The organism is Lacrimispora amygdalina, from assembly GCF_900205965.1.
In the GTDB taxonomy this organism is placed as follows: domain Bacteria; phylum Bacillota; class Clostridia; order Lachnospirales; family Lachnospiraceae; genus Lacrimispora; species Lacrimispora amygdalina_A.
In genome coordinates this window covers 115344-172877 of record NZ_OAOF01000006.1, presented here as the reverse complement: position 1 = coordinate 172877, position 57534 = coordinate 115344, and the positions used below count along the sequence as shown (strand labels likewise).

Sequence of the window (57534 nt, the reverse complement as noted above, 5' to 3'; positions counted from 1 at the left end):
ATGATTAAAGTATTGATTGCCGATGATCAGGAACTGATACGCCAGAGTCTGCAGATCGTTTTAAACAGCAGGAAAGACATGACCGTTACCGATGTGGCGGCTGATGGCCAGGAGGTGATGCGGTGCATCCGGAAAAGTAAGCCGGACGTGATCTTAATGGATGTGCGTATGCCTAAAATGGATGGGGTCCAATGCACAAAACTCATTAAGGAAAGCTGCCCTCAGATTAAGATTATTATACTGACCACCTTTGATGATGACGAATATGTGTACAATGCATTAAAATACGGTGCCAGCGGATATTTACTCAAAGGAGTCTCCATGGAAGAGCTGGCCAATGCAATTACTACTGTTTACAATGGCTGGGCGATGATTAATCCGGATATAACTGCAAAAGTACTGCGGCTGTTTTCTCAGATGGCTAAAGCAGACTATTCCATTACAGTAAAAGAAAAAAATATGGAGGAACTGACAAAAGCGGAATGGAAGATTATAGCACAGATTGAAAAGGGAGCAAGCAACAGGGAAATCGCAGGAGCCTTAAACTTATCAGAGGGAACCGTACGTAATTATTTAAGTACCATTTTAAACAAACTGAATTTAAGGGATCGGACCCAGCTAGCGATCTGGGCAGTTCAGAGCAATGTGAGGAATAAGGTGGAAGGACGGATCGAGGAAACAGAGGACGCATTATGAAGAAAAGAAAATTCATCCTGACCGGGATAATACTTTTGCTTTTGCTGACGGGGGGCTGTTTTCTCTACATTAGAAGCAAACGGCCGATTATACTGGAATTTGGGATGTTTACCGGCAGTAACTGGGATGTTGCAAGTGCCAACAGCTTTAAAATTATGGATCGTGCCATTGCAGAATTTGAAAAGACGCATCCGAATGTGAAGATACATTACTATAGTGGAATTGCAAAAGAGGATTACTCCGAATGGTGTGCAAGAAAACTGCTGGAAGGAAAAACGCCGGATGTGTTTGTAGTGCTGGATTCTGACTTTGACAAATTTACATCCCTTGGAGTTATGAAAAACCTGGATAATTTAATGTCCTCTGACAGCAGCTTTCACAAAGAGGATTTTTTTGCAACCGCTTTGAATACAGGCCGAAACGGAGATCATCAGTATGCACTCCCTTATGAAGTAGTGCCAACCCTGATGTTTGTAAATAAGTCTCTTCTTGCAAAAGAAGGGATTGAGATGCCAAAAGAGAACTGGACCTGGGAAGATATGGACCGGATCTGCCAGCAGGTCACAAAGGATACGGACCAGGATGGACTTTTAGACCAGTTTGGTACCTATAATTACAGCTGGAGGGATGCCTTATATACCTGCGGCGGCAAATTATATGAGAATAATCAGTCTCAGATTTCCTTTACGGACAGCCGGGTCTTAGATGCAGTCAAATACATCAAACACCTGAATGATATCAATCAGGGCCAGAGTGTGACACAGGAAGATTTCAATGCGGGAAAAGTGGCATTTATGCCTCTTACGTTCGCAGAGTACCGCACCTACAAAACCTATCCGTACCGGATTAAAAAATACACCAAATTTCAGTGGGACTGCATCACATTCCCGGCAGATAAAGAAGGCGGGAATATATCCAAGGTGGATGCCCTGCTAATTGGAATCGGCAGCAGAACCAGACATGAAACTATTGCCTGGGAGTTTTTAAAGCAGCTGACCTATACCCAAAAGATGCAGATGGACGTCTACCGTTATTCCCAGGGAGTTCCGGCTTTAAAAGCAGTCGCTTCTTCCCAGGAGGGGGTGGATTGCCTTCAGGAGGACATGGATGAAGGTGAGCAGGTCATAAGCAGCACGCTTTTATGCCATGTTATCGAAAATGGAATCATTGAACCCAAGCTTCTCCAGTATCAGCAGGTCATGAATCTGGCAGACGGGGAGGTGTCCAAAATACTGCAGGAAAATAAAAATGTGGACAGCAGCATGAAGATCTTTCAGCGGACAGTCAGTAAATATTTACAGCAGCAGAAATAACTAAGATCAGATTTTAAACGTGTTTTCAAGATTTACTTTGGTATTTCTGCCCTTTTACAGATACTGCCTCTTTTAATAAGGGGTGGTCACAGGGAACAACAAGCACCATATCCTCATGGGCAATATGATAATGATTGTGAGATGAGGATTCTGTTGAAGTATTGACCAGTATTACGTCCAGCATATGGTTGCTGAGCATAGGGGAAAGAGTAAGCTTGCTGTCGAAGATAATGGTTGTTTTATACTGTGGATACTTCCTGTTTAATAAAGGAAGTACCAAAAAAGCCAGGAATTCACCTCTGCAGCCAGACGCGCCGATCCTGATCATATTATGCGATTCTTCCCTGATATTAGAAAGTGATTCCTCCATTTCCGAATTCAGTTTTAAGATTCTCTCCGCATATTCCAGGAAACATACGCCTGCGGCAGTTGGTATATACCGTTTATCGGATTTATAGAACAGGGGAAGCTTAAGTTCAGTCTCCAGCCTTTTTAAGTATTTGCTCAGGGCTGGCTGGGAGATGTATAGGTGTTCAGCCGCTTTTGAAATGCTTCCCCAGCGGGTAATTTCAATGATATATTCAAAATCTTTCAAATTCATGAAAATAACTCTGTAATTTTTATTTGTTCTGTTTAGTGTATCATGACAGGCAAAACCACTGCAATCATTTTTGACAGCAGTGGTTTTAAATAATTATAACCAGACAAGAGGAATTATAATCAATGCAACGACACAACTGCAGGCACATTCCACCAATCCCCATTTAAAGATATCCTTTGGTGTATAATGACCGCCTTCCATAATAAATCCAAGAGCTGGTGTCGCCATAGGTGTGAGACAGCCTATGGCACTTCCGAATAGAGCGGCTGCAACAAATGCATAAGGCTCAATGCCCATAGATTTTGCAATTGCTATTCCAATCGGAGCCATAAGTGAGGCAGATGCGTTATTGGACATAAACTGAGTTATGAGTGCAGTAGTAAGATAGATGATAATGATGAGTGCCAGAGGGCTGGCATTGTTTCCTGCCAAAGACATTATTTTTTCTGCCAGGGCAGTGCCAAGACCACTTGCCTCAACTCCCTTTGCAACTGCAGTCATCCCACCGATTAAGAAAACAGTGCTCCAGCTGATACTGGAAAACATCTGCTTTTCATTCAGACAGCCGAAAATAACTGAGGCAATTCCGCCAATTGCAGCACACATATACATTGGACAAATCGGGGAATTAATAACCATTCCTATAATAGTGGCAACAAGAATTATACAGGAAACCATCATTTTCCCATTTAATTTTTGGGGGAGTTTTTCTGCTTTTGCCGCCTCAGCAGCATCTGGTGCTACATAGTTAGAAGGTAAAATTTTATGCATGAAAAAGAATAAAACAATTGTCATTAGGACTGCTTTTGGCAAGCCAAACCACGCAGGTTCAAGAAAATCCCAGCCTCTGTATCCGCTTTCAATAAGTATGGAGGCAGTCGCAGAACACATTCCGGATCCGGCAAGGGTCATAAAGGAACCAAAACCAATGCCTGTAAACATGGGAAGAAGAATTCTGTTTACGGAAAGATCGGCCGCAAGGCAGATAGAACAGAAAATCGGGTATAAAATCATCATGGACGCTGAACCACTGCATACAGAGGACATAATCCAACCGGATATAATTGCAACCAGCTGGAGATTTCGTTCTCCTTTTCCAGTAAAGCCAATGATTTTACGGCCAAGCAATCCGGCTAAACCGGTATGAAACATTCCCCTCCGACTATCATCATGCCTACCATAAGTATGATAGAGGACGATGTATAGTAGCTGAATGCTGTTTTGACTGGTAAAAATCCTGCAAGCCCCATGGCAATAGTTCCTATTACACAGACTGCGGAATTTGAAAATCTGGGACTGAAAAACATGATGACAACGCAAATTAAAATAATTGCTGAAATTATCATTGGTGACATTCTGATTACCCCCTGAGGATTTTATATTAGTTTCCGGCTGCAAGAAATTCATTAAATTTTTCAGTAAGTGTATCCACGAAATTGACCCACTCCGAAGAATCGATAAACGGATTGGTACCAGGCTCGTTTTGCATTCTCTTCCTTTTTTCTAAGGTATCATTCTGGAGAGGGTGATTTCCAAGGACAATATCAACTGGTTCATTACGAACCTTTTGAAGAGAATCTAAAAACTGCTGGCGGCAGCTTAATGGAAGATTATCGTTCTCCAATGCCTTTTTGTAAAGAGTGTTGTAACCTGCTCCACCGAAATATCCCACATGATAAGTTGTACCATTGTCAATCGTGTCAAAGAAGAATGACATTACCCCTGGAGAATGTCCCGGAGTGTTAATACATCGGATAGAAACATTACCCAGAGTAATAACCTGACCGTCCTCCAGCTCAATATCCGGTGTGAAAATGGAGGCATAAGGATACGGATTGCTATCCATGTAAACAAGTTCCGGTCTTTTTCTGAAAATTTCCGCACCGGTCTTGCTGATAGCCAGTTTACAGCCGTAAAGATCCTTAAAATCGTTAGCTGCACCAATATGATCAAAATGTTCATGAGAGTGAATCAGATACTTGATATCTTTTGGATTGAAACCAAGTTCCCATATTGCCTGAACCATCAGATGAACCGTGTGTTGAAAACCACTGTCAAAAACAATCAGGCCGTCTCCAGTATCAATTAAGTGGGAACAAACCTTCTTATCACCAATGTAGTAGACATTTCCGGCGATCTTAAACGGTTCTAAGTAATATCTGGAGAACTTCGGATCAACCATAGCCCTTAACCATGTAGATTTTCAAATCAGGAAAGGAGAAATACGAGGGTTAATAGGGGAAAATGGAAGCGGTAAATCAACCGTTTCATCGATTATAGCAGGAATGCAGCCAGCTACTGAAGGAGAGATGTTTTACCATGGAAAACCATGGAAACCAAAAACAATGTTAGAAGCGGCAAAAGCCGGAATCGGCATGATTGTTCAGGAAGCCGGAACAATCGACAATATTACAGTAGCTGAGAATATTTTTCTGGGGAATGCAGCTGATTTTATGAAGGGACCCTTTGTCAGCAAAAAGGCAATGACAAAGGCCGCAGCAAAAGCTTTGACAGATTGTGGAATTGATTATATCAATGCGTCCTATCCCACCAGACTGCTGGACATGCAAAAGCGCAAACTGGTTGAGATTGCAAAGGTAATGTCTTTGGACCCGGAGATATTAATCGTAGATGAAACCACCACAGCCCTGTCCCAGCGCGGCAGAGATATCCTGTATAAAATTATGCACCGGCTGGCAGATGCGGGTAAGTCGGTAATGATAATTTCTCACGATATGGAAGAAATGATGACTCATTGTGACGTTCTGACAATTTTACGTGACGGTGAGGTAATTGATAATCTGGAAAAAGCTGATTTTGAGGACAATAAAATCAAAAAGCTGATGGTAGGACGTGAGATTCAGGGTAATTATTACCGGATGGATAATGATCCCTATGGTGACGAAGTTGTCTTAAAAGCAAACTATATTACCACATTAAATGATCTGCTGTGTTTTAACCTGGAGTTACATAAAGGTGAGATTCTTGGTATCGGCGGTTTGTCAGACTGCGGCATGCATGCTTTAGGACGTGCCCTCTACGGTCTGGATGAGGTAATTGACGGTGAAGTAATTCATACCGAAACCAACACGGTTATCAAGGACAGTATTATTGCTTTTCAGCATGGTATGGGCTATGTTTCCAAAAACCGGGATTCAGAATCCTTAGAACTTATGGCGCCGGTCAAAGAAAACATTCAAAGCACCGGTTATTGGAAGAATATCTGGAAGAAGCCTTTGATTGATTTTAAAAAAGAGAAAAAGTATGTAACAGATCAGGTGGAAAACCTGTCAATAAAATGCCGTAATATAAATCAGCCGGTCCGTTTTTTGTCAGGAGGAAACAAGCAGAAGGTGGTATTTGGTAAGTGGATTGCCGCTGATTCCAGCATACTGATTCTTGATTGCCCTACCAGAGGCGTTGATGTGGGAGTGAAAGCAGCAATGTATCAGTTAATGTATGAGATGAAAAAACAGGGAAAAGCGATTATTATGATCAGTGAAGAATTACCGGAACTGATTGGCATGAGTGACCGCCTGCTGATTATGCGGGATGGTGCAGTCAGCGGCGAATTTTACCGCAAAGATGGTTTAAATGAGCGTGACCTGATTAATTACATGATTTAAGGGAGGAAATTCAAGTGAAACAATTAACAAAAATAAAGGAAAGCCGTTATTTCCTGGAAGTGTTTCCTTTTGCAATTTTATTTCTTCTTTTGCTTGTGTTTGGGTTAAGCACAGGAGGACGCTTCTTTGCAAAAGCAAATATAACCGGAATTTTTAATCAGGCACTCATAACCGCAACAGCCACCATTGGTATTGCATTTATCTATACCACCGGCAATCTGGATATTTCCATCGGAGCGGTTATTGCCCTGGCAGCAACGATAGGAGGAAAAATCTATCTGGCAACGGAAAATGTAGTAATCATGATTCTGGTAACACTCCTGGTCTCTCTGGCACTGATGGCATGGAATTCCACTTTGTCAGTCAGCTTACATATTAAAACAACAACTGCCGCAATTGTTATGATGCAGATTTATAAGGCAATACAGGAATCTCTGGTAGGAGCTGTGGATTTAGCTGTACCTTTTGCCATATGCTCGGCATTGGAAAAAAGTTCATTTCGGATGATGACTCTGCTGCTGTATCTGGTTCTGGCAATTGTGATTTACAATTTCACACCATTCGGCAGAGCAATCCGCTTTATAGGCGGAAATGAAAACTGTGCCACTCAGAGCGGCCTTAGAAAGTCAACTTATATCCGAATAAGCTTCCTGATTGCAGGAGTCGGGGTGGGCTTGTCAGCCGTTTACACGATTATCCGTGTGGGAACGATTACTACATCCACTGCCGGCAGTATGGGTATGGATGTGATGCTGGCAACCGTACTGGGAGGAATGTCAATCTTTGGGGGTGACCGTTCCAAATGCTATGCAGGTGTGTTAGGCGCAATTACGGTAGTCGTGTTAAACAAGGGGCTTTTGATGATGGGAGTGGATAACTCACTCGTCCAGGGCATCCGGGGAATTTTATTCCTTTTGTTAGTGTATTTAAACAGTCAAAAACCAGATGTTTTACCAACCAGAAAACAATTTTAGGAGGAATGAAGAATGAAAAAAAGAATACTGGCAATTGCAATGGCGTTTACTATGATTGCTGCAGGTCTGGCAGGATGCAAAAGCGCAACAGAAGAGGCTGTGGCTGATCCAACCACTACGGCGGCAGCCAGCACAGCAGCGGGCGAAAGTAAAACCGCCAACACTACCCAGTCTGCATCCTACAATCATGCTACAGACCATGAAACGATTAAAATCGGTCTGGCTTTCGGAGATATGTCCAATGAAAACCTGGAACGGATTGATTACCTTAAAAATTATATAGCTCCAAATTATAATGTGGAATTTATTGTTTCGGAGGCGTTAGGGTCCGCCGAGGCAGAGCTTAACTTTATTGAAAATGCACAAATTTCCGGAGCAAAGGGAATTCTCAGTTTTTCTCCGACATACTGGGAACAGTCAGGAAATAAATGCCAGGAACTGGGAATGTATTATGCAGTACAAAGAACAGCTAATACCTCCAGCATTGACGAACTGGAATATTTCTGCGGCGGTTTTGGTGCCCAGCAATCTTCGACTGCGGCCCAGATGAAAATTGCGGCTGAAAATTTCCTTGGCGACGGCCAAAAACACGGCATTTTGATTCCGACCCTGCTGGCCTGTAAAAACAATGTGGCTCATCGTCTTAATGCAACCGCAATTATGGAAGCAGTTGAAGAAGCATATGATTTAAAATTTACCAGGCCGATTGATGAACTGGTAGTTGTTGGTGAACCTACATTGGCAGAAAACGATAAAGGGATTGATGTTTATCTGTATCCGGGTGAGATGAAAAACGAAGATGTAATCACGGGTATATCGGCAGCGTTATTAACTGGAAAATACGACATAGTAATGGGTGCCGGTAATACTTACACACAGTTATCACAGATTATCGATGAAGCAGAGCGCGCATTTAACAAAAACATAATGGTGGCATCTGTTGGTGAATTATCCGAGTCTTTACATACTGCAATGAATACGGAAGACTGTACTGGTAATAAGGCTTTGGATTTTGCTGTAGTAAAGTCAACAACAATACTTGCAGGCGAAGGATTTGCAATTTTGATGAATGGTCTGTTAGGGGATTCTGATGTAATCAAGCCAGAAGGCAAGGCAATGAAATTCCAGGCATTAAACTGGGGGTGTGACGGACCGCAGCAATTGGCAGAAATTGAGCAGTTAGATCAGGATGAATCCACTTATGTATTTAATACCAGTATGATTGATAAGATGATCAAAAAGACGAACCCCAATCTTACTAATGAGGAAATGCACAATACGTTAGGTGATTTAACTCTTTATAATTGCTTAAAGATGTTAGGGCTTACCCAATAAAGGAGACTTCCATGAATAAGAGCGCACTTAGATTGAATATTAAGAATGCCGTCTGCTCCTTTGGTGTTCCTGTGGGAATATATCTGCTAATGGAAATAATCTCCCGGGCAGTTACCGGAGCAGGAGTTGTTAATAATATGGCAGATATGAAGAATCTGGCTCGAACCTTTGCTTCTTTGTTTTGTATTGCACTGGCGCTCAGCTGTAATCTGCCAGCCGGAAGAATGGATTTTTCACTTGGCTCCCAGATGATTCTGGCGGTGATATTTGGTGGTAATATCGCGCTGGGGCTGGGAATGGGCGGAGTCGGAGCATTGGTTTTAAGCATCGCAGTTGGTGTGATTGCCGGCTTCATTGTTGGTGTGGCATTTGTAAAAACCAGAATTATTCCCATGATTCTTGGTATGGGAATGGCCCTGATCTATGAATGTATTTCATTCTCAGCATTTGATTCCAGAGGACTGCAGACATTTGGAAATAGTAAACTGGCAATTTTATCGGACGTATCATTTATATGCATCGTAGTGCTGCTGGTAACTATGGTAATGGGATATTTATTCCTGATGTCACCATTTGGTTATGACCGCAAAGCAATTCAGGGAAATCAGAGGATTGCAATGAACTCAGGAATTAATATTTTCACTAACTGTGTAATCTGTTATACCATAGCAGGCGGTCTGGTGGCAATCGCCGGAGTCTTCGACACTGTTTTCAAAGGTAACCTGGCACCGGTTTTAGGTATGACTTCCCGCGCTACAGTTATGGGTAATATGTTTGCGGTTATGCTTGGAATGACTCTGGCACGCTTCAGCAATTCTGTAGTTGGTATTTTAATGGCTGTATTGTCAATTAAAATTTTTACGCTAGGTCTCTCTAAACTGGCTTTAGACAACAGTACACAGACCATAATCATCTATTTTCTCTTCCTGATCCTGATGATCTATCGTATGAACGAAAATGAGATCAAGGCATGGAAAAAGAAGAAGTTAAGAATAGCACAAGCAAAACGAATCCGATCAAGTATAGCAGAGCATTAGGAGAAAATTCATGAAAAAACCCGATATATTAATATATTTGAGCGATCAGCACAGCCCCATCTTTTCCGGATGGGGTGCTGTGCCGGTTGATACGCCGAATTTAGATAAATTAAGGGAGGATGGGACTAATTTTACAGAGAGTTACACCTCTTGTCCTCTGTGTGTACCGGCCAGAATGTCTATGCTTTCATCAAAGCTGCCATCTAAAACAAGTATCTACACTAATTTTGACACCCTTGCGGATACGACACCCACATTCCTTCATCCCTTTGCAGCTGCAGGGTATGAGACGGTGTTAATCGGACGGATGCATTTCATTGGTCAGGATCAAAGGCATGGTTTTACGAAACGTCTGGTGGGAGACATCACTCCAGTCACCTGGAACCGGCCAGGTGAATCATTAGCCAGAGAGCGCGGGGTATTTAAGGACTGTTTTATGGATACCTGCTGTACGGATGTAATTGGCGGCGGAGAATCACCGGTGCTTCATTATGATGAGGCAGTGGTGGAGGCAGCTCTTGAGTATCTGTCGAAAGAACATGATAAGCCTCAGTTAATTGTGGTTGGAACCTATGGTCCTCATTACCCGTATGTGGCACCAAAAGAATTATATCTGAAATATTTAAACCGCGTTACCGTACCTGACAGCTTTGAAAACGATATGCCAATGAACCAGCTGCTTGAAAAAAAGAAAAAGGATCGTTCCTTTGATACAGACAGTGCCAGGCATGCGATTGCAGCTTATTGCGGAATGATTGAACAGATGGATGGTCAGATTGGCAGAGTAAGGGAAGCATTTAATGATTATTCCAGACGTTTCAGTCAGCCATCCATATTCTGCTACCTTTCAGATCATGGCGATCAGGTTGGAGAAAACCGTTTGTATGGAAAGCAGACATTTTTTGAAAAGTCGGCGAAGATTCCGTTCCTGTTTGCCGGAGATGGAATCGGATCCGCACGAAGCGTGGCTGCTCCCGTCAGCATTATGGACTTAGGACCTACCATGTGTGAACTGGCCGGGGTTGAATTTCCCGTTGAAACTGATGGGATCAGCCTTGCGAAAGTCTTGACAAAAGAAGAGGAACCGGACTTTGAACGGGCGGTTATCAGTCAGTTTATGGCAGGTAATTTTAATGAGGACGTCAGTTATGGGATCATGGTAAGAAAGGATCATTTTAAGTATATTACTTATCATGGTTATGAGGATGAGGATATGTTGTTTGATCTTTTTACAGATCCCGGTGAAAAGACCAATCAGAACCATATAAATCCTGAACTTTCCAGGGAGCTAAGAAATATTGCCCTGACGATTGCAGATCCAAAGCAGGAAGAGAAGTCCTCCAGGGAGCATTGGCAGATGTACAAATGGTTGATGGCATGGGAAAAGGAGACAGGTATGAATGACGGGGAACGCTGGAGTAAAAACCCGGCTTCTGCCCGAGATCTTCCTGAAGTAAGATAGGAGCTTAATTTATGAATAGAAAAAATATTTTATTTTTGGTTGCGGATGATATGAATTATAATTCTCTAGGTGCTTTTGGCTGCCCGGTGGAAGGAATCAGTCCTAATCTGGACAGACTTGCAGCAGAGGGACTGTTAATGGAACGGGCTCATGTAACAGCTGCAATCTGCATGCCATCGAGAGAATGTCTTTTAACAGGGAAATATCCTCATCGAAATGGTGCGCCGGGATTTGACCCCATTGCTTCAGATGTCACTACTTTAACGGAATATCTTCATAAATATGGCTACATGAATGGTATTTGCGGGAAAGAAGAGCACTGTAAGCCAATTGAAAAATTTGAGTGGGATTATTTGGGAGATGTGTTTAATGCAAAACATCTCTATGGCAGAGCACCTTATATTTATTATCAGAAGGCAAAAGAATTCTTTGAATTAACGAAAACTGAGAATGCGCCATTCTTCTTTATGGCCAATTCCCACGATCCACACCGCCCTTTTGCCGGCAGTGACCAGGAATTAGAGAAATACGGGTATCATACTTATGCTTCCCGCTATTATACACCGGAGGAAGTAGCCGTACCTGGTTTTCTTCCTGATATTCCAGAAGTCAGAAAAGAGGCAGCTGAATATTTCTCCAGTGTACATCGCTGCGATGAAACAATGGGAATGGTACTAAAAGCATTAAAGGAATCCGGTATGTATGACGATACTATAATTGTATTTTTAAGTGATAACGGAATGGCTTTTCCTTTTGCTAAAACAAACTGTTATTTAAACAGTAACCGAACTCCAATGATTGTAAGGGCGCCCGGTACAACAAAAGCAGGCGAAAAGGATTCTGCTCACTACGTATCAGGAATCGATTTTATGCCAACAATGCTGGAACTGCTGGAACTGCCCATTCCCAAAGATATGGATGGCCGTTCTTACGCAAGGATATTAAAGGGACAAAAGGAGTCTGGCTGGGAAGATGTTTATACTCAGATCACATCAACAGCAAGACATGATTTATATCCCATGCGGGCAATTCAGGATGCGCAGTATGCTTACATATTCAATGACTGGTCAGATGGCAGCTATCAGTTCATGAATGAATCGAAGAACGGTCGTACTTATCAGGCAATGGTAAACGAAGCAAAAAACAATGACCTCGTTGCCGCCCGTGTTCAGATGTATGATTATCGGTCAAAAGAAGAATTATATGATTTAAGGAAAGATCCGGACGCCTTGGAGAATTTAATTGACAAACCAAAATATCAGAAAACCGTGAATCACTATCGTCACAGAATGTTAAGTTACATGGAAAGTACTAAAGACGAGATTGTATTGCAATATAGAATGACCATACCGGGTCTTAACCAGATTTAAGTTTAAGTAACTGTTTATAGAAAGAGGGCAAACTGGATTGATTTTATCGTTTGTCCCTTTTTGTAATGTAATTAACATATGATGCTAAGTGAGGACGGGAACGTATATGAATGTTTTTGGCATTCAAAAGCTGTTAAATAAAAACAATAGGAAGACGGGGCGCCGGGTATCACTGAAAAATCTGATTCCGGGATTATTTCTGGGTATTATGATTCCATTAGCCATGATATTAGTTATTTATTCCAGCTATATCGCCCGCAGTGTGGAGGTTTCTTCCAGTCAGTCTTCGAGAAGCCAGTTGGAAATATTTAAAAGTCATCTGGAGAGTGCGATGAAGGCAACGGAGCGGGTAATGTCCTGAATGGTATCAGGAAACGCCCAGTTCCAAAGCTTTTCTGTGGAACTGATGCTCAATGAAATGTATAATCGGTCTTATAATATACAAGAGATTTTAAAGTCCAATCTGACAGCAAACCAGAATCTGTATACAATGGCTGTTTACAGTCCGGTAAATAACTGGTATTCCGGCGAATACAATGCCTATTATGAAATTACGTCTTCACAGCGCATTAAGGCTCAGAAAAATCTGGAAGCGGAGGTTAAGAGACTGATTAATCAGGGGGATTTTGATTTATCCAAGTGGTTTTTCCGTTCCATCGGCGGAAGAGAGTATCTCCTTCGGGGAATGAATTACCGTACTGTTTATTGCATAGCTGTAATTGATTTAGAGCGTCTTAATAACATTGCAGTTTTGAACTACCGGATGAATGGAACTCTGATATTTGGCGACGGGGAAAAAATGATTTATCAGGATTTGGATCTGGGGCTTTCACCTGATGAATTTGTTAAAGCTGGTGACAGTTATATGATTACAGGATCTTCCATGAAATATCTTATTGTTTCTGATCAGGCGGGATACATTACAATGGTCTATGCAAGACCCTATAATGGGATTTTAAATGAACTGAACCTGTTTCATATTATTGTCATTATCTGTGCCGTAATGGCGGTTCTGTCAGTTCCATTTGTATCAATCTGGCTGTGGGAACTGGTGGTCAATCCCATTTCTCACCTTACTAAAACAATTGAAGCCATACGAAACGGAGATTTATCTGCTCATGTGGATACTTACGCTGTGGAGGAATTCTGTCAGGTCAATGATATGTTTAATCAGATGATTGATGAGATTTCAGAATTAAAAATTGCCTCTTACGAAAAAGAGCTGGAAAAACAGAATACCGAATATCAATTGCTGCAATCCCAGATCCGTCCTCATTTTTATCTGAACTGTTTAAAGAATATATACGGTATGGCAGAGTCCGGAAAAAACAGAGAGATTCAGCAGACCATTTTACATTTATCCAGTTATCTGCGTTATATTTTTACAATCACAAAAGATTGTGTTCCGCTGCAGAAAGAAGAACTTTGGCCTAAAACCGGAATCGAATCTTTTAATAAGGAACTGGAGGCAGCTGGAATAGACCGGGTAATTACTGAGAAACAGAGGCAGCTTAATGAATTCATGAAAAAATATCAATAGATGGAACATATCATGTCTGGAAGAATCCGGGACATGATATGTTCCGTTTTATAAATTTACAACTTCTTTGCAGAAGCTTTTTCTTACCAGTGAAATTAAGTACTGGTCAGCACGGGATAAAAATCCGCCGTTTAGCGATGTAATACACAGATCCCAGTTAGGGCTGTATTTTTCATCAATGGACAGCAGCGTGGGAGGATTCTTTAACAGAGTGATTCTGGCATAGTCATCCGGCAGAAGAGTCACTCCCAGTCCCTGGCCTGCCAGCCCTAAAGCGGTTTCGTAATTTTTCAGTGTGATAATAATATTAGGCTGATTGATTCTGGCCTTGTTTAATATGGCATCTGTCACCTGACGGATTCTCTGCTGCTTGTGGACCATAATAAATGGCTCATTCTTTAAAAGCTTTAAATCCAATACCGGATAAGGGCTGCCTTCTTTTTTAATGGCTTTTTTTACAAGAGGATGAGATGCGGCAAGTGCGATTATAAAAGGATCTCTTGACAGAATCTCATTATAGAGCTGGGGATTGGTCATTTCCTTCGGTGCATGTAGAATAGCGAAATCCAGTTCTCCAGCCAAAAGTCTGGATTCTAATTTGCCTGTGATTTCTTCACAGATAGAAAGCTCAATCTGAGGACAGTTTTTCTTAAACTCGGGAAGCACAGCAGGAAGAATGATCGTGCTTAAGTGATTGGTAATTCCCATCTGAATCCGTCCGGTTTTTAAATTATTAATATCACTGACTTCCGTCTCAAAGTCGTCGTAGATCTTTAAAATCTTGCACGCTACCTGATAATACCGTTCTCCTGCATAGGTGAGAGTCAGCCCTGCGGAAGTTCTGTTAAAAAGCTTGGTAGCCAGTGAGTCTTCAATTCTCTGAAGTGACTGACTGAGTGATGGCTGGGCAATAAATAATTTCTTGGCCGCCTGGGAAATACTTTTTTCATCGGCTACGGTCTTTACATATAAAAGTTCTCGGCTGGTCATGGTTACTCCTTCTTACAGTTAGTACTTGTACTTATAGTATAAAGCAATATCAGTGAAAAGAAAAGTTTTAAATAGATAAAACCTATAAGAGTTATAAGGTACATGGTATTTGCCTATATAGCAGAACGGTTATATAGTTAAAGCATACTTAATCTAATAACTCAGGAGGGTTTCACATGGTAAAATTATACGAAGGCGGAGTCTATCTAATAAATGGTACGGAGATTGTTCCGGAAGCGGAGATTGGAAGTAAAGCTTCTTCCTTATCTAAGCCGGTAAAAAAAGATGATGCACAAAAAGGCACCATTGCTTATTCTATATTAGAGGCACATAACACCTCTGGTGATATGAACCAGTTAAAGTTGAAATTTGATGCTATGGCATCTCACGATATTACATTTGTTGGTATTGTACAGACAGCAAAGGCTTCCGGAATGGAAAAATTCCCACTCCCCTATGTGCTGACAAACTGCCACAATTCTTTATGTGCAGTTGGCGGTACAATCAATGAAGATGATCACATGTTCGGACTTTCAGCCGCAAAAAAATACGGTGGAATCTATGTACCTCCTCATATTGCAGTTATTCATCAGTACATGAGAGAAATGCATGCCGGCTGTAAAAGAATGATATTAGGATCTGATTCCCATACCCGTTATGGAGCACTGGGAACCATGGCAATTGGAGAAGGCGGCGGAGAACTGGTAAAACAGCTTTTATGTGATACTTACGATGTTGCTTATCCGGGCGTTGTAGCCATTTATCTTGATGGCAAACCCCAGCCAGGTGTTGGTCCCCAGGATATCGCGCTTGCAATCATCGGTGCTGTATTTAAAAAAGGCTATGTTAAAAACAAAGTTATGGAGTTTGTTGGACCTGGTATTGCATCCATGAGTACGGATTTCAGAAACGGTGTTGATGTAATGACAACTGAAACCACCTGCTTAACCTCAATCTGGAAAACAGATGAAGATACCAGACAGTTCCTTGCCCTCCACGGAAGATCGGATGCATATGAAGAACTAAATCCAGCTGATGTGGCATATTATGACGGTTGTGTTTATGTGGATTTAAGCACAGTGAAACCTATGATTGCCCTTCCATTCCATCCAAGCAATACTTATGAAATAGATGAATTAAACGATAATCTTTCTGATATCCTGAGAGAAGTAGAAAAGGAAGCATTAAAAATCAGCGACGGACGCGCCGACTTCTCTTTAACAGATAAAATTGTAAATGGTAAGCTTACGATTCAGCAGGGTGTGATTGCCGGCTGTGCAGGCGGTAATTATACAAACGTTGTGGAAGCTGCCAATGCATTAAAGGGTAAGAACTGCGGAAACGGAGAATTCTCTCTTGCAGTTTATCCATCATCCCAGCCAGTATTTATTGATCTTGTCAGAAAAGGTATGATAGAAACACTGATGGAAGCAGGAGCAGTAATTCGTACAGCATTCTGTGGTCCTTGTTTCGGTGCAGGAGATACTCCATGCAACAATGGTCTGAGCATACGCCACACCACCAGAAACTTCCCAAACAGAGAAGGTTCCAAGCCCGGCAACGGACAGATGTCCGCAGTTGCATTAATGGATGCACGTTCCATCGCTGCCACAGCCGCAAACGGAGGTGTTTTAACATCAGCCACAGAATTAGACTGCTGGAATCAGATCCCGGATTATAACTTTGATAAAGCCGTTTATGACAAGCGGGTGTATTATGGTTATGAAAAAGGAGATAGTACAAAAGAACTGGCATATGGTCCTAATATCAAGGATTGGCCGGAAATGAGCGAACTTACTGACAACATCCTCTTAAAGGTCTGCTCCAAAATAATGGATGAGGTAACAACAACAGATGAACTGATTCCCTCCGGTGAAACCTCATCTTACCGCTCCAATCCTCTTGGCCTCGCAGAATTCACATTATCAAGAAGAGATCCTATGTATGTGGAGAGAACCAAGGAAGTTGCACGTGTGGAAAAAGCGAGAGTTAATGGAGAGAATCTGTTTACTGCTGAACCAGAGCTGGAGCACGTTTTTCAGGTAATCAGTTCTTACTTTAAAGATTTAACTGTTAATCCAAAAGAGACAGAAATCGGAAGCATGATCTATGCTGTAAAACCAGGTGACGGTTCAGCCAGAGAGCAGGCAGCCAGCTGTCAGAGAGTGATAGGCGGATTAGCGAATATTACAAAAGAGTATGCAACCAAGAGATACCGCTCCAATGTAATGAACTGGGGTATGATACCATTCCAGATGAAAGAAGAACCGGATTTTGAAGTAGGAGATTATATCTTTGTTCCAGGCATCAGAAGCATTCTGGATGGCGATTTAAGTAATATTCAGGCATATAAAATTGATGGAGATCATGTATCCCCAATGACACTTACTATTGCTGATATGACGAAGGATGAGCGCGAAATCGTAAAAGCCGGATGTCTCATCAATTTTAATAAAAACAGAAACAAAAGATAAATCAGGAGGAATAATCATGCAGATTTTAAAACCGGCTATGGCTGGAACACTGGAATCAAGTGATGCCCAGGTAACAGTCGAGCCTGGAGACGGTGTCATTGAGTTTCACTTACAAAGTTCCGTCATCAACCAGTATGGAAACCAGATTAAGAAGGTAGTTTACGAGACGCTTAACAACTTAGATATTCATGATGTGAAGATCACAATTGTTGATAAGGGCGCACTTGACTGTACAATAAAGGCGAGAGTGGAAGGGGCTGTTTTCAGAGCTGCCGATGTATATGAAGATCTTCCATGGGGAGGTACGATCCGATGATACATCCTGAAAAAAAGAGATTAAGAAGAAGCATGATGTTTTTAAACTGCCAGAAGCCCGGACTGATTAAGGATCCCTACATTTATAAACCGGATTCCATGATTCTTGACTTAGAAGATGCTGTGGCGGAAAATCAAAAGGATGCAGCCCGTTTTTCTTTATTCCATGCGCTGCGGGAAATAGATTACCACGGAGTGGAACGTGTTGTCCGAATCAATGGTCTGGATACAAATCTCTGGAAGGAAGACATCATGGCTGCTGTAGCAGGCGGCTGTGATGCAATCCGGATTCCAAAGACAGAACGCCCGGAAGATGTCAGACGGGTGGAAGAAGTGCTTGAACTGGCAGAAACCAGATTTAACCGTCCTGTCGGATCTGTTCTTATTATGGCGGCTCTGGAATCTGCAAGAGGCGTAATGAAAGCTCTGGATATCTGCGAATCCTCGGAACGTATGCTTGGAGTTGCACTGTCAGGAGGCGATTATACAAAGGATCTTCAGACTCGTATTACCGGCACAGGACTGGAACTGATGGGTGCCAGACAAAATATGCTGATTGCGGCCAGAGCTGCAAAGGTACAATGTTTTGATACGGTTTATACAAATCTTGATGATATGGAAGGATTCCGTAAGGATGTGGAAACCATTCATCTCATGGGATTTGATGGAAAGTCCATCATTAACCCACGGCAGATCCAGATTGTACACGATATTTTTACCCCTTCGGAAAAAGATATTATTTTTGCAGAAAAAGTTGTTAAGGAAATCGACGATAAAAGGGAAAAAGGAATCGGTGTATTTACTGTTGACGGCAAGATGATTGACATCGCGTTCTACGATGGCGCAAAGCGTACAATATCACTTGCGAAAGCATCCGGAGTTTATAAGGGGGATTTATAAAAATGATAAACGCGGTTGGGAGAGAGATCCCTGAAGAAATTATAAAAATAACCGGGAAAGAAGTGTTTAAAGGAATCCATTACCGGGATGGATATACCTACAAAAAAAACGGTCCTGAAACAAAATGTGTGATTAATAACACAGGAAGCAAACTTGTAGAAAATATACATCAGGTTCTTGTTAAATGCGGGATTAAAGACGGAATGACTCTGAGCTTCCATCATCATTTCCGTGAAGGTGACTACATCATCAATATGGTCATGGAAGAAGTCTATAAAATGGGTATTAAGGATATCACCATCTGTGCCAGTTCCCTTGGAAAAGCCCATGATCCAATCGTTCCTTATATAGAGGAGGGAGTTATTACACAGATTCAGTCTTCTGGTGTGCGTGGTAAGATCGGAGAAGCCATATCAAACGGTAAATTAAAAGGTCTGGCTGTGATGCGTTCCCACGGGGGGCGTGTAAGAGCCATTGAATCCGGAGAGACTAAAATTGATATTGCTTTCATCGGAACTCCCACCTGTGACGATTACGGCAACTGCCGCGGCATCGGCGGAAAGAATGACTGTGGTGTCCTTTCCTACGCAGTTGTGGATGCGGATTATGCAGACCGGGTTGTTGCAATCACAGACTGCCTGGTACCATTTCCTAATTTCCCGGCACACATAAGCATGACAAAGGTGGATTATGTGGTGGTAGTTGATGAAATCGGCGATTCCAAAAAAATTGCAACCGGTGCAGCAAAGCCTACAACTGATATGAGAAAGCTTATGATGGCAGAATACTGTACTCAATTTGTCACTCATACGCCTTACTTTAAAGATGGTTTCTCCTATCAGACCGGAGTGGGAGGTGCATCTATCGCATCAACCATTTCACTTGCGAAAATTATGAAGGAAAAAAATGTCCGGATGCGCTTCGGCGTGGGAGGACTGACAAAACCCATGTGTGATCTGCTGGTTAATGGTCAGGTGGACTGTCTGCTGGATACACAGGATTTTGATCTTGCTGCGGTTGAATCGGTAAAGGATTTAAAGCATTTTCGAATCTCTGCCGGAGAATATGCAAATCCCTTTAATAAAGGTGCTGTTGTAAACAAACTGGATTTTGTTATTTTAGCAGCTCTTGAGGTAGATGTTAATTTTAACTGTAACGTAGTGGTGGATTCAAACGGCGTAATTACCGGTGCCCAGGGCGGGCATCCGGATACGGCTGCAGGCGCGAAATGCAGCATCGTAATCGTACCGCTTCTTCAGGGAAGAACACCTGCCGTGTGCAGTGAAGTAACGACCGTAACTACACCTGGTGAAAGTATTGATGTAGTTGTGACAGATTACGGCATCGCCATTAATCCGCTGAGGAAAGATCTGATTGAATGTATGAAGGGCGTGGATCTGCCGTTTAAAACAATAGAACAATTACGGGATATTGCTTATTCTATCGCAGGAGAGCCACAGAAAGTACCGTTCGGTGACCGTGTGGTCGGAATAATTGAAAGCCGGGATGGCACAATTATGGATGTTGTCCGGCAGGTGAAGCCATTTGAATTCAGTGAATAAATATGGGATTTTAGTTGGACAGCTGGCGACGGACGCCTTATTGGAAGAGGTATTTACAGCCCCAAAGCCAGGCCTTGTGGATCCTTTTACTGCTGGCGCACATAAAGATATGGATCTTTTTACATTTAAACAAAGCGCCAAAGCGTTAAGTCCATATTTTGAGGAGATGGCACTTCGGGGAATATTCCTGTACAAGGACCCGGAAAAACTGTTTGCTGTTATCCGACAGATTGGTCTGAAAGCAGAACAGGCCATGTATCAGGCGACCGGCGGAATCAATACCCATAAAGGAGCCATCTTTACTATGGGGATTTTCAGTGCTGCTGCCGGTGCCTGCTTAAGCAGTTTTCGCAGTGTCACTTTAGAAAACTTATTGGAGACAGAGCTGAGAATGACCAGAAGAATCCTACTGGCAGAGTTAGAGCAGCTGAAAAGCAGTGCTCCTAAAAGCAGCGGAGAGCGGAACCTGTTCCTATACGGTTCTACGGGAATCCGGGGTGAAGCGGCAGAAGGATATCCCTCCATCAGAAATTACGGCCTTCCTGTGTTAGAGGAAGGAATAAGCTCCGGGCAGAACTGGAATCTGGTTAAGCTCCAGGTACTTATGACCCTTATGTCCCGGGTTGAGGATGGGAATATCCTGTCGCGGACTGGCACCCAGGGATTAAAACAGGTTCAGTCACTGGCCGGCGTTTTTTTGAAAACCGGAGGTGCTTACGTTCCGGAAGCTGAAAGAAAGCTTCAGTTACTTGATACCTATTTTACTAAAATGAATTACAGCAGCGGCGGATGTGCCGATCTGCTGGCAGCTGCAATTTTCATCAACCGTCTGACTGAAACCTTTAAAAATACGGAGGAATTCCTATGCAGGAAGGAAAACGACTCAAAGGAAAAGAATTGGATCAGCTGAAAAAATTCCTGGAATTCATGGATCTTAGCTATGACGAGGGAATTGAACACAGCGTATGTCTTTACAATGATGATTCTGAAATAATTGCTGCAGGTTCTGTGGACCAGAATGTGCTCAAATGCATAGCGGTTCATCCGGATTATCAGGGCCAGGGACTTACAGGCACACTGATGTCTGAGCTCATTCAATACCAGTACGAACATGGACGGTCCCACATCCTTCTATATACGAAGCCGGCGAATGAAGCTATGTTTTCAGACCTTGGATTTTACACCATTATGAAAACTTCCAAAGTACTGCTTATGGAGAACAAAAAGCAGGGATTTTCTTCATGGTTAAACAGCCTGATAAAAGAAACACCGATTTTTGCATCGAGTTCCGATGCAAAAATCGGCTGCATCGTGGCCAATTGCAATCCCTTTACATTGGGACACCGGTATCTGATTGAAGAAAGCTTAAAGCAATGTGATTATCTGCATTTATTTGTTCTTTCCGACACAAGAAGTTTTTATCCCGCTGATATCAGATATCAGATGGTAAAAGAAGGAGTTGCGGATCTGTCAGGTGTAATCCTGCATAAGACCTCGGATTATATGGTTTCTGCAGCCACCTTCCCAACTTATTTTATGAAGGATAAGAGCGTGGCCCAAAAAGCAAACTGTGAGCTGGACTTAGAGTTATTCGGACGCCTCATTGCTCCTGCCCTTTCTATTAAAAAACGGTTTGTGGGAACGGAGCCCACCTGCAAGATTACCGGCATTTATAATCAGTCCATGAAAACTCGGCTTCCTGATTTTGGGATAGAAGTAATAGAAATTGAGAGAAAACTGGCGGATGGTTCTGCGATCAGTGCCTCTCTCGTAAGAGACTGCATAAAGGCAGGTGATTATGAAACGGTTAAAAGACTGGTACCAGAAAACATTTTTCGGTATGTACTTATGAAAGGAGGTGGATCCATGATGGAAATACAGAAGACAGACAGTTTAAGACAGATTTTTGGTCCTTATATCAATTCATCCATATCCAATGACGATAACAGGAAAGAGAAGAGCGAGAAAGAACAGGCACTTTTTGAAATGGTCGACGATTATATCGAACAGGCTTAATTTATAAATTCTAAATGAATAGAGCGGTTGCAAGGGTAAATAATCTATTTACAGGAGCAGCTGCTCTATTTTTTTGAATTAAATAGTTGACAAAATAATTGTATTGCTGTATTATTGTATTAAGTGATTAGTACAGTAATACAATATGATGCGGAGGAGGAATAATAAATGGCATGGGAACTTAAGAATGACCGCCCTATCTATATTCAACTAATTGAACAGATTCATTATCGGATCATATCCGGAGAATACGAATCAGGTTCCAAGCTTCCAAGCGTCAGGGATTTAGCTGCAGAAGCTTCTGTTAATCCGAATACGATGCAAAAAGCACTTTCTGAACTGGAGCACAGCGGTCTACTCGTTACCAATCGTACCAGTGGCCGTTTTATTACGGAGGATCAATCTATGATACAAAAAATGAAACTGGAATTGGCGAAAGAGCAACTTGAAAACTTTTTGGAACAATTAAAAAAACTGGGATTCAGTGATGAAGAGGTAAAAACGTTTATTCTCGAATCTGTCCGGTAGACAATATTTCATATATGGGAGGTAATAAGTATGAATCCATTACTTGAATGTAATACGTTAAGCAAACGTTACGGCAGTGTAACTGCTTTATCTGACATCAATCTGACACTGGAAAGGGGCAGAATCATAGGACTTCTCGGCCCCAACGGAAGCGGAAAGACCACATTGATTAAGCTGATCAATGGATTGCTGGTTCCAACCAGCGGTCAGATTATGATTGATGGTACAAAACCAGGAATAGAAACGAAAAAAATCGTTTCCTATCTCCCGGATAAGACCTACTTAAATAATTGGATGAAAGTTAAAAATCTGCTGGATTTTTTTGGTGATTTTTATGATAATTTTGATAAAAAACGAGCCTATGATATGCTGGAAAAACTTCATATCAATCCCAATGATTCTTTAAAGACAATGTCAAAAGGAACGAAAGAAAAAGTACAGCTTATTCTTGTTATGAGCCGTAATGCGGACCTTTATGTACTGGATGAGCCAATTGGAGGCGTTGATCCCGCTTCCAGAGATTATATTCTGGATACCATTATCAGCAATTACAATGAAAATTCCACGGTCCTCATTTCCACACACCTGATTGCAGACATTGAAAATGTTCTGGACGAAGCGATCTTCATTCAAAATGGCCGCATCACCCTTCAATCCACAGTAGATGATATCCGTGTGAAAGAAGGAAAATCAGTTGATGCTTATTTCAGGGAGGTATTCAAATGTTAGGAAAATTGATCAGACACGAACTAAAAGCAACAGCACGCTATTTTTTACCGCTGTTTCTGATTGCTATTGCGCTTACGCCAATTACCAGATTTACACTATGGATTGGGAATTATCCTCCGATTTTACAGTTTATTCCCACCGTTATTGTTTTTGTATATGTAGCAACTTTGATTATTGTTGCCAGTGCAAGCATCTTACTGATAATTCACCGTTTTTATAAGAGTATGGTTACAGATGAAGGTTATTTAATGCATACCCTCCCGGTTTCTACAGAAAGTCATATTATTTCAAAACTGACTGTTGCCAGTATTTGGACTGTCAGCAGCTGGCTGGTGATTTTCATATCAATATTTGGTATGTTTTATACATCAGATCGTTTTTCTGTATTAACTGATAAGCTTTCTTACGCATGGTTTTATATTAACACCACGCTGAACAGTTCCCTGCTGGTCCTGTTTATCATTGAGTTCCTGTTTATGTTATTATTTGGTATCTTTACATCACCTTTAATTTACTACGCAGCTATAGCGCTCGGTCAGGTGATCAGTAAGAATAAGATATTAGGCTCCATTGTCGGTTATTTTATTATCCAGATAGCATCACAGATCATCGGAGTAATTGTTATGGTACCCCTCGGGGTCTACGGCGACAAGCTCAATGATTCTGCAAATTCCATACTTGCCTATTTTGCAAATTTCTTCTTTCCGATAATGATTCTTTTTGCGGTATTCATGCAATTACTTCTTTTCGGGATTACCGATTATATTTTCAAGAAAAAACTGAATCTGGAATAATCCGTTCAGGCGTTGATTCATTTTTATGGGTCAATGCCTTTTTTGTTCCAATTTCTGTAGTTTTGGCGAATAATGTTGCTTAATCCTGTAAAGTATTTTATAATTAAACTTTGATCAATAATAATGTGCATCTGGCACAAGATAAAAAGGAATTAATATGAAAAAATTAGCTTTATCAGACGAAATACTATTAAGTATTGAAAAACCTGCCCGGTATATTGGGAATGAAGTCAATATGGCAAGAAAGGATCCTGATTCGGTAGACATCCGATTTGGTATGTGTTTTCCGGATGTTTACGAAATTGGAATGTCCCACCTTGGAATACAGATTTTATATGATATGTTTAACAGGAGAGATGACATCTACTGTGAACGTATTTTTTCTCCTTGGACTGATTTAGACAAGATAATGAGAGAGAAGAAGATTCCTCTTTTTGCACTGGAATCTCAGGATCCGATTAAGGAGTTTGATTTTATTGGAATCACACTCCAATATGAAATGTGTTATACCAACATTCTGCAGGTCCTGGATCTGGGGCAGATCCCCCTTCATGCATCTGACCGCCAGGAGAGCGATCCAATTATCATCGGAGGCGGTCCCTGCGCATACAATCCGGAACCTCTTGCTGCATTTTTTGACATGTTTTATATCGGTGAAGGAGAAACCGTTTATTTTGAACTGATGGACCGCTATAAGGAGAATAAAAAAGCAGGGGGCAGCCGCAGAGAATTTCTTGAGATGGCCGCTGAAATCGAAGGAATCTATGTTCCTTCTTTTTATGATGTGTCCTACAATGAGGATGGAACCATTAAAAGCATGACACCCAACAACCCTCATGCAAAGGCAACCGTTACCAAACAGCTGGTTGTTCGTATGGATGACGCTGTTTACATCGAAAAACCGCTGGTTCCATTTATTAAGGTAACCCAGGACCGTGTTGTTCTGGAGATTCAACGAGGCTGTATCCGGGGCTGCCGCTTCTGTCAGGCAGGTAATGTTTACCGACCGATGAGAGAACACAGTCTGGAGTATTTAAAAGATTACGCCTATAAGCTGTTAAAGAATACCGGACATGAGGAAATCTCCTTAAGTTCCTTAAGTTCCAGTGATTACAGTGAACTGGAAGGAATCGTTAATTTTTTAATTGATGAATTCAAGGGCAAAGGCGTCAATGTTTCCCTTCCTTCTCTTCGAATCGATGCATTTTCACTGGATGTTATGAGTAAAGTTCAGGATATCCGTAAGAGCAGTCTGACCTTCGCTCCGGAGGCTGGCTCCCAGAGACTTCGGGATGTGATTAATAAGGGACTTACAGAAGAAATCATTTTAAAAGGAGCCGCAGAAGCGTTCCGTGGAGGCTGGAACCGGGTAAAACTCTATTTTATGCTGGGTCTTCCTACAGAGACAGCAGAGGACATGGAAGGAATTGCAGAGCTTTCAGAGAAAGTAGCTGAAGTTTACTATGAGATTCCCAAAGACCAGCGCAATGGTAAAGTACAGGTTGTTGCCAGCTCCTCATTCTTTGTGCCAAAGCCATTTACTCCATTCCAGTGGGCAAGAATGTGCACAAAGGAAGAATTTTTACAGAGAGCCTATCTGGTGAAGGATAAATTCCGTACCATGCTCAATCAGAAGAGCTTAAAATACAATTATCATGAGGCAGACTTGACGGTTCTGGAAGGAGTTCTTGCAAGAGGCGACAGAAAGATATCGGCTCTGATTGAAGAGGTATACAAAAACGGTGCTCTCTATGACAGCTGGTCTGAACACTTTAAAAATGATATCTGGATGAAGGCGTTTGAAACCTGCGGTCTGGATTCTGATTTTTATACAGTCAGGGAAAGAAGCTTAGACGAGATATTCCCATGGGACTTTATTAATGCAGGAGTATCAAAGGATTTTCTAAAAAGAGAATGGCAGAATGCCATTGGCGAAAAAGTCACCCCCAACTGCCGCATGCAGTGTACTGGCTGTGGTGCCATGAGTTTTCAAGGAGGTGTCTGCTATGAAAGTAAGAATTAAATTTGCAAAACAGGGGCCTGTCAAGTTTGTGGGTCATCTTGATATCATGCGTTATTTTCAGAAAGCCATGAGAAGAGCTGATGTTGATATTAAATACAGCGAAGGATTCAGTCCTCATCAGATTATGTCTTTTGCGGCTCCATTAGGGGTCGGTCTTACCAGTAATGGGGAATATATGGATATAGAGGTCCATACCATGGTGGACTGTGAGACCTTAATGAAGCAGCTTAATGATGTGATGGCAGAAGGAATTACCGTTACCGAATGCCACCGCCTCAATGATAATGCAAAGAATGCCATGTCTTTAGTTGCTGCCGCAGACTACACCATAACCTTCCGGGAAGGGAAGGAACCCGATGATAAGAAGGGCTTTTTTGACGGTCTTCAGGCATTTATAGAGCAGGACCATATTATGATTATGAAAAAATCTAAAAAGGGGGAGAGGGAAGTGGATCTTAAGAATCATATCTACCACCTTTCCGTCAGTGATAATAAAATTTTCATGAAGCTATCAGCAGGAAGTGCAGACAACTTAAAGCCGGAGCTGGTAATGGAGGCATACGACCAGTGGAGAGGGGAAGCCAGCCCGGAATTTGCATTTTGTATCCAGAGAGAAGAAGTATACGGAAATACAGGTGATGGGACCAATCCTGTTCTTACTCCTCTGGGACTTATAGGAGAATCCGTTGAATAAATTAATTATAACCAGATGGAATGGCTGTATAATCACTCTTTTGCAGTCAGGGAAGGAAACCCTTCAGATTGATATGGAGCCGGAGGAGGGTCATTCTTTTCTGGGAAATATTTATATAGGAAAAGTAAATAACATCGTAAAAAATATTAATGCAGCATTTGTTGATATTGGAAATGGGCAAATGGGGTATTTAAGTCTTGCGGACTCATCGGTTCATTTTGCAGATGGACGTCCCTATGTTGGCAGACTCCGCCAGGGAGATGAGATACTTGTTCAGGTGGAGCGGGATGCAGTAAAGACAAAAGCTCCCGTTCTCACAGGAAATTTAAATCTGACTGGCAGGTATTTTGTTCTGACCTCCGGGAAAAAACAGATCGGTTTTTCGGGCAAAATCCAGGATTCTGCGTGGAAGCATCAAATGAAAGAGTATTTGGAAGGTATGAAAGAAGACTGGGGAATCATTGTAAGAACAAACGCTTATTCTGTCCCCATGGAAGCCCTGAACCAGGAGTTGATGCAGCTAAAGGACAAACTGAACGGTATCCTTACACATGCCGGGCACCGAACCTGCTACAGTCTGTTATACAGTTCTGCGCCGTCCTATTTAGGCGGTCTGCGCGACAGTTTCCGATCTTCTCTTGAATCAGTAATTACCGATGAACCGGATATTTATGGAGCGGTAAAAGAATATTTAACAGAACATCAGAAGGAAGATCTGCATCTTCTGGCTTATTACGAGGATTCACTGCTTCCCTTAAAAAAACTGTACCGGATTGAAAAAACCGTAAAGGAAGCCCTTGGGAAAAAAGTATGGATGAAATCCGGAGGATATCTGGTTATTGAACCCACCGAAGCCTTAGTTGTTATTGATGTAAACACCGGCAAATACTCCGGGAAAAAAGCGCTTCGTGAGACGATCATGAAAATCAATCTGGAAGCGGCCGGGGAAATCGCGCATCAGATCCGGCTTAGAAATCTATCGGGTATTATTGTAATTGATTTTATTGATATGGATAATGAAGAAGATAAAAAAATACTATTGAAGCGTTTGGAAGAAATTGTTTCCAGAGATCCTGTTAAAACCACAGTCGTAGAAATAACCAAACTAAATCTGGTTGAATTGACAAGAAAGAAAATTAGAAAACCGCTTTATGAACAGGCTTTACAGATGGGGGAGATTTCATTATGAAAACTCCCCCTCTGTAAAGGTATGTCATGAAGTTTGACCGGCATTCTTTTTCTGATGCCAGATTTTAAAATTGACAGCAGATAAAATAACAACAAAAACAACATTAAATATCAGGATGCTGATTGCAGCTACAATTCCCACACGGTCGGCTGCTCCGCCGACAATCTGGGGAGTAAAAATACCTCCCATGGCAGAAATTGCAGTCAGAAGTGACATTCCAAAGGTAGAACCCTGAATCAATGGTCCTGCATTGGCAATACAGGTTGGATAAATTCCGGATAAGAAGTAACCAAGTCCAAGCAATGAGATCGTCACCAAAGGTAACGAATTTACTTTAATCAGAATAAATAAGCAGACTGCACTTCCTATGGAATGAATCAGCAGTATCGTACTTCTATGCATTTTTTTAGACATTGCTGCACAAACTAACCGTCCCCCCATAATAACCAGCCAGGTAAGAGACACCAATGTTGTGGCAAATTCAGCACTCATCACTCCTGTATTCTGAAGATAGGTAACAAACCATCCATTGATGCAGTTTTCAACTCCAAGATAAAAAAACAGAATAAAAGCAATGCAGTAAAATGGAAAAGAGCGCAGAAATCCTCTGTTCCCTGCAACGGTACTGCTGGATTTACTTTTTCTGTCACCGATCAATTGATAATTCATGGTTCCATATGAAATTGCGGAGAAAATTGTTAATATAACGATCATATAGAGCGTTACTTTCCATCCAAATCCCAGTTTCATCATCGCTGCTGTAATCAAAGGAGCAAGGAACGCCCCGATTGCAAAGGAACAGTGAAGAATATTCAGTTTACTGGTGGCTGCGTCTCCATAGATATCGTTGACTGCCGCATTATTTAAAATAGTAATACAGCCCCGTGCAAAGCCGTAAAGCAGTATAACCGCGTACATGACTGAAAGCGGAGGTAATAGGCTTAAAACCAGCAGGGAAGATGGAACAAAGAGAGTAACCATGGTAATGGATTTCTTTTTTCCCATAATAGAAACCATAACAGGGAAAATAAAGCTGGAAGAAAGATTGCCAATAGCCATAATTGATAAAAGTCCTCCGGCTGCAAGAAAGCTGATTCCCGCTTCCTTTATTATAGATGGAAGTATGGCTCCTATTACTAAAACCGCCATGCCGCTGACCGCATATCCGTAGCAGCAACGGATAAAAATTGAATTTCTCTGATCTGTTTTCATTGGTATATTACCCCCTTTTATAGTCAAACTTTGACCATTATACTAAGAGTTCCGGGAAAATACAAGGAGAAGTCATAAAAACCCTGCTTTTTCTCATAATTTTGCAGAAAAAATATTGACATAACCTTTTAGGAATGCTATATTTATACAGTATGCCGCACAATGAGGTTAAAAAGTTTCTGTTATTACAGAACACCATAGTTGGCGAGTAATGATAATAGGAGGTGCCATATGTACGCGATTATTGCAACAGGTGGTAAGCAGTACAAAGTAGCGGAAGGCGATATCATTAAAGTTGAAAAGCTTGGTGTTGACGCTGGTGAAGCTGTCACATTTGACCAGGTACTTGTTGTAAACAATGGTGAATTAGCAGTAGGCTGCCCGACTGTAGCAGGTGCTACCGTAACAGGTACAGTTGTAAAAGAAGGCAAAGCTAAGAAAGTTATTGTTTACAAGTATAAGAGAAAATCTGGATACCATAAGAAGAATGGTCACAGACAGTCTTATACTCAGGTTAAGATCGAAAAGATCAATGCTTAATCATGATAAGAGTAACCGTATTTGTTGATTCAGAACAACGTTATACAGGAATTGAACTGTCAGGACATGCTGGGTTGGCTGATAATCATCAGGATGGGCAAGAACTTGTCTGTTCCGCTGTTTCAGCTTTAACTTTTAATATGGCCAACAGTGTGGAGCAATTCACAGAGGATTCTTTTGAAGTGAATCAGGAAGAAAAGACAGGATCTTTTCAGTTTCGGTTTACTTCTGACATAAGTTCCGGGTCGCAGCTCCTTATGAATTCTCTGGTATTCGGATTACAGGATATTGAGGAAGAATATGGAGAACCATATATTAAAATCCGATTTAAGGAGGTGTAAGTGATGTTAAAGATGAACCTTCAATTTTTCGCTCATAAAAAGGGTGTTGGTTCTACAAAGAACGGCAGAGATTCCGAGTCTAAGAGATTAGGTGCCAAAAGAGCTGATGGTCAGTTCGTGTTAGCTGGCAATATTCTTTACAGACAGCGTGGAACTCACATTCATCCAGGCATCAACGTAGGCCGCGGCGGTGATGATACATTATTCGCTTTAGTGGATGGCGTTGTGAGATTTGAGAGAAAAGGCAGAGACAAAAAGCAGGTTTCTGTTTATCCAAAAGCAATTAACGAATAATTGGACCGGCTTCATACCTTGACGTATGGAGCCGTTTTTTACGATACGCCCATTAGTCTGAATATAGAATAATGGGATTTGATTTTTTTATCAGTAGAAAGGAAACAGGTGAATGAATGTTTGCCGATAGAGCAAAAATATATATAAGATCCGGAAAGGGCGGCGACGGTCATGTCAGCTTCCGGAGAGAACTTTACGTTCCCTGCGGCGGACCCGACGGCGGTGACGGCGGCAGAGGCGGTAATATTATATTTGAAGTGGATGAAGGACTGAATACCTTAAGTGACTTCAGACATATTCACAAGTATACAGCGCAGGATGGCGAACCGGGCGGGAAGCGACGGTGTCATGGAAAAGATGGCAGCGACTTAATCATAAAAGTACCGGAAGGAACCGTTTTAAAGGATTTTGAATCCGGAAAAGTAATTGCCGACATGTCAGGAGAAAACCGCCGTGAGGTTATATTAAAAGGCGGCAGAGGCGGACAGGGTAACATGAATTTCGCTACCCCTACCATGCAGGCACCGAAGTATGCTCAGCCGGGGCAGCCCTCGCAGGAGCTTTGGGTTCAGATGGAATTAAAGGTAATCGCTGATGTTGGTTTAGTAGGATTTCCTAATGTAGGAAAGTCAACTCTTTTATCAAGAGTCAGCAATGCCAGACCTAAAATTGCCAACTACCATTTCACTACATTAAACCCTCATCTGGGAGTTGTTGATATAGATGGAGGAAAAGGTTTTGTAATGGCAGATATCCCCGGACTGATTGAGGGAGCTTCTGAAGGCATTGGACTGGGACATGATTTTCTCCGCCATATTGAGAGGACAAGAGTGCTGGTTCATGTTGTTGATGCAGCTTCAACAGAAGGCCGTGACCCGATCGCCGATATCATAGCTATTAATAAAGAGCTTGAAGCTTATAATCCGGATTTAATCAAGCGGCCTCAGATTATAGCTGCGAACAAGATTGATGCCATTTTTGAAGATGGTGAGAGTCCTGTTGACAAACTGAAAGCTGAGTTTGAGCCTAAGGGTATTAAAGTTTATCCCATCTCTGCAGTCAGCGGACAGGGAGTCAAGGAACTGCTGTATGCTGTCTATGAACTGCTTAAAACAGTCAATTTAAGTCCTATGGTCTTTGAAAAGGAATTTGACTTAAAGAGCCTGTCCGGAGTAATGCTGCCTTACTCTGTGGAAGTAACAGAAGATGGTGTCTATGTTGTTGAAGGCCCCCGTATTGAAAAAATGTTAGGTTATACGAATCTGGAATCTGAGAAGGGCTTCAGTTTCTTCCAGAAGTTCTTAAAAGAAAATGGAATACTGGAAGAACTGGAAAATGCCGGAATCCAGGAAGGCGATACGGTCCGCATGTATGGTCTTGAATTTGACTATTACAAGTAACAAGGAGAATAATATGACAAGTAAGCAGAGATCCTATTTAAAAGGATTAGCGATGAATATAGATCCAATCTTTCAGATTGGAAAGTCCAGCCTGACCCCTGAGATCACCAATGCGATCGCAGAAGCTTTAGAAGCAAGGGAATTGATCAAAATAACTATTTTAAAAAATTGTGCAGACGATGGAAACAGCATTGCCTCAGTTCTTTCTGAACGGACCCATTCTGAGATCGTTCAGGTAATTGGGAGAAAAATTGTTCTTTATAAACAGGCGAAAGACGAAACGAAAAGAAAAATTGTTCTTCCTAAATAATGAAGCCTGATTTTCAGGCCAGGGAGTCGGTAATTATGGGTAATATAGGGATAATGGGCGGAACATTTGATCCGATCCACAATGGTCATCTGATGCTGGGAGAGCAGGCATGGAAGGAATATCAGCTGGACGAGGTATGGTTTATGCCCTCCGGTCATCCACCTCACAAAAATGACAGAAAGGTAACGGATCCTGGGGTCCGCCTTGCGATGACGGAGCTTGCTGTACGCGGGAAAACAGGATTCATCTGCTCAGATTTTGAGGTCAGAAGGAATGGCAGTACCTATACGTCTCAGACTTTGAAGCTGCTGCGGGAAGCATATCCACAGCATCAGTTCTTTTTTATTATAGGAGCAGATTCTCTTTATGAAATTGAAAAATGGTATGAACCGGATCAGGTCCTGTCTCAGGCTGTATTTTTGGCCGCAAGACGGGAATATGAAGATGCGCACCCATCCATGGAAAAGCAGATAGCTATTCTTCATAACAAATATAACGCAGATATACGGATTCTTCATTGCGAAGAGATGGATATTTCTTCCGAAATGCTGCGGGAACGGATTGCAAAAGGTCTTTCTGTTTCAGATTATGTACCCCCTGAGGTATTTGAATTTATTAACAATCAAGGCTTATATCAGGAGAAGGATAAAAGCATGATAGATGATATTACGGAATTGAGAAACGATTTAAAAGAGAAATTGAGCCCTTTAAGATACGAGCACACATTAAGTGTTTCTTTTATCTGTACCGCATTGGCAATGTGTTACAGTTTTAATTTAGATCAGGCTGAGCTTGCCGGTTTGCTACATGACTGTGCAAAGCACTACGGAAATGAAGAGATTATTAAAAAATGCCGGAAACAGGATATTCTATTAACTGACGATGAACTTAAAGCCCCAGTCGTGCTTCATGCCAAATACGGCGCATGGCTGGCGGAGCATAAATATAATATAACTGACCAAGAGGTGATAAATGCCATACGGTGGCATACGACAGGAAGACCAGACATGTCCCTGCTTGAGAAAATCGTATTTACGGCAGATTTTATAGAACCAAGACGGGAGAGGGCGCCGGATCTGCTTCATATTCGTTCTCTTGCATTTACTGATTTGGATGAATGTGTTTATCAGATTCTTAAGAATACTCTTGAATATCTGGAAAGCAAAGGAAAATTTGTGGACTCTGTTTCAAACCAGGCATATGCTTATTATAAACAGGTTCATAACGAAAAGAAGGGAGAAACAAGATGAATCAATCCATGGATATGGTAAAAACTGCTTATGCAGCTTTATCTGATAAAAAAGGTGAGGAAATCAGCATCATTGACATACGAAACGTATCAGTTCTTGCCGATTATTTTATTATCGCCAGTGGTACCAATTCCAACCAGGTACAGGCAATGGTGGACAATGTAGAGGAGGAACTGGGGAAAAAGGGATATGTATGCAAGCAGATAGAAGGCTACCAGAATGCCAATTGGATCCTTATGGATTATGGCGATATCATCGTTCATGTATTCGACAAGGAAAACCGTCTTTTCTATGATCTGGAGCGAATCTGGCGAGATGGGAAGACAATCGCGGTAGAAGATCTGGAAGAAAAATAGATTGAAATAGTATAAGAATATTTATGAGCGGCTTCACAATTAGTGTAAGCCGTTTATTTTAAGGTTAAGGTTGACATAAAATAATTATGTAACCTTAACCTTATTTCATTTAGTGAATTCCCAGTCGGAACAATCCAATCACTTTACCAAGTATCTCCACATGATCTACAATAATAGGGTCCATAGAATCATTCTCAGGCTGAAGTCTGTATTGTCCTTTCTCTTTAAAGAAGCGCTTTACGGTAGCGGAATCATCCACCAGTGCTACAACGATCTCTCCATTCTGCGCAGTGGAACAGTGTTCCACAATAATCTGATCCCCCTCCAATATCCCTGCATTAATCATGGAGTTACCCCTGACCTTTAACATGAACGTCTCTGTGTTCGGCAGCAGATCGGAGGGAATGGGATAGTAATTTTCAATATTCTCTTCCGCGTACAGAGGCTGCCCAGCAGCAACAGTACCCAGTATGGGGACGTTCACAACTTCACGGCGGGTAAGATTAAAGCAGTCATCAATAATCTCAATTGTACGTGGTTTGGTCGGATCTCTTCTAATATAGCCTTTTTCCTCAAGCGTTTCTAAATGAGAGTGTACCGATGAAGTAGACTTCAGATGAACCGCTTCGCAGATCTCTCTGACTGCAGGCGGATATCCCTTCTTTAAAATAGTCTCTTTTATATATTCTAAAATCTCCTGCTGTTTGGGTGTAATTTTTTCTTGCGCCATAACACAGCCTCCTCATTCCTATTCATTAAAACTATAGTAACATATGTTCGAGAAAAATGCAAACCTTTGTTCGAAAAAATGCAAAACAGATTGACAAACATATGTTCTTAGTGCTATTATTACATCAGATAAACGGAACATATGTTCTTGCTTGAGGAGGAATGCATATTATGAAACAGTTGATCATGTTAACCCTGACAGTTTTGCTGGGATCTCATTTTTGCGGACATTCCCTAATGAATGTATTGGCAGGAGAAGTGGGGACTCCGTCATTGGAAAAGTATTATACCAGTATAGAGATAAAGAACGGAGACAGTCTTTGGAGCATTGCAGGCCGGTATGCTGAAAACAGCGGGATGACAACCGCTCAATATGTACGGGAATTAAAAAGTATGAACCGGTTGAAAGAAGATACCATTCATTCCGGCCAGCATCTGACCGTAGCCTATTTTGTTCAAAGCCAGGTGAAGTAACCCGGCTTTGAACTCCATTTCAGAAGTATTAATACAAATCTGAAACTTTCCTCACATATTTATACTTCCCTCAATTTCACTTTATTTCTGGCACTGCGACGGCGTTCATCCTCCAATGCCGCATAATGCTTCTTAGTAGTATTAACATCAGAATGCCCCAGAACATCTGCCACTAAATATATATCGCCGGTTTCTTTGTATAGAGAGGTACCATAGGTGCTGCGAAGCTTATGGGGAGTAATCTTTTTTAAAGGTGTCACCAGTCTGGAATATTTTTTAACCAGATTTTCCACACTGCGGACACCAATTCTTTTTTTCTGCATGGATAGAAAAAGAGCATGTTCATTTCCTGCTTCAGGGGTAATCTGATTGCGTTCTTCCAGGTAATCCTGAAGAGCATCCTCAACTTCAGAACCGAAGTAAACCGTTACCTCTTTTCCTCCCTTTCTATGTATACGTATGCCACCATTTTTGAAATCAATATCATTAAGGTCCAGACCAACACATTCTGAGACACGAATTCCAGTACCAAGTAAAAGCGTCAGCAGTGCAAGATCCCGAACTTTTGTTTTCTCGTGATAAGCTTTTTGTTTCTCTGTTAACGATTCCCCTTTTTCTACTTCATCGAGCAGAAGCGCAACTTCATCTACATCCAGACGAATAATTTCCTTCTCATGCAGTTTAGGAAGCTGAATTAGTGCTGCCGGATTGTTTTGAAGCCGTTCATTGCGGTAATAATAATTATAGAAGCTTTTTAAAGAGGAGACTTTTCGCATGATTCCCCGCTCTTTGTTGGTTATTTCCTGATTTCTATCATTAAAACGGTATTTTAAGTATTCCATATATTCCTCAATATCAACAACCCTGAGTGTATTTAGAAAATCTAGCGGAATATTTCTCATCTCAATTTTACGAATAACTGGATTTTCTTTCTGAAGAAAATCAAAAAACACCTTTAAATCATAAGCATAAGCGATCCTGGTCCGGGAGGACGTGCGAGGCTCAATGCCACGGAAAAAGTCACCACAGAAGAGGGGAAGTTCTTTGATCAGCTCACGCAAATGCTTTACATTCTCTATGTCTTTTTGCTGATGGTAGGAGAGAGTACTTTTCATGGATTCACCTCATTTATGTTTAATTTATTATAAGTTATGCAGTTAAATAGGATATCACTTTACATATTTTAACAAAATAACAATAATAATACAAGACGACAACATTGTTTTGGACATAAAGAGATACCCGAAGGGTGTTACCTTTAAAAAGATATAGCCAAACAATCCTAAATTAATAGTATTTTCACAATTTTTAAGTTGTTTAAAGTATTTTTATATATTTTTTACAAGTTTTAATCTATACTAAAAAGAAAGGAGGGTGACCAATGGTTATTTATAAAAATAAAGAAATGGAACAGATTAAGAAATGAGGAACATATTTATTTTTCTAAGCGGGGTTTTATGTTTCTTTCTGATTTCTACTTTATTAAGCATACTATAATCTATTGTACAGCCGATTGCCAGCCCATAAAGTAGTAGGAATACTTTAAAACATATTGCTATGAAGTATAAGACATAGACGACTTAAAAAGAGAGGGTCACAAGCCATGATTTAACGCATGGCCTGTTAACCCTCTTTTTCTATACCAACTATTCGTTAAACTAGACTTTCGCGAATAGTTGAAACCGTCACTTACTCTTGAAGCCGCCACGCAATAATTATATCATAATTCCAACATCTTTTACAAGTTGTTGGTTTTTTATATTCGGGAGGAATTTTATATGCAGTCCTACATCGCTACTGCTTCGGACGCAGAAACCTCTAAGTCTTGAAGAGATTCCCATTCAAGACTTAGAGGTTTCTGCGGATTTTGACCAAACTTCCGAAGAATTACTTTATTTGATTAACAATAACCTGACGCAAATCAATGAATATGTTGGTTTCACTGTTACTGTTGGATTTGCTCTGATTGTTGTATATATCATCATGAAGCCAGTTTTTTTCTTGCTCTCCGCTCTCTTCTGCTTTCCCTGTTACGCTTCTTCGGCTCTCCCGGCTAACTATTCTGAAGCTCTCTTAAAGGGGTATGATAATCCGGATCTGCCGATAAGTGATAACTATTCAGATTAAGCAATTATAAAGAATACGGAATTCTAAAAGACTTTATCAAACCTTCAATGGTTCAATTACATCATTTTTGAAGCAGTTGCATAATAAAATTGCACTTCTGAATAGACGGAATTGATAGCTCCAATTATATATTTTATTAAAACAATTTTTATGATTATGCTATTTTTAGCAACTCAATCTTAAGTATTGATCATCGCTTTATAATTTTATCATTTTATAAATTATTATAGCCAACAATACGACTTGCAATATGTTTATAGAGCAAGAAAGGATAAAACAAAACCAGAAATGATTATATTTATGCTTTACGCTTTTTATATTCTTTAAGTATCTCTTTCTTTGAACCAGTTCGCCCCCAAGTGCTCCCATGTAACCTAAATATATAATAGCAGCCACTCCAACAAACATTAGATTTAAAGAGCCAGGATTTATTCCATTTATAATTATATTAAATCGTTTTAAAAAATATGAAAAACAAATAGGAAAAGCAATCAAAAAAACAGCTTTTGAAAATAGGCTATAATCATAAGTTACATCTATATTAACATCATTAAATTCTACTTCTTGTTTATTTGATGAAAAAATATAATGTTTATTATTTTTTGCTATTAAATTCCATTTATTATAATCTATACGAAAATTAGCATTTCTAATTCTAGGAACCACCTTATAATTTGAGACAGTTGGTTTTTCTATCTTATAACAATCAGCCCATGAATTACTTTTATATAAAATCAATCCCAATCTACTCATTTTTTCATACAAAATTTCTAAATCGCAGACTCCTAAACATGAGTATAAATGTATAAACCAAATATATTTTCCCAACATAGAATAAACACACCTTTCACTTTTTGAATCTACAACTACAATTGGCAACCTGCATGTTTTTCTCACTTTAACTAAATTGTACCAAGTCGCTAGCGCGACGGCTAGCCCCAGTTACCATGTTACCCACTACTTTTTTCATATTTATAAAAAAATAGTAGCGGTTTTTGCTTTTATGTTTTATTGTTGAATCACCACAAGACAACTTAAAACATTTCACAGAGACCGCTACTATGTTTAATTTATCATGCTTTCTTGAATTCAGCAACTACATATCTTATTTTTTTATCCGTCCTCCTCCTTTTTTGAATGGTAAGAACTCTATTCACATTCATTTTAAGGAGGTTCCATTATGGACTATTTAAACTCTTATCGGGAGATGCTCTCCCTTCGCGGTCTTACCGACCATACCCTGAAATCTTATTCCATTTATGTCAGGGATTATCTTCTTTATCTTGATTTTATTTCTTCACAAAGTTCCTGAGGACGTTTCCTGGGAGGAACTTCGTCATTTCATTCTCTGGCTTCAAAATCATAAAGACCTTTCTGACAGGACCATAAACCATTGTATTTCCCAGCTTCGCTTTTTTACTCTTTACGTCCTTCATAAGCCATGGGACCCTACCCAGCTCCCTATGCGTAAGTTTGATGCCTATCTTCCTTTTGTTCCATCAAAAGATGAGGCTTTTACTTTTATAACCACGCTCCCCGACTTGAAGCAAAAAGCGATGGTTTCTCTTATGTATTCTGCCGGATTACGGGTTGGTGAAGTATGTCACCTCAAATATTCCGATATCCAGCGCAAAAACATGCGCATTCATATATCACATTCCAAAAATCGTTCTGACCGTTATGCGATTCTTTCCAAGGCAAGACTTTGCTAACTATCTTGCATCCTTATATTGTTTTTTCAGGCCTCCCTATGGAAGGTCTATGAAACTTGCCCTAAAATATCCTCAGTCCTAAAATACGGTCTGTTTTCCGTAATTTTAAGGCTGAAAATCATCTTTACAGCCACCAGGAGGAAAAGCAATCCCCATACACTTACCGACTGACCGTCCTCAAATTGGTACAATTGGAAAGAATCACATTCAGAGCAGCTTGAGTTTTTCTCAGGCTGTTCTTTTTTACTGCTCTAAATCTGATACTTTCCTAAAGAATTATACCATAAAAATTTACTTACGCTACATTTACTAACAACAACATTTGTAATAATTCTATCCTTTCATTTATTAGGCAGGAGTCGCTGGTACCCTGCCTAATAAATGGAATATAATTTAATTATTGTCCATATGCAAATACTATTGAATTCACAGTTTCTTTAGTACCATCTGTATAGTTTTTACTAGTTTCAATAACACGTCCAGACCAATCAAAAACTCCGTAAAAAACTCCGAATGTCGATGATGCTACATTCACCCGCACTGCACTTCCCTGGTTTGTTCGTTTTTTTATATTAGACGCGACACCCGCTTTATGCGCCGCATTCAAACCTATCATAAATCCTGGTACTTGTGCATTTGGAACAAAACATAAAATCAGACCAATTAATGCTTGTGCATCGCCTGTTTCTATTGATGACGCTAATTGTGCTCCGTGCAGATGTTTCAAATAATAAATTGTATTTGTCTGCCCATAGCGAGGAGCGGATAGATATGTTTTTACAATTGCCTCATTATAACCTGATGGTATGGTGACATAATTTGATGAAGGTACACCAGCCCCTCTTTTCATTTTGGCGACAAATGTAAATGCATCAACAAAACCATATTCATTTACTTGATCCTTTCTTATCGGAACCCCTTCCATATAACAAACAATTGTATCATTAGAAGCATTATAGAACTTTTCTGTTAAGTACGCATTTTCATTGATTTTTGTTGTTTGTTCCGGAGTCGATTCCGTAGCGAGAGCACTAATTGTTAAATTACTAACCATACAAACAGTCAAAGATAAAACAGCAATTATTTTACTAATCTTCATAGAGTACCTCCTGTTCTAAATAAGCTAAAATGATTTGTTATTATTCATCTTAGCTTTCCTTTAAGTAAACAAGCTTTATATTAGCTATTGAAAACGAGTTATCCAGCAAAACTTATAATATTAGTATTAAAAGCATATGTATACCAATATTTTCAATTGCTAGTTGATCAAACTTACTAATATCAATCATAGAAGTACTTTTAGCAATGTGATTCCTCCTCCTTTGCTGCCTTGCTTTATGGAGCAGTTTTGTTATTTGCGTTCTACTCTCCTCCTATTGTCATGTATGCCTGAAAGGTATCTGATTAAGTGACAAGGAGCATGGGGAGAATGGTGGAATACTCCCCATGCTCCATATGTTTCATTAAGGGCTGTTCCCAGTCGATCACAGCAGTCAGATTTAGTTAAAATGAAAATCAAAGGAGTTTTGAGCCTGAATAAATATATCTCGCATAAAAAGTTCATAATTTTCTCTTTGTGAATGTCTATTACCTCTATATATTTTTTTTGAAGTTACAATATCATTTAACATATGTGCATCAAGAAAATTAATATTGCAGAATTCATCATTTTCATATAAGTATTTTAAAGTTTTACCAATATTTAAAAGATCCTCATAATGCTTTCCACATGAAAAACCTTCAATCATTGAATCGTCGAAAAAAGCTGCGTAGAAAAAAAGCGATTTAGCAAGCCAGCCTTTTTCCGCCATACTGTCGTTTGTACTATTTGATAAAACAAAATTTAAATAATCTGTAAATTCTATAAATGATCCTGTAGTTGTTTTTATACCTACAATTGGGTACCACAAGCCTTTGATTTTTCCATTATTAGTACCTGATGAACTGTAATAAGCTAATGTTACTCGTTCTACCCCATCATAAAATAAGATATTTACATCAATTAAACCAATCATTCTGAAATGTTTAACAGAGTATACATTAGCACAAAAACTTTTCTTATGAACTTCTAAAATACGTGGTGAAATGTTCACAATATATCTCCCCTGTTTTGAATTATTCATTGCTTACGATATGAACCATACAGTTAAGAAAGGTTTTCTTGACCATATGGTTCATTATCATTAAAGACTCTCATTTTTAATTTGTTGAAGATCATTTTCTATTTGTTGCAAATTAGTATAGCAATCTTCAATTCCCATAAGTTTTTTTAAAAACAAATTTTCTTGTTCGGTTATATCAAGTTCTTCGTACCAGGCCTTCTCTTCCAGCCCTAAGTCTTGATAACACGATGTATAATATAAATGAATCAAAAAATCTCCAAAGTACCAATAATCCGTTTGTTGAGTATATTTTTTATTGTCTATATATCTAGCTAATCCAAAATCAATTAAAACGATATCTTGATTTCCCTTTAAGATAACATTGGGTGGTCTAATATCTCTATGAACAATATTCTGTTGATGCAATATTGCTATTATCTCTAGTAGCTGAGTGGCGATTTTGTATATTTGAACTTTACTAAATACATATGCATCATTAAATAATAAATCTTCAAAAACTTTCCCTGAAATATATTCTAATACATATGCTTGTATATCTTCGACTTCCAATTTTTCAATAAAGGCGGGAAACTTAGGATTATTTATACTTTTTAATATTTCTTGTTCGTAATACAGTTTAGTTTTAGATGTTTTTAACGTGTCTTTTTTTAATTGTTTTATGATGCATTTTTTTAAATTGCTATTTTCTGCTAAATAAACAATTCCATATCGCCCTTCGCCTATCTTATTTAAAATAGTATAGCCGTTTAGTGATTCGCCAGGTTGATAATATTTGTCCATACTATTTAAACTTTATCACTTCACCTAATAACTGTACGAACGAGATGATCTGCTTGATGCACTGGAACGGCTAGTTCTTCTATAGTGAATATGGCCTTTATTAGATTTTAATTTTTTATTTTTCATAATAATCCTTCCTTTACTTGAATTTGTATCCAACTAATTCAAATAATTAACTAATTTTATATCGCACTTATGATATGGATTAGCTATACATTATAATATGAATTGTTTATTATTTTGTTACATTCTGCGCGCTCTCTATTTGTTTGTCCCAGGGAAGCGACTTTGCGAAGGATATCGATTGATGGCTTATCGATTTATTCAGGAATATCATGTTATTTGTCTTGCATAATCACACGTATAGTAGTATTATTAATAATAATTTAATACCGGGGAGCTTGCGGGTGTTTTTACCCAAACAGGCTGAGAGGAAAGTGTGACTTTCGACCCATTTACCTGATTTGGATAATGCCAACGTAGGGACGACTGAATTTATAAGTAATATGGGAAGTTGCCAATCAGGCAGCTTCCTATTTTTTTTAAGGAGGATTAAAATCATGATAAAAATCAATGGCATTTTTCATGAAGCAGCCGGAAAAACTCTGGCAGAATATCTGGCAGGCACCAGCTACAATCCCAAGCGGATTGCCGTTGAATGGAACGGGGTAATCGTTCCAAAAGAACAGTATGAGAAAACAGTACTTCAAGATGGTGATGTTGTTGAGGTCGTCAGTTTTGTAGGAGGTGGTTGATATGAACAGGATTCCTACAATGGAGGAAATGAGGAATGCTCTTGACAATCGAAACGGAAAGACTCTGCAGGATAAGTTCGCAAGTTCCACTGTCGCTATCTGCGGGCTTGGAGGCCTTGGATCTAATATTGCTGTTGCCCTTGCCCGTGCAGGTGTGGGCAGGCTGATACTGATTGATTTTGATAAAGTGGAGGTTTCTAATCTCCACCGTCAGCAGTATAAGGCTTCCCAAATCGGAGTTTTCAAAACAGAGGCTCTTGCTGCAAACTTAAAGGAAATTGCACCATATTTATCAGTCATCACACATACCAGGCAAATCGATGAGAATAACTTTAATGAATTGTTATGCAATGCGGATATTATTTGTGAGGCCTTTGATGGGGCTGAGGCGAAAGCTATGCTGGTAAACAGTGTGCTGGAAAAGATGCCTGAAAGGTATCTGATCGCCGCTTCCGGAATGGCAGGAATTGATTCCTCTAACGTTGTAAAAACCAGAAGGATTACAGATCATTTCTATCTCTGTGGAGATGAAGCCAGTGATGTAGAGGATAATATTGGACTTATGTCCTCACGAGTCATGTTGTGCGCCGCACATCAGGCACATATGGCGCTCCGCATTCTTGCGGAAAAATATGAAGCCTGAATTACAGAAAGAAGGTAGACATTATGCAATCAAACGACAAACTGATAATTGGCGGTCAGGAATTCAGTTCCCGGTTTATTCTGGGTTCCGGAAAATATTCCCTGAGCCTGATTGAAGCAGCGGTAAAGGATGCCGGTGCACAAATCATTACCCTCGCCGTTCGCCGAGCCAATACGAAAGAACAGGAAAATATTCTGGATTACATACCAAAAGGGGTCACACTGCTTCCTAATACTTCCGGTGCAAGAGATGCCGGGGAAGCAGTTCGAATCGCCAGACTTGCAAGAGAATTAGGGTGCGGTAACTTTGTGAAGATTGAAATTATGCGGGACTCCAAATATCTCCTGCCCGATAATCAGGAAACCATCAAAGCCACTGAAATTCTTGCAAACGAAGGATTCGTAGTCCTGCCTTATATGTATCCCGATTTGAATACAGCTCGTGATCTGGTGAATGCCGGTGCTGCCGCTATTATGCCGTTAGCTTCTCCCATCGGGTCCAACAAGGGACTCGCCACACGGGATTTTATTCAGATCTTAATCGATGAGATTGATCTTCCGGTTATAATTGATGCGGGCATTGGCCGGCCCTCCCAGGCTTGTGAGGCAATGGAAATGGGCGCCGCGGCAATTATGGCTAATACTGCTCTTGCCACAGCCGGGAACCTGCCTCTGATGGCATCCGCATTTCGTCAGGCAATTGAAGCGGGAAGAAAGGCATATCTTTCTGGTCTTGGCAGAGTTCTTGTTCGCGGAGCAGCTGCCTCCGACCCTCTGACCGGTTTTCTGCATAATTAGGGGGTGTATTATGGAAAATAAATTTTTATTTGATTCTGATCATTTGTCAGAAGCCGTTCTTAAGAAAAAACATCTGTTGGAAACGGATCCGTCCTGCCGTAAAAACCACATGGAGTATCTGCCTGGAATGGAACAGATTCAATCCGGTATCTGCGATCAGGTTATATCAGAGATGAAGTCCTATGACTACTCCCAATATACTGCAAAAGATGTTATGGTAGCATTGGATCATGAGATTTGTTCTCTGGAAGATTTCAAAGCTCTGTTATCGCCTGCTGCAGAGCCCTTTCTTGAGCAACTGGCCCGCAAAGCGAGACTGGAAACCAGCAGGCACTTTGGCAATACAGTTTATCTTTTTACTCCGCTGTATATTGCAAATTACTGTGAAAACTACTGTGTTTACTGCGGATTTAACTGTTATAATCATATCAGACGTATGAAGCTTAGTATGGAGCAGATTGAGCATGAAATGAAGATTATTGCAGACAGCGGTATGGAGGAAATCCTGATACTTACAGGAGAAAGCCGTACCCAGAGTGATGTGGCCTATATTGGTGAAGCATGTAAGCTGGCCCGGAGATTTTTCCGCATGGTGGGACTGGAAATATATCCGGTAAATACAGACGAGTATCGGTATCTTCACCAATGTGGAGCAGACTATGTGACGGTGTTTCAGGAAACTTATGATGCAGATAAATACGAAACCATACATTTATATGGGCACAAGCGGGTGTGGCCCTATCGTTTTGATGCGCAGGAACGAGCTCTCAGAGGCGGTATGCGGGGTGTGGGATTCTCTGCATTGCTGGGCCTTTCGGATTTTCGGACGGATGCACTTGCCAGCGCACTTCACGTATATTATTTACAAAGAAAATACCCGCATGCAGAAATGTCCCTCTCCTGCCCCAGACTTCGCCCCATCATTAATAATGAGAAAATAAATCCTATGGATGTAGGGGAAAAACAGCTTTGTCAGGTTATATGTGCCTACCGGATCTTTCTGCCATTTGTGGGAATTACTGTTTCTTCCCGGGAGAGCGAGGCTTTCCGTAATGGTATAGTAAAAATTGCAGCCACGAAAGTTTCTGCAGGAGTTTCAACGGGAATTGGGGATCACGAAAGCAAATACCGGGGAAAGGAGTCAGACGGAACACAAGGTGATGAGCAGTTTGAAATTAATGACAGCCGCAGCTTCCAAAAAATGTATGAGCACATTTCTAAGGAAGGCTTGCAGCCCGTTCTGAATGATTATCTCTATGTTTAATATTTATTGTGTTACCAGCCGTATTTTGTGTAAAGAAGATTTTCTTCATCGAATAGAAAAAATTGCTCTCAGCCATCCTGCTGGTATCATCCTGCGTGAAAAGGACTTATCAGAGGTACAATACAGACAGCTTGCGAAACAGGTCATTCAAATTTGTACAGAATATCAGATACAATGTGTGCTTCATAGTTTTGTTGATACTGCCATAGAGCTGAATGCGGCGGCGATACACCTTCCTCTTCCGAAAATGCGGGAAATGACCGATATGCAGAAGAGACACTTTAAAATAATCGGTGTATCCTGTCATTCGCCAGAGGAGGCCAGGGAAGCCGAGAAACTTGGCTGTACCTATATTATTGCAGGGCATATTTTTACAACCGACTGCAAGAAGGGATTACCCGGACGGGGTATCCCCTTCCTGGAAGGTATTTGTAAAAGTGTATCTGTACCAGTTTACGCGATCGGAGGGATAGAATGTAATAATGTCCGTTCTGTCTGTAAAGCAGGAGCCAAAGGAGCCTGTATCATGAGCGGCCTTATGACATGCGATAATGTGAAGTCGTTTTTGACAAACTTGAAAGGAGAGGCGAGTTTATAACTACTATTTTAACAATGCCGCATTTTGTTGTAAGCTTGAAAATCCCTGCGGTAGTGGCGAATGAATGCGTTTACAGAGAAGTTTTATGAATGCTACCCCTCCCACTGCAGTTTGATACATTATGCGGATATCCTTTGTATCGGTTGCAAACACAACATAGCCTGCACCAGCCCTCTTTGGCGGCTGTCTAAAGGCAGCCATACGAAGTTCATCTATGGAAACACTCCGCTTAAAAAAGAGTCCCCGAACTACAAGTGAATCTTTTTTAAGCGTAACTTTCCAGCGTAACATCAGTGAGGAAACTAGAATCAGAAAGATGGATACGCAATACATAACAACCGGAATATTCTCAGGATCAATGTCCTCCAACACATAGGAGTCAGGAAAAAAAATACAAATGAATAACACGGCAATGCCCAAAGGAAGTGTAACAAAAGCAAAGACACGCATCATATAATTACTAATCACAATTGGATTGCCATGTCTGTCTTTCTTGCAAGCACTCCAAAAATCCTGTTCGATACTTTTACTAACTGACTTTGCTAAAATTTGATTTAAACTCATCTCATACCTCTCCTGCAAACGAAATTACATCCTGTCGTATTACAAATTAAATAATTCATCTCCACTCTTAAAGTCAAACCCTGGATGGTGATCAAATTTTACAGCACCAACCGATGCCCTTCCCTTTACTGCTTTATTAATCATGGCAATACCTTCATTACCAAATCCTGCACAAAGTTCCAGGGCTTTTACACCATCATCAACCAGCTCTTTTGCAATCTGAACACCTTCTGTATAATTTCTGACACCAACAATGTCTAACGTCAGAGCTGGTGTTTCAATCATTGCTCTGTGTATTTTATAATCTGTCTCTGGTGCAACGAAAATAAATGCTGCTTTTACTTTCATAATTAATCCTCACTTTCTTTCCTGATTATTATTTTCTTGGGATTCTTATATCCTATCATAAAAAGGATATCAATTCTTGCAGAATATTGTCTTTTCATTCTGATCCCATAAACGGAAAATGAGGCATGTTTTATAATCTCTGAAAGTTCTTCTTGTAATCCTGAAGACTGATACCCATTTGTTTTTTAAAAAGATTGCATAGGTGGCTTTGATCATTAAAATTCAACTCCATTGCTAAGTCTACTTCTTTTCGATACTCTATAATTCCTTTTTTAACCAAATACATTTTTGCCTGAATATAATACTGATTTGGCGTTACACCCATCTCTTTTTTAAATATTTTCACTAAATAGTACTTAGATACATGAATTGCATCTGCCAAAGTGTCCAGGCAGAATTTTTCATGTGCATTCCTTCGAATATATCGCCTTGCTTCTTCTACAATACCACTTTTTATTTTTTCCTTATGATGCTCCGTCTTGTCCGCAATCACAGGCTTCATCAGATTGGTTAATGATCTTACTAACTTTTCAGCTGACCCCTTTGTAATATAGTTAACACACATCTTATGTATGACTTCCGAAGATGGAAATGTAAGGAAATAATCATTGAATTCCAGATATTTCAATTGTTCTTTCCAATCATTCTTTATACAAATGGTAATATACCGATATCGTTTTTCCGCCTGAATGATTACTCCTACATTAGAAGGAATAATATAAGCATTACCCGGATAAAGCAACCTTGATTTCCCATTAATTGTAAAATCTACTTCGCCCTCCTCTATAATACCAAAACAAAAACTTTCATGGCTATGTAACGGAAAGTTATGGTTACTATTGGCAAATAAAATTTCTATTGAATTTTTTTCATAAAAATTAATCATATTCTTCATACCAACAACCTACTTTCCATAACTAATTCCATGGCTGAACTTCTGTTTTAAAAACTGCGTACGGCTGTTTCAGAGCCTCCTGCATCAATAAGAAAAAATAGTTATCCTGACATCCCTCTGCAAAGGAATAAAAGCTGTTACCGGTCAGGAGATATTCTTTCATTCCTAAAAGGCAGCGTAACATAGCAACTTCATCATCCGTAAGTCGTTCCCTTGCAAAAAGATTCCTATAGAGGCATTCACCACCAAGATTAATGGAATAGGTAGACATTGTATTAATATCCTGGGTTATCTGAAAGGTTTGAACTAACGGCTGATTATCTTTGGTCAAGCTGCGTACAATATCATCATCCATTTCCCCTCGAACCCCTTGTATATTGATATGGCGGGTACGGATCTTGGAACGGTATTGTACATTGGACGCAAAATCATAAAAAGCTACTTTTCCGCTTTCAAATTCTATGGTGTATCTTGACCGGTCAGCCATAACGACCTCTCCATCTGTCTTAATTCCATCTCTGGAATCAGTGACCGTCACAGGAAATTGATAGTTTTTACCAGTTATTTGAGCTTTTTCAAATCCAACTCCTAACAGTTTCCGGATTAAGCTGACTCCATGATAGTCATGAGCCCAGGATATGGATAAGTTATGAACCTCGCCTAATATTCCTTTTTTTAGAGCCATTAATCTCGCCTCATAAAGCGGCTGTAAAAAATACTGTTCCGCGATCTGAATTCTGGCACCTTGTTTTATAGAAATGTGCCACAGGGAATGAAGGTCATTTAAATTCATGGCAGGCGGTGTCTCTACTAACATTGGAATGCCATAAGGGATTAACCTTTTTATCATCTCCGGATTTCCATCCCTTCCAATCGCTATCACCACAAAATCAGGATTTGCAGATAAGCATTCCTCTATGGTCAAAGCTGTTGGAACAGAATATGTTTGGGAAAATTTGGCTGCTTTCTCTTTATTTCGAAATAAAACAGAAGTCACTTCAAATTGTGCAGATAGAACAAGGCCTATTCTTAAAAAAGCCATTGCCCGGAATCCATTTCCAATAATAGCATATCTAATTTTAGTCATAGAGCCCTCCTTAAGCAAATGCTATCTGTTTCGTATCTATATGTTTGTTTTCTACTCCATCTGCCATTAAACAAAAAGGGTTATTTTTTGAGAGAATTTCCATAATATCATGGATCCTCTCATAAATACTAAGAATTTTTGTTTTTGTTGAAGTTTCTAAGCACATGCTATTTATATATAAATAATAGTCAATTTCTTCATAAATCATATTAATTTTATTAAACCTGACTACATCATATCGAAAGTTAATATCCTTTTCATTCTTAAGGATTTCTAAATGCTCCTCAAGTATTCTAAAATATCTATAGCAAAGGGGCGTTATTAAATCTATCTCATCTAGTTGAAACGCCTGGTAATCAGCTCTAAAAACTTTTCCCTCCCAATAATACTCTATTGCACCAGTAGAAATATTATTAAAAAACTTCAGCAATTCCTGTTTAATAGATTTTAAGGTAGTTCCAGTACCTGTATTATCATCTATCAATAAAATATTCATATTCTCCGGGTATTGAGTACTTAGTAAACTCACCTGTTCAGGCAGAGATAATTCACAATAATGATTATTATCATATTTTGAGAACCTAACATAATCATAACCTGCCAGGCAGGAACACCCATTCATGATATTTATATATTTCTGCATTGATATAAAAAATGGTGGTATCAGCGCGGCTCCTTGCAAAGGTGAAATGATAATATCGTATTCTCCAACATAATCACATAATGCAAAGTAAGTAATAAACATAATCAGAATATTGTCCATCTCCGAATATTCTCGGACGTAGGAAATATTAAGTTTCTTCATATCCGATATTATACTATCAATTAAGGCAAAAGATAAAGGTGGAAATTGAGTTAGGTCTTCATTAAAAATAATTTGAGTTATATAATCAGTTAAGTCTATCAGGTATTCTTTAAGCGCTTTATAATAGTTACAATTTAAAGATGTATAACAGAATATGACACCAACTAATTTTGCTACACATGATAACATATATTCCGTAAGTGAGAATACAATATATCTTTTATTATCATACGATAATTCTAAATTTATAATTATCGGTGCATCTAAAGCTATATTTTTCACTAAATCTGCTGTTTCAATTAAATCCGTTGAATAATAAGTGTAATTTCTGTTACAGTAAAATGGTTTTTTAAGGCTAAAATACTTCGCTAAAATCGGAAGATATTGGTTATATTCTTCTTCAAACTTATCAGTTTCAATATATACCTCCCCGGCATAACCGAACTTATATTTGGTTAATATAGTTTGACTTAAGAATGGTTTAATCAATTCATATAAATCATTCAAACTAACACCTCTCTAGTTAGTACTCATATATAGAAAATACTTATTTACCATATCATGTCTCCAAATCGAATTGTTTTCAAATAGATTCCGAAATAAAAGACGGAACTATCCAATTCTGTAGATAAATCTACTTTTTAATAGTTCCGTCTATAATCTTAATTCACCTGATTCCCATTATATTATCATTATTGAGCTGCAGAACTTTCAGGTGTAGTACCTTTTTCTGCAAATACAATCCAAATTGGGAATTCTTTAATTACATTAAAATTATTGTCGCGATATGAAAATCCAAAATAGATAGGCTGATTGGATATACTATCAAAATCCTCATATAAATTTGGATCATAGCTTACGCGGCCATCCTGCAAATCTACCATATAGTCGCCAACTGCAGTATCTGCAGTACTTACTGTTGAAGTAATCATAGTTGCATTTGTATCAGTTGTTACGATATCAAAAAAATGATACCTGTTTTCACTGTTAATATCAGGCTTTTCAACAACAATAGCAGGTGTGGTTTGACCGTTAATCGTAATATCTCTACTTTCAATAAAGCCTGGGACAATAATCTGATAATTTTCGTCCCCCCAGTTAACCGTTTGTTCTTGAGCCGCACTTGCTGGGATAATCATAATACCTGCAAGCAAAAGTGTAGTTAAAATAACTCTGAACAGCCTTTTCATACAAAATCCTCCTTTTTAGTATAGAATATCATAATAATTCCAGTATTACAATTATTTCCATATATATTGAACTCTTTTTTTATAACTCTTTTTTTAATTATGTATGCGGTCCTCTTTATACCCACAATTCATATAATGTTCGTAATATTTTTTCAAATCATCTCCATATAATTCAGCTAAATCTGAATTATTATCTTTATAGATTTTCACATCAAAAGTACTGCAGGCTTTACGTCCCTCTGCCATACCGTTATTCACAAAATGCTCCAATAATTTTTGTTCGTCATTTCCAAGAGTCGTCTGTAAATCCGGATTATTTGTAAAATAAAAAGCCGTATCGAATATCAACTTATAATCATCGGCCTTCAAAACAGGAGCAGCCTTCGTTTCTGTTGCGTCATTCTGCCTGGTAGTTACTTCACTGCTGCTGTTATTGGAATACGGACAAACTCCACCCGGGTGTAAATGTGCAGCGTATCCATGATGGTAATGATAGCTTCCTAAACCACTTTTATTTTTGTTATCGCGATGTCCACCCTGGGCATCCGTCCGTCCCGAGTGTGCCTGGGCACTTATTATATTATTTGCATATTTTGTTTCCGTACATCCCAAAATTAAAAAAGCAGCCACAAATAAAGCAAACCGTTTATACCTTTTCCTTTTTATTTCAGAGTTTTGTTCCGTATTCTTTGTATCCATACTCATATATTGCTTCCCCCTTACCTTTTTCTATAAATATAGCACATATAAAGTTGTATTACAAATATATAGCATAATTAATTTCAAAAATAAAAAATGACAAATCCATACCTATTTTCTTTGGCATTTTAATGATTTGTCATTTTAAATATATTACTTCTTATGCATCTGGACCTGCATTTGTTTCCGGTTCAGTGGTAACGCCTTCATCTGAACCTTTTTCGGATCCGGCTTGTTTTTTCGTCTCGCTTGTTGTATCGTCTTCTTTTGTATCTGGTACTTTTTTGTCAGTTTCTTTTGTATCCGGTATCTTTGCACCCGGTCCGACCAGACTTCCATCTTCCTGGGTAGGTTTTTCCCCATACTGCTGCTCTTTCGTTTCAACAGCGGTCGTATCAGCCGCCGTTTCTTTGGTCTCTTCTGTAGTCTCAACAGCGGCTTCTGTCTGCGCAGGAGTTGTTTCTGCTGGGGCGGCAGCCGTTTGTTTCTTCTTCTTTTTACTGTTGGATGTTCCTCCGGAAGAAGCTTTTTGACCTGGTTTGGAAATGCCGCTTTCTTTTGAAATTGATTGGCTGATTTTCTTAACAGCTGCAGACGGAGTATAATTTTCCTGACCATAAAGGAACTGGTGCAGCTGTACTACATTACTCTCTAATGTAGCAGGAATAACACAGTCCATTTTCCCTATTTTCATCGTGGTACGGGAGAACGGGAAGCCGTCTGTTTCGCCGATACGATATTTGCTGATGCCCTTAGCAACCGCCAGGATATCATTCATGCCAATGCTGGTGGAAATCTGCGGAAATACAGCCGTTACCAGGGTTTTTCTTGTAGCAAAATCTGCAGACCTGGCTTTTTCCATGGCAAGGTTCACGACTTTTCTCTGACGCTCGGTACGGTTAAAATCAGTATCCATCAAACGAAGCCTTGCATAAGCCACTGCCTGTGCCCCATCCAAATGATTCATACCCGCATGTTTCAGCTGATGGGAACCGACTCCTGTGGAATTAACTGTTTCTGTAATAAAACCATTGATGTAAGCGAATTCGGAATCAGTGATCTCCAGATCAATTCCCCCCAGAATATTTATGGCATCTGCAACGGATTTCCAGTTAAAAGTAGCATAATCATCGATATTTAAGTCCAGATTTTCGTTTAAGGCTTCCAGCGCCTGTTTATGCCCACCCTTAAAGTAGGCCTCATTTATTTTATGATAGGTACCCTTACTATTGATTTTTAAGTAAGTATCACGGTAAACGGATACCAGTTTAATCTCTCCGGTCTCCTTATTGATATTGCAGAGCATTTCTACGTCTGAAAGCGCACCCTTATCCAGTTTACCGTCTCTGGAATCCACACCGAATATGGCAATGGTCCAGTAACCTTTCTGATGTGTCCGCTGCTTAAACAGAAATAAGCCTGCAATCAGCAATGCTGCAATTACAAGCAGTTTAAAAATTATTTTGTGTTTCTTATGATGTCTTTTTTTCTTCTTTCGGTTCTTTGCGTTCTGTTGACCGCTATACCGGACACGGGGATTTCTTCCGTCACCTGTACTGTAATACGTTCTGTCACCGCGTGAAGCCTCTATATGATCCTGTGCCTGGCTGCTTCGCTCAGTAGTATGCCTGGATTTTCCCCGCACTCTGCTGCTTTCGCTTCTCTTTCTACGAGCCCGCATACGGTCTACTTCATCTTCATTATCCATGACTCTAACCTCATCCCTTTCCTGATTGTCTCAGACAACCCCACATATTCTATCAGAAATTCAGTTCTTATTCCTTGCTTTTCTCTTAATATTCTCAGTCAATCAATCTTTTCCTAAGATCAGATTGAAACTGAGAGGGGTTGAGAAATGAGATAAAGGCTGATAGATAGACATGAGGTTTCAGATGAGGTTTCAGATAAGAATTAACCGGTTGCTAAGGCTGCATCCGATAAGATCAATGCTTCAATGGCTGCTGCCACTCCGTCCTCTTCATTGGATCTGGTGACCAGCCGTGCGCGTTTTTTGATTTTTTCTGACCCATTATCCATGGCTACGGTGTACCCTAACGGCAGAACCAGCATAGACAGATCATTTTCACTGTCTCCCATGGCCAGGATCTCTCTTGGATGAATTTTAGTATTTATGGCATATTCAAGCAGTGCATTTCCTTTTTGAGCATTCAAATGGGTTAATTCAAGATTGGTTGATGCAGAAGAAGCAATGGAGATACCTTCATCCTTTTCCAGGCAGGAACGGATATATGAAAGGACCTGAGGGTCCTCATGTACAACTGATATTTTATATATGTCGGTATCAGAATGAAACAAATGCTCTTCAGAAACAAACTGAAAGCGCTTAACAATGGTTTCAAATGTATGTTCGTCAGAAATCATGGAGAGAAAAATTTTGTTCTCAAAGCTTTCCTTAAATTCTTCCATACTTGAAGTTGTATAACTTCCTTCATCAGTCATAAAATCAAACAGGACGGAAAAAGGCCGGCAGATGTCTAAGATACGGCTGACCTGGCTTTTTAACAGCGCCTGCTTGCGGATTTGTTCCCCTTTGCTGTTAAATACTGCCGCGCCATTCATGCAGATTATATCACAGGATATGCCCGCCTCATTCAAAGGAGCATAAGCATCTGCATAATTACGTCCTGTGCATACAATAAAACCAATATTTCTTCTCTTCAGCGCTAAAATGGCAGCCTGATTTTTTAATGATATTTTTCCATAACGGTTTAATAAGGTTCCATCCATATCGGAGGCAACTAATCGAATCATATATTTTATCCTTTCTTATCCACTATTTTTCTTGCAATGTCAGGATAATTGGTGATGATAGCTCCAATCTCCTGCTCCGCTAAGTATTCCATCAAAGATTCCTCATTGACAGTCCATACATGCAGTTGAATGTTATTCTTTTTTGCTTTTCTGATTAATTTATCAGTCCGAAGGTTGTTGACAGACGGATGAAGGGCGTATGCCCCGATCAGCTTTGCATAGGTTATCACATGAATCCAGCCATCTGAATATAATATTCCTGTCTTTGCTTTGGAATCCAGTTTTTTGACTTTTATAATACTTGGATGATGGAAAGAGGAGTAAATCACTCTCTCTTCCATCTCCATTTTTTTGACCAGACTGATAACTTTATCTTCGATTCCCTTATAACGGTACACACCCGTTTTCAACTCGATATTTACAGTTAAGTCTGTGGGTTTTAACAGCTTAAGAACTTCTATTAGCTCAGGTATGACTGCTGCGGTGTATTCCGGATGTGTTTTGTTGCTGGAAAATTGTTTTAATTCAGCCATGGTGAAATCCTTAACTCTGCCGGAGCCGTCGCAGGTGCGGTCAATGGTTTCATCATGTATCACTGCCAGTTTTCCGTCTTTTGTAAGCTGTACATCCAGCTCCACTCCGTCTGCCCCCTGCCTGACTGCCAGTTCAAATGCCTCCAGGGTATTTTCCGGTGCATATGCACAAGCTCCTCTGTGAGCCCAAACCTTTGTTTTCATCTGCCAATATCCTTCCTGATGTCATTTACTTATTTAATAGATTATAATCGGCTATTGACTTATTAATTCTTTCTGCCATCTTTGAAACAGCATCCTCAGGTGTACCATTGTTATTAATCATATTTTCGATTTCAGTTTCCACCGTTTGTCTTGCTTCCGGAAAAACACTTAATAAGGCACCGGCCGACTGGGGGGTAGAATCGTGAAGCTGATCAATGGCTGTCTGAAATTGTGGATATTTTGCAATGTTGTCTTTGAAAACAGGCTCCTCATGAGCGGCTGTTGTAATGGGGAAATATCCAGTCTGGGAATTCCAGTAAGCCTGACTTTCCGGAGATACCAGGAATTTAACGAATTCCCATACTGCCTTTTGCCTGGCGGCATCGTTATTGTTTAATGCCCATAAAGAACCTCCGCCTATGGAAACACCTCCCTTGTCGTCATCACTGACCTTTGGAAAATATGCAGTACCCACTTCAAATTTTCCATTCACATCGTTTAAGATTTGTTTTAAGGATGCAGTGGAACCAAGTGTCATGGCAGATTTTCCAGAACTGAAGTCCGCAAGACCGGCATCTCCTCCTCTGCCAACGTTGGGGGCATACCCTTTGTCTGATAATTCTTTCCATGCTGTCAGCGTTTTAACACCTGCGCCATTTTTATCGAAGTCAACCGCAGTTGCCGCTCCATCCCGTCCGTTGCCGTTATCCGCATAATTCGCCTGCTGCTTACAGGTGAACTGCTCAAAAAACCAGCCATAGATGCCAAGGGAAATCACCTCTCCTGCACCGCCCTTATTTAACAGGTCATCGCCAATTCGCTCAATTCCAGGCAGACTGTCAGGCACCTCAGTAATACCGGCTTTTTTAAACAGGTCTTTGTTGTAGTATAGAATCGGTGTTGATGAGTTAAATGGCATGGAATACAGGGTTTTGTTTACCGTATAATAGGCTGCAATATTGGGTTCCACCTGGGAAATATCCCATTTATCCGCATCAATGAGCTGCTGCATCGGCACTACCCAGCCGGAATCTATCATAAACCGGGTTCCGATGTCGTAAATCTGGACAAGATCTGCTCCCATATTGCCGATCTGTGCACTTTTCAACTTATTAATCGCATCGTCGTAGCTTCCCTGATACTGCGCCTCAACGGTAATCCCTGATGTATTTTCCTTGTTAAACTTTTCCACAAGTGCATCAATTGCTTCTCCATTGACACCGCCCATGGAGTGCCAGAATGTAATAGCAGTCTTTTGCTGATTTCCTGAAGCATCTGCGGTAATAGAAGCGGTTGTGGATGGCGCTGCTGCTGATTCTGCTGTAGTATTTCCGGCTCCGGTCTGACTGGAACAGCCAGAAAGCATTCCGACAGCCATGAAAGCTGCCATACAAAAAGAAACTGCTCTCTTTTTCATGTTAATCCTCCAAATTTTATGTAATATTTATTCTGAATCAGGCTACCCTTTAACGGCTCCTGAAAACATTCCTCTGATTAACTGTTTCTGCCCCAGGATAAAGACGGAAATCGATGGGACGATGATCATGACTACGCCTGCAATCATCATGGATATTGACTGGGAATCTACGCTGTCTAACATACCGATTCCGATCTGTACCGTTCTCATTTTATCGGAACCTGTAACAAGGAGCGGCCACATATACATGTTCCAGGCATTTATGAAGGTATAAACTGCCATTGCCCCAATTGCTGATTTCGTAAGCGGAATGAGTATGCTGTAAATAAATCTTAAGTTCGAGCAGCCATCAATCCGGGCTGATTCATATAACGATATGGGAAAGGATTTATAGAACTGACGGAACAAAAAGATTCCCATTGCTGAAGTCAGGTAAGGAATAATTAAAACCTTGTAGCTGTCAAGCCACCGAAATCCGCTTACTGTTAAGTAATTGGATATAATGGTCGCTTCTCCCGGTATCATCATGGTTGCCATCACAAGCATAAACAGAACATTTTTACCTTTAAAATCGAGAAAGGAAAAAGAAAATGCAGCCAGGGAACAGGAGAATATCTGACCGGCCGTAATGCAGCCTGCTACTAAAAATGAATTAACGATAAAACGGGTTAAAGGTATTTTAACCAATGCCTGACGGAAATTATCAAGTGTAGGTGTTAAAGGTATTAAATTCATACTCGTTGTGAACAGTTCACTGGAAGGCATGACTGCAATGCTGACTGCATATAAAAGCGGAAGCAGCAGAAACAGCGCCATAAGAAAATTCAATCCTGTCAGGGCCAGTTTCATGGCTCTGCGGCGGATGACTGCCCTCTTTAATGCATCTCTTTTAAGAGTTTCCAGTTCCTCTCTGGTGATATCATTTACTGCCCTGGAAATAACAGATTCCATCAATAATCTACCCCTTTCTTTTCCAACCGGAACATGCATAATGTCAGAACCATGATAATCATAAATAAAATCACGGACTGAGCGGCTGCACTGCCGAAACGATAATTGAAAAATGCATCCCGGTAAATGGAATATACAATCAGATTTGTGGATTCTCCCGGACCTCCCATGGTTAATACCTTCACCTGGCCAAAGG

At 40.2% G+C, this 57534-nt stretch carries 63 protein-coding genes, 2 pseudogenes and 1 riboswitch (2 of these 66 running past the window's edge); of the genes and pseudogenes, 40 read left to right on the top strand and 25 right to left on the bottom strand.

What is annotated here, in order from left to right:
* On the top strand, positions 1–8 hold the final stretch of the coding sequence (locus CRO04_RS10695) for a sensor histidine kinase (protein ID WP_097004231.1). 1306 nt of this gene lie to the left of the window's left edge; 8 of the gene's 1314 nt are visible here — the last part of the coding sequence; its start codon lies beyond the left edge, outside the window; the stop codon is at positions 6–8.
* On the top strand, positions 1–696 hold the full coding sequence (locus CRO04_RS10690; protein ID WP_097004230.1) for a response regulator transcription factor: 696 nt from the start codon (positions 1–3) through the stop codon (positions 694–696). Before CRO04_RS10695 ends, CRO04_RS10690 begins: the two co-directional genes overlap by 8 nt.
* Positions 693–2009, top strand: a complete 1317-nt coding sequence (locus tag CRO04_RS10685; RefSeq protein WP_097004229.1) for an ABC transporter substrate-binding protein — start codon at positions 693–695, stop codon at positions 2007–2009. Before CRO04_RS10690 ends, CRO04_RS10685 begins: the two co-directional genes overlap by 4 nt.
* 25 nt (positions 2010–2034) lie before the next feature.
* Here the strand turns inward: CRO04_RS10685 and CRO04_RS10680 are convergent, their stop codons facing one another.
* The 4 genes from CRO04_RS10680 to CRO04_RS10670 all read right to left on the bottom strand — a co-directional run bounded on the left by CRO04_RS10680 (position 2035) and on the right by CRO04_RS10670 (position 4792).
* A complete protein-coding gene (locus CRO04_RS10680) occupies positions 2035–2610 on the bottom strand; it encodes a LysR family transcriptional regulator (RefSeq protein ID WP_097004228.1) in 576 nt (191 codons plus the stop codon).
* 93 nt (positions 2611–2703) lie between these two features.
* The gene (locus CRO04_RS10675) at positions 2704–3762 is read right to left on the bottom strand and encodes an SLC13 family permease (RefSeq protein ID WP_166432524.1); all 1059 of its coding nucleotides are present in this window, start codon (positions 3760–3762) and stop codon (positions 2704–2706) included.
* Positions 3744–3965: a hypothetical protein gene (locus tag CRO04_RS26210; protein WP_166432523.1), complete on the bottom strand. Its 222-nt coding sequence runs from the start codon at positions 3963–3965 to the stop codon at positions 3744–3746. The genes CRO04_RS10675 and CRO04_RS26210 overlap by 19 nt, the downstream gene beginning before the upstream one ends.
* Positions 3966–3991: 26 nt before the next feature.
* The gene (locus CRO04_RS10670) at positions 3992–4792 is read right to left on the bottom strand and encodes an MBL fold metallo-hydrolase (RefSeq protein ID WP_097004226.1); all 801 of its coding nucleotides are present in this window, start codon (positions 4790–4792) and stop codon (positions 3992–3994) included.
* Between CRO04_RS10670 and CRO04_RS10665 the strand changes: the two genes are divergently transcribed.
* The 8 genes from CRO04_RS10665 to CRO04_RS10630 all read left to right on the top strand — a co-directional run bounded on the left by CRO04_RS10665 (position 4770) and on the right by CRO04_RS10630 (position 13954).
* Positions 4770–6236, top strand: a complete 1467-nt coding sequence (locus CRO04_RS10665; protein WP_097004225.1) for a sugar ABC transporter ATP-binding protein — start codon at positions 4770–4772, stop codon at positions 6234–6236. The two genes, CRO04_RS10670 and CRO04_RS10665, sit on opposite strands and share 23 nt — an antisense overlap.
* A 14-nt stretch (positions 6237–6250) precedes the next feature.
* A complete protein-coding gene (locus CRO04_RS10660) occupies positions 6251–7210 on the top strand; it encodes an ABC transporter permease (RefSeq protein ID WP_166432522.1) in 960 nt (319 codons plus the stop codon).
* Positions 7211–7222: 12 nt separating this feature from the next.
* Positions 7223–8545 (top strand): hypothetical protein, encoded by a 1323-nt coding sequence (locus CRO04_RS10655; RefSeq protein ID WP_097004223.1) that lies wholly within the window; start codon positions 7223–7225, stop codon positions 8543–8545.
* Positions 8546–8556: 11 nt separating this feature from the next.
* The gene (locus tag CRO04_RS10650) at positions 8557–9582 is read left to right on the top strand and encodes an ABC transporter permease (protein ID WP_097004222.1); all 1026 of its coding nucleotides are present in this window, start codon (positions 8557–8559) and stop codon (positions 9580–9582) included.
* Positions 9583–9592: 10 nt separating this feature from the next.
* Complete coding sequence (locus CRO04_RS10645) at positions 9593–11044, top strand: sulfatase-like hydrolase/transferase (RefSeq protein WP_097004221.1); 1452 nt, start codon at positions 9593–9595, stop codon at positions 11042–11044.
* 11 nt (positions 11045–11055) lie between these two features.
* Entirely contained in the window at positions 11056–12414 is a 1359-nt protein-coding gene (locus CRO04_RS10640) for a sulfatase (RefSeq protein WP_097004220.1), read from the top strand.
* Between the two features lie 106 nt (positions 12415–12520).
* Entirely contained in the window at positions 12521–12775 is a 255-nt protein-coding gene (locus tag CRO04_RS10635; protein WP_097004219.1) for a hypothetical protein, read from the top strand.
* Positions 12776–13954, top strand: coding sequence for a histidine kinase (locus CRO04_RS10630; protein ID WP_097004218.1), 1179 nt, complete (start codon positions 12776–12778; stop codon positions 13952–13954).
* A gap of 48 nt (positions 13955–14002) precedes the next feature.
* Here CRO04_RS10630 and CRO04_RS10625 read toward each other — a convergent pair whose 3' ends face one another.
* A complete protein-coding gene (locus CRO04_RS10625; protein ID WP_097004217.1) occupies positions 14003–14944 on the bottom strand; it encodes a LysR family transcriptional regulator in 942 nt (313 codons plus the stop codon).
* A gap of 176 nt (positions 14945–15120) precedes the next feature.
* On the opposite strand from CRO04_RS10625, the gene CRO04_RS10620 reads away from it, so the two are divergent.
* From CRO04_RS10620 to CRO04_RS10565, 12 genes are all read left to right on the top strand, one after another.
* Positions 15121–17418 (top strand): hydratase, encoded by a 2298-nt coding sequence (locus CRO04_RS10620; protein ID WP_097004216.1) that lies wholly within the window; start codon positions 15121–15123, stop codon positions 17416–17418.
* Positions 17419–17434: 16 nt separating this feature from the next.
* Complete coding sequence (gene citD / locus CRO04_RS10615) at positions 17435–17734, top strand: citrate lyase acyl carrier protein (RefSeq protein WP_097004215.1); 300 nt, start codon at positions 17435–17437, stop codon at positions 17732–17734.
* A complete protein-coding gene (locus CRO04_RS10610) occupies positions 17731–18633 on the top strand; it encodes an aldolase/citrate lyase family protein (RefSeq protein ID WP_097004214.1) in 903 nt (300 codons plus the stop codon). Before citD ends, CRO04_RS10610 begins: the two co-directional genes overlap by 4 nt.
* 2 nt (positions 18634–18635) lie before the next feature.
* Complete coding sequence (gene citF, locus CRO04_RS10605; RefSeq protein ID WP_097004213.1) at positions 18636–20195, top strand: citrate lyase subunit alpha; 1560 nt, start codon at positions 18636–18638, stop codon at positions 20193–20195.
* Entirely contained in the window at positions 20188–21105 is a 918-nt protein-coding gene (citG, locus tag CRO04_RS10600; RefSeq protein ID WP_242974429.1) for a triphosphoribosyl-dephospho-CoA synthase CitG, read from the top strand. The genes citF and citG overlap by 8 nt, the downstream gene beginning before the upstream one ends.
* A complete protein-coding gene (gene citC, locus CRO04_RS10595) occupies positions 21060–22211 on the top strand; it encodes a [citrate (pro-3S)-lyase] ligase (RefSeq protein ID WP_097004211.1) in 1152 nt (383 codons plus the stop codon). Before citG ends, citC begins: the two co-directional genes overlap by 46 nt.
* 168 nt (positions 22212–22379) lie before the next feature.
* Complete coding sequence (locus CRO04_RS10590) at positions 22380–22739, top strand: GntR family transcriptional regulator (RefSeq protein WP_097004210.1); 360 nt, start codon at positions 22380–22382, stop codon at positions 22737–22739.
* Positions 22740–22769: 30 nt separating this feature from the next.
* Positions 22770–23468 (top strand): ABC transporter ATP-binding protein, encoded by a 699-nt coding sequence (locus CRO04_RS10585; RefSeq protein ID WP_097004209.1) that lies wholly within the window; start codon positions 22770–22772, stop codon positions 23466–23468.
* Positions 23462–24262 carry a hypothetical protein gene (locus CRO04_RS10580; RefSeq protein WP_097004208.1) on the top strand — a complete coding sequence of 267 codons (801 nt, stop codon included), beginning with the start codon at positions 23462–23464 and terminating at the stop codon, positions 24260–24262. The genes CRO04_RS10585 and CRO04_RS10580 overlap by 7 nt, the downstream gene beginning before the upstream one ends.
* Before the next feature lie 157 nt (positions 24263–24419).
* Positions 24420–26285, top strand: coding sequence for a TIGR03960 family B12-binding radical SAM protein (locus CRO04_RS10575; protein ID WP_097004207.1), 1866 nt, complete (start codon positions 24420–24422; stop codon positions 26283–26285).
* Positions 26269–26979, top strand: coding sequence for a TIGR03936 family radical SAM-associated protein (locus tag CRO04_RS10570; RefSeq protein ID WP_097004206.1), 711 nt, complete (start codon positions 26269–26271; stop codon positions 26977–26979). Before CRO04_RS10575 ends, CRO04_RS10570 begins: the two co-directional genes overlap by 17 nt.
* On the top strand, positions 26972–28168 hold the full coding sequence (locus CRO04_RS10565; RefSeq protein ID WP_097004205.1) for a ribonuclease E/G: 1197 nt from the start codon (positions 26972–26974) through the stop codon (positions 28166–28168). Before CRO04_RS10570 ends, CRO04_RS10565 begins: the two co-directional genes overlap by 8 nt.
* A 24-nt stretch (positions 28169–28192) precedes the next feature.
* Here CRO04_RS10565 and CRO04_RS10560 read toward each other — a convergent pair whose 3' ends face one another.
* Positions 28193–29380, bottom strand: coding sequence for an MFS transporter (locus tag CRO04_RS10560; RefSeq protein ID WP_097004204.1), 1188 nt, complete (start codon positions 29378–29380; stop codon positions 28193–28195).
* A gap of 231 nt (positions 29381–29611) precedes the next feature.
* Between CRO04_RS10560 and rplU the strand changes: the two genes are divergently transcribed.
* The 8 genes and pseudogenes from rplU (at position 29612) to rsfS (ending at position 33871) form a co-directional block, all read left to right on the top strand.
* Positions 29612–29920 (top strand): 50S ribosomal protein L21, encoded by a 309-nt coding sequence (rplU, locus tag CRO04_RS10555; RefSeq protein ID WP_025233053.1) that lies wholly within the window; start codon positions 29612–29614, stop codon positions 29918–29920.
* Positions 29921–29922: 2 nt separating this feature from the next.
* On the top strand, positions 29923–30261 hold the full coding sequence (locus CRO04_RS10550; protein ID WP_097004203.1) for a ribosomal-processing cysteine protease Prp: 339 nt from the start codon (positions 29923–29925) through the stop codon (positions 30259–30261).
* A 3-nt stretch (positions 30262–30264) separates the two neighbouring features.
* Positions 30265–30555: a 50S ribosomal protein L27 gene (rpmA, locus tag CRO04_RS10545; RefSeq protein WP_097004202.1), complete on the top strand. Its 291-nt coding sequence runs from the start codon at positions 30265–30267 to the stop codon at positions 30553–30555.
* Between the two features lie 116 nt (positions 30556–30671).
* Positions 30672–31955: a GTPase ObgE gene (gene obgE / locus CRO04_RS10540; RefSeq protein WP_097004201.1), complete on the top strand. Its 1284-nt coding sequence runs from the start codon at positions 30672–30674 to the stop codon at positions 31953–31955.
* Between the two features lie 13 nt (positions 31956–31968).
* Entirely contained in the window at positions 31969–32265 is a 297-nt protein-coding gene (yhbY, locus tag CRO04_RS10535; protein WP_097004200.1) for a ribosome assembly RNA-binding protein YhbY, read from the top strand.
* Positions 32265–32894 (top strand): annotated as a pseudogene (gene nadD, locus CRO04_RS27300) (nicotinate-nucleotide adenylyltransferase); the annotation flags it as partial. The gene yhbY and the pseudogene nadD, both read left to right, overlap by 1 nt.
* Positions 32895–32918: 24 nt before the next feature.
* The gene (gene yqeK / locus CRO04_RS27295; RefSeq protein ID WP_097004319.1) at positions 32919–33515 is read left to right on the top strand and encodes a bis(5'-nucleosyl)-tetraphosphatase (symmetrical) YqeK; all 597 of its coding nucleotides are present in this window, start codon (positions 32919–32921) and stop codon (positions 33513–33515) included.
* Entirely contained in the window at positions 33512–33871 is a 360-nt protein-coding gene (rsfS, locus tag CRO04_RS10520; RefSeq protein WP_097004199.1) for a ribosome silencing factor, read from the top strand. The genes yqeK and rsfS overlap by 4 nt, the downstream gene beginning before the upstream one ends.
* A 109-nt stretch (positions 33872–33980) precedes the next feature.
* Here the strand turns inward: rsfS and lexA are convergent, their stop codons facing one another.
* Positions 33981–34601, bottom strand: coding sequence for a transcriptional repressor LexA (gene lexA / locus CRO04_RS10515; RefSeq protein WP_097004198.1), 621 nt, complete (start codon positions 34599–34601; stop codon positions 33981–33983).
* A gap of 170 nt (positions 34602–34771) precedes the next feature.
* On the opposite strand from lexA, the gene yneA reads away from it, so the two are divergent.
* A complete protein-coding gene (yneA, locus tag CRO04_RS10510; RefSeq protein ID WP_097004197.1) occupies positions 34772–35074 on the top strand; it encodes a cell division suppressor protein YneA in 303 nt (100 codons plus the stop codon).
* A 59-nt stretch (positions 35075–35133) separates the two neighbouring features.
* On the opposite strand, the gene CRO04_RS10505 is transcribed toward yneA, so the two are convergent.
* Together CRO04_RS10505 and CRO04_RS10500 are read right to left on the bottom strand one after the other, a co-directional pair.
* Positions 35134–36189, bottom strand: coding sequence for a tyrosine-type recombinase/integrase (locus CRO04_RS10505; RefSeq protein ID WP_097004196.1), 1056 nt, complete (start codon positions 36187–36189; stop codon positions 35134–35136).
* 1210 nt (positions 36190–37399) lie between these two features.
* The gene (locus CRO04_RS10500; RefSeq protein ID WP_097004195.1) at positions 37400–38032 is read right to left on the bottom strand and encodes a hypothetical protein; all 633 of its coding nucleotides are present in this window, start codon (positions 38030–38032) and stop codon (positions 37400–37402) included.
* A 349-nt stretch (positions 38033–38381) separates the two neighbouring features.
* On the opposite strand from CRO04_RS10500, the gene CRO04_RS27035 reads away from it, so the two are divergent.
* The 3 genes and pseudogenes from CRO04_RS27035 to CRO04_RS26805 all read left to right on the top strand — a co-directional run bounded on the left by CRO04_RS27035 (position 38382) and on the right by CRO04_RS26805 (position 38913).
* Entirely contained in the window at positions 38382–38513 is a 132-nt protein-coding gene (locus CRO04_RS27035; protein WP_278321363.1) for a hypothetical protein, read from the top strand.
* Positions 38461–38589, top strand: a pseudogene (locus CRO04_RS27290) (hypothetical protein); the annotation flags it as partial. The gene CRO04_RS27035 and the pseudogene CRO04_RS27290, both read left to right, overlap by 53 nt.
* A 75-nt stretch (positions 38590–38664) precedes the next feature.
* Complete coding sequence (locus CRO04_RS26805) at positions 38665–38913, top strand: tyrosine-type recombinase/integrase (RefSeq protein ID WP_242974428.1); 249 nt, start codon at positions 38665–38667, stop codon at positions 38911–38913.
* 397 nt (positions 38914–39310) lie between these two features.
* On the opposite strand, the gene CRO04_RS10490 is transcribed toward CRO04_RS26805, so the two are convergent.
* The 3 genes from CRO04_RS10490 to CRO04_RS10480 form a co-directional block, all read right to left on the bottom strand.
* Entirely contained in the window at positions 39311–40012 is a 702-nt protein-coding gene (locus CRO04_RS10490) for a hypothetical protein (protein ID WP_097004194.1), read from the bottom strand.
* Between the two features lie 400 nt (positions 40013–40412).
* Positions 40413–41006 carry a hypothetical protein gene (locus CRO04_RS10485; RefSeq protein ID WP_330400831.1) on the bottom strand — a complete coding sequence of 198 codons (594 nt, stop codon included), beginning with the start codon at positions 41004–41006 and terminating at the stop codon, positions 40413–40415.
* Between the two features lie 90 nt (positions 41007–41096).
* Entirely contained in the window at positions 41097–41816 is a 720-nt protein-coding gene (locus CRO04_RS10480; RefSeq protein WP_097004192.1) for a protein kinase family protein, read from the bottom strand.
* A 383-nt stretch (positions 41817–42199) separates the two neighbouring features.
* Positions 42200–42319, top strand: a riboswitch (TPP riboswitch).
* A 57-nt stretch (positions 42320–42376) separates the two neighbouring features.
* On the opposite strand from CRO04_RS10480, the gene thiS reads away from it, so the two are divergent.
* From thiS to CRO04_RS10455, 5 genes are read left to right on the top strand one after another with little or no spacing between them, the layout of a single operon-like run.
* On the top strand, positions 42377–42571 hold the full coding sequence (gene thiS / locus CRO04_RS10475) for a sulfur carrier protein ThiS (protein WP_097004191.1): 195 nt from the start codon (positions 42377–42379) through the stop codon (positions 42569–42571).
* A gap of 1 nt (position 42572) precedes the next feature.
* Positions 42573–43214 carry a thiamine biosynthesis protein ThiF gene (gene thiF / locus CRO04_RS10470; RefSeq protein ID WP_097004190.1) on the top strand — a complete coding sequence of 214 codons (642 nt, stop codon included), beginning with the start codon at positions 42573–42575 and terminating at the stop codon, positions 43212–43214.
* Positions 43215–43237: 23 nt separating this feature from the next.
* On the top strand, positions 43238–44011 hold the full coding sequence (locus CRO04_RS10465) for a thiazole synthase (RefSeq protein WP_097004189.1): 774 nt from the start codon (positions 43238–43240) through the stop codon (positions 44009–44011).
* A gap of 10 nt (positions 44012–44021) precedes the next feature.
* Positions 44022–45275, top strand: a complete 1254-nt coding sequence (gene thiH / locus CRO04_RS10460) for a 2-iminoacetate synthase ThiH (RefSeq protein ID WP_097004188.1) — start codon at positions 44022–44024, stop codon at positions 45273–45275.
* Positions 45268–45873 (top strand): thiamine phosphate synthase, encoded by a 606-nt coding sequence (locus CRO04_RS10455; RefSeq protein ID WP_097004318.1) that lies wholly within the window; start codon positions 45268–45270, stop codon positions 45871–45873. Before thiH ends, CRO04_RS10455 begins: the two co-directional genes overlap by 8 nt.
* A gap of 3 nt (positions 45874–45876) precedes the next feature.
* Here the strand turns inward: CRO04_RS10455 and CRO04_RS10450 are convergent, their stop codons facing one another.
* The 13 genes from CRO04_RS10450 to CRO04_RS10390 form a co-directional block, all read right to left on the bottom strand.
* Complete coding sequence (locus tag CRO04_RS10450; protein WP_097004187.1) at positions 45877–46437, bottom strand: hypothetical protein; 561 nt, start codon at positions 46435–46437, stop codon at positions 45877–45879.
* Positions 46438–46476: 39 nt separating this feature from the next.
* Positions 46477–46785: a DUF6506 family protein gene (locus CRO04_RS10445; protein WP_097004186.1), complete on the bottom strand. Its 309-nt coding sequence runs from the start codon at positions 46783–46785 to the stop codon at positions 46477–46479.
* Between the two features lie 130 nt (positions 46786–46915).
* Entirely contained in the window at positions 46916–47680 is a 765-nt protein-coding gene (locus tag CRO04_RS10440; protein ID WP_097004185.1) for an AraC family transcriptional regulator, read from the bottom strand.
* A gap of 22 nt (positions 47681–47702) precedes the next feature.
* Positions 47703–48767 carry a Gfo/Idh/MocA family protein gene (locus CRO04_RS10435; RefSeq protein WP_097004184.1) on the bottom strand — a complete coding sequence of 355 codons (1065 nt, stop codon included), beginning with the start codon at positions 48765–48767 and terminating at the stop codon, positions 47703–47705.
* Positions 48768–48777: 10 nt separating this feature from the next.
* Entirely contained in the window at positions 48778–50079 is a 1302-nt protein-coding gene (locus CRO04_RS10430; protein WP_207654432.1) for a phosphoribosyltransferase, read from the bottom strand.
* 185 nt (positions 50080–50264) lie between these two features.
* The gene (locus tag CRO04_RS10425; RefSeq protein WP_097004183.1) at positions 50265–50762 is read right to left on the bottom strand and encodes a hypothetical protein; all 498 of its coding nucleotides are present in this window, start codon (positions 50760–50762) and stop codon (positions 50265–50267) included.
* Between the two features lie 93 nt (positions 50763–50855).
* On the bottom strand, positions 50856–51467 hold the full coding sequence (locus tag CRO04_RS26800; protein WP_242974422.1) for a YHYH domain-containing protein: 612 nt from the start codon (positions 51465–51467) through the stop codon (positions 50856–50858).
* Positions 51468–51621: 154 nt separating this feature from the next.
* The gene (locus CRO04_RS10415; protein ID WP_097004182.1) at positions 51622–53169 is read right to left on the bottom strand and encodes an LCP family protein; all 1548 of its coding nucleotides are present in this window, start codon (positions 53167–53169) and stop codon (positions 51622–51624) included.
* A 203-nt stretch (positions 53170–53372) separates the two neighbouring features.
* Positions 53373–54233, bottom strand: coding sequence for a Cof-type HAD-IIB family hydrolase (locus tag CRO04_RS10410; RefSeq protein ID WP_097004181.1), 861 nt, complete (start codon positions 54231–54233; stop codon positions 53373–53375).
* Between the two features lie 5 nt (positions 54234–54238).
* Complete coding sequence (locus CRO04_RS10405) at positions 54239–54970, bottom strand: glycerophosphodiester phosphodiesterase (protein WP_097004180.1); 732 nt, start codon at positions 54968–54970, stop codon at positions 54239–54241.
* A gap of 25 nt (positions 54971–54995) precedes the next feature.
* Complete coding sequence (locus tag CRO04_RS10400) at positions 54996–56387, bottom strand: ABC transporter substrate-binding protein (RefSeq protein ID WP_097004179.1); 1392 nt, start codon at positions 56385–56387, stop codon at positions 54996–54998.
* A gap of 42 nt (positions 56388–56429) precedes the next feature.
* Positions 56430–57338, bottom strand: coding sequence for a carbohydrate ABC transporter permease (locus CRO04_RS10395; protein ID WP_097004178.1), 909 nt, complete (start codon positions 57336–57338; stop codon positions 56430–56432).
* Positions 57338–57534, bottom strand: the end of a protein-coding gene (locus CRO04_RS10390) for a carbohydrate ABC transporter permease (RefSeq protein WP_097004177.1). Its footprint extends 670 nt past the window's final position; the window shows 197 of its 867 coding nt (coding positions 671–867); the start codon falls outside the window, past its right edge; the stop codon is at positions 57338–57340. Before CRO04_RS10390 ends, CRO04_RS10395 begins: the two co-directional genes overlap by 1 nt.

Bases quoted from the DNA above. Each gene is read 5' to 3' on its own strand.
- CRO04_RS10690 (WP_097004230.1), top strand. From the start codon at position 1: ATGATTAAAGTATTGATTGCCGATGATCAGGAACTGATACGCCAGAGT.
- CRO04_RS10685 (WP_097004229.1), top strand. From the start codon at position 693: ATGAAGAAAAGAAAATTCATCCTGACCGGGATAATACTTTTGCTTTTG.
- CRO04_RS10680 (WP_097004228.1), bottom strand. From the start codon at position 2,610: ATGAATTTGAAAGATTTTGAATATATCATTGAAATTACCCGCTGGGGA.
- CRO04_RS10675 (WP_166432524.1), bottom strand. From the start codon at position 3,762: ATGTTTCATACCGGTTTAGCCGGATTGCTTGGCCGTAAAATCATTGGC.
- CRO04_RS26210 (WP_166432523.1), bottom strand. From the start codon at position 3,965: ATGTCACCAATGATAATTTCAGCAATTATTTTAATTTGCGTTGTCATC.
- CRO04_RS10670 (WP_097004226.1), bottom strand. From the start codon at position 4,792: ATGGTTGATCCGAAGTTCTCCAGATATTACTTAGAACCGTTTAAGATC.
- CRO04_RS10655 (WP_097004223.1), top strand. From the start codon at position 7,223: ATGAAAAAAAGAATACTGGCAATTGCAATGGCGTTTACTATGATTGCT.
- CRO04_RS10650 (WP_097004222.1), top strand. From the start codon at position 8,557: ATGAATAAGAGCGCACTTAGATTGAATATTAAGAATGCCGTCTGCTCC.
- CRO04_RS10645 (WP_097004221.1), top strand. From the start codon at position 9,593: ATGAAAAAACCCGATATATTAATATATTTGAGCGATCAGCACAGCCCC.
- CRO04_RS10640 (WP_097004220.1), top strand. From the start codon at position 11,056: ATGAATAGAAAAAATATTTTATTTTTGGTTGCGGATGATATGAATTAT.
- CRO04_RS10635 (WP_097004219.1), top strand. From the start codon at position 12,521: ATGAATGTTTTTGGCATTCAAAAGCTGTTAAATAAAAACAATAGGAAG.
- CRO04_RS10630 (WP_097004218.1), top strand. From the start codon at position 12,776: ATGGTATCAGGAAACGCCCAGTTCCAAAGCTTTTCTGTGGAACTGATG.
- CRO04_RS10625 (WP_097004217.1), bottom strand. From the start codon at position 14,944: ATGACCAGCCGAGAACTTTTATATGTAAAGACCGTAGCCGATGAAAAA.
- CRO04_RS10620 (WP_097004216.1), top strand. From the start codon at position 15,121: ATGGTAAAATTATACGAAGGCGGAGTCTATCTAATAAATGGTACGGAG.
- citD (WP_097004215.1), top strand. From the start codon at position 17,435: ATGCAGATTTTAAAACCGGCTATGGCTGGAACACTGGAATCAAGTGAT.
- CRO04_RS10610 (WP_097004214.1), top strand. From the start codon at position 17,731: ATGATACATCCTGAAAAAAAGAGATTAAGAAGAAGCATGATGTTTTTA.
- citF (WP_097004213.1), top strand. From the start codon at position 18,636: ATGATAAACGCGGTTGGGAGAGAGATCCCTGAAGAAATTATAAAAATA.
- citC (WP_097004211.1), top strand. From the start codon at position 21,060: ATGCAGGAAGGAAAACGACTCAAAGGAAAAGAATTGGATCAGCTGAAA.
- CRO04_RS10590 (WP_097004210.1), top strand. From the start codon at position 22,380: ATGGCATGGGAACTTAAGAATGACCGCCCTATCTATATTCAACTAATT.
- CRO04_RS10585 (WP_097004209.1), top strand. From the start codon at position 22,770: ATGAATCCATTACTTGAATGTAATACGTTAAGCAAACGTTACGGCAGT.
- CRO04_RS10580 (WP_097004208.1), top strand. From the start codon at position 23,462: ATGTTAGGAAAATTGATCAGACACGAACTAAAAGCAACAGCACGCTAT.
- CRO04_RS10575 (WP_097004207.1), top strand. From the start codon at position 24,420: ATGAAAAAATTAGCTTTATCAGACGAAATACTATTAAGTATTGAAAAA.
- CRO04_RS10570 (WP_097004206.1), top strand. From the start codon at position 26,269: ATGAAAGTAAGAATTAAATTTGCAAAACAGGGGCCTGTCAAGTTTGTG.
- CRO04_RS10560 (WP_097004204.1), bottom strand. From the start codon at position 29,380: ATGAAAACAGATCAGAGAAATTCAATTTTTATCCGTTGCTGCTACGGA.
- rplU (WP_025233053.1), top strand. From the start codon at position 29,612: ATGTACGCGATTATTGCAACAGGTGGTAAGCAGTACAAAGTAGCGGAA.
- CRO04_RS10550 (WP_097004203.1), top strand. From the start codon at position 29,923: ATGATAAGAGTAACCGTATTTGTTGATTCAGAACAACGTTATACAGGA.
- rpmA (WP_097004202.1), top strand. From the start codon at position 30,265: ATGTTAAAGATGAACCTTCAATTTTTCGCTCATAAAAAGGGTGTTGGT.
- obgE (WP_097004201.1), top strand. From the start codon at position 30,672: ATGTTTGCCGATAGAGCAAAAATATATATAAGATCCGGAAAGGGCGGC.
- yhbY (WP_097004200.1), top strand. From the start codon at position 31,969: ATGACAAGTAAGCAGAGATCCTATTTAAAAGGATTAGCGATGAATATA.
- yqeK (WP_097004319.1), top strand. From the start codon at position 32,919: ATGATAGATGATATTACGGAATTGAGAAACGATTTAAAAGAGAAATTG.
- rsfS (WP_097004199.1), top strand. From the start codon at position 33,512: ATGAATCAATCCATGGATATGGTAAAAACTGCTTATGCAGCTTTATCT.
- lexA (WP_097004198.1), bottom strand. From the start codon at position 34,601: ATGGCGCAAGAAAAAATTACACCCAAACAGCAGGAGATTTTAGAATAT.
- yneA (WP_097004197.1), top strand. From the start codon at position 34,772: ATGAAACAGTTGATCATGTTAACCCTGACAGTTTTGCTGGGATCTCAT.
- CRO04_RS10505 (WP_097004196.1), bottom strand. From the start codon at position 36,189: ATGAAAAGTACTCTCTCCTACCATCAGCAAAAAGACATAGAGAATGTA.
- CRO04_RS10500 (WP_097004195.1), bottom strand. From the start codon at position 38,032: ATGTTGGGAAAATATATTTGGTTTATACATTTATACTCATGTTTAGGA.
- CRO04_RS27035 (WP_278321363.1), top strand. From the start codon at position 38,382: ATGGACTATTTAAACTCTTATCGGGAGATGCTCTCCCTTCGCGGTCTT.
- CRO04_RS26805 (WP_242974428.1), top strand. From the start codon at position 38,665: ATGCGTAAGTTTGATGCCTATCTTCCTTTTGTTCCATCAAAAGATGAG.
- CRO04_RS10490 (WP_097004194.1), bottom strand. From the start codon at position 40,012: ATGAAGATTAGTAAAATAATTGCTGTTTTATCTTTGACTGTTTGTATG.
- CRO04_RS10480 (WP_097004192.1), bottom strand. From the start codon at position 41,816: ATGGACAAATATTATCAACCTGGCGAATCACTAAACGGCTATACTATT.
- thiS (WP_097004191.1), top strand. From the start codon at position 42,377: ATGATAAAAATCAATGGCATTTTTCATGAAGCAGCCGGAAAAACTCTG.
- thiF (WP_097004190.1), top strand. From the start codon at position 42,573: ATGAACAGGATTCCTACAATGGAGGAAATGAGGAATGCTCTTGACAAT.
- CRO04_RS10465 (WP_097004189.1), top strand. From the start codon at position 43,238: ATGCAATCAAACGACAAACTGATAATTGGCGGTCAGGAATTCAGTTCC.
- thiH (WP_097004188.1), top strand. From the start codon at position 44,022: ATGGAAAATAAATTTTTATTTGATTCTGATCATTTGTCAGAAGCCGTT.
- CRO04_RS10455 (WP_097004318.1), top strand. From the start codon at position 45,268: ATGTTTAATATTTATTGTGTTACCAGCCGTATTTTGTGTAAAGAAGAT.
- CRO04_RS10450 (WP_097004187.1), bottom strand. From the start codon at position 46,437: ATGAGTTTAAATCAAATTTTAGCAAAGTCAGTTAGTAAAAGTATCGAA.
- CRO04_RS10445 (WP_097004186.1), bottom strand. From the start codon at position 46,785: ATGAAAGTAAAAGCAGCATTTATTTTCGTTGCACCAGAGACAGATTAT.
- CRO04_RS10440 (WP_097004185.1), bottom strand. From the start codon at position 47,680: ATGAAGAATATGATTAATTTTTATGAAAAAAATTCAATAGAAATTTTA.
- CRO04_RS10435 (WP_097004184.1), bottom strand. From the start codon at position 48,767: ATGACTAAAATTAGATATGCTATTATTGGAAATGGATTCCGGGCAATG.
- CRO04_RS10425 (WP_097004183.1), bottom strand. From the start codon at position 50,762: ATGAAAAGGCTGTTCAGAGTTATTTTAACTACACTTTTGCTTGCAGGT.
- CRO04_RS26800 (WP_242974422.1), bottom strand. From the start codon at position 51,467: ATGAGTATGGATACAAAGAATACGGAACAAAACTCTGAAATAAAAAGG.
- CRO04_RS10415 (WP_097004182.1), bottom strand. From the start codon at position 53,169: ATGGATAATGAAGATGAAGTAGACCGTATGCGGGCTCGTAGAAAGAGA.
- CRO04_RS10410 (WP_097004181.1), bottom strand. From the start codon at position 54,233: ATGATTCGATTAGTTGCCTCCGATATGGATGGAACCTTATTAAACCGT.
- CRO04_RS10405 (WP_097004180.1), bottom strand. From the start codon at position 54,970: ATGAAAACAAAGGTTTGGGCTCACAGAGGAGCTTGTGCATATGCACCG.
- CRO04_RS10400 (WP_097004179.1), bottom strand. From the start codon at position 56,387: ATGAAAAAGAGAGCAGTTTCTTTTTGTATGGCAGCTTTCATGGCTGTC.
- CRO04_RS10395 (WP_097004178.1), bottom strand. From the start codon at position 57,338: ATGGAATCTGTTATTTCCAGGGCAGTAAATGATATCACCAGAGAGGAA.